Origin of the sequence: Vibrio sp. Isolate30 (genome assembly GCF_022397975.1) — a bacterium.
Lineage (GTDB): Bacteria > Pseudomonadota > Gammaproteobacteria > Enterobacterales > Vibrionaceae > Vibrio > Vibrio fortis.
In genome coordinates, this window is record NZ_JAKEUS010000001.1 from 1,210,688 (window position 1) to 1,268,358 (window position 57,671).

Annotated in this window: 54 protein-coding genes (2 of these 54 running past the window's edge); 9 read left to right on the top strand and 45 right to left on the bottom strand. The window is 44.0% G+C overall.

All coding sequences use genetic code 11. From position 1 onward, the window contains the following. The 7 genes from L1D60_RS05275 to L1D60_RS05305 form a co-directional block, all read right to left on the bottom strand. A protein-coding gene (locus L1D60_RS05275; protein WP_239840060.1) for a hypothetical protein crosses the window boundary here: on the bottom strand, positions 1-50 show its beginning. It extends 1,129 nt beyond the left edge of the window; the window shows 50 of its 1,179 coding nt (coding positions 1-50); its start codon is at positions 48-50; its stop codon lies off the left edge, out of view. Beyond that, positions 47-667, bottom strand: a complete 621-nt coding sequence (locus L1D60_RS05280) for an energy transducer TonB (protein ID WP_239840061.1) — start codon at positions 665-667, stop codon at positions 47-49. Before L1D60_RS05280 ends, L1D60_RS05275 begins: the two co-directional genes overlap by 4 nt. Before the next feature lie 17 nt (positions 668-684). Further along, positions 685-1,089 (bottom strand): biopolymer transporter ExbD, encoded by a 405-nt coding sequence (locus tag L1D60_RS05285; RefSeq protein ID WP_032552484.1) that lies wholly within the window; start codon positions 1,087-1,089, stop codon positions 685-687. Continuing rightward, on the bottom strand, positions 1,086-1,634 hold the full coding sequence (locus tag L1D60_RS05290) for a MotA/TolQ/ExbB proton channel family protein (RefSeq protein ID WP_239840062.1): 549 nt from the start codon (positions 1,632-1,634) through the stop codon (positions 1,086-1,088). The genes L1D60_RS05285 and L1D60_RS05290 overlap by 4 nt, the downstream gene beginning before the upstream one ends. Next, a complete protein-coding gene (locus L1D60_RS05295) occupies positions 1,634-3,007 on the bottom strand; it encodes a MotA/TolQ/ExbB proton channel family protein (RefSeq protein ID WP_239840063.1) in 1,374 nt (457 codons plus the stop codon). The genes L1D60_RS05290 and L1D60_RS05295 overlap by 1 nt, the downstream gene beginning before the upstream one ends. Further along, positions 3,007-3,774 (bottom strand): DUF3450 domain-containing protein, encoded by a 768-nt coding sequence (locus tag L1D60_RS05300; RefSeq protein ID WP_239840064.1) that lies wholly within the window; start codon positions 3,772-3,774, stop codon positions 3,007-3,009. The genes L1D60_RS05295 and L1D60_RS05300 overlap by 1 nt, the downstream gene beginning before the upstream one ends. A gap of 174 nt (positions 3,775-3,948) precedes the next feature. Beyond that, a complete protein-coding gene (locus L1D60_RS05305) occupies positions 3,949-6,060 on the bottom strand; it encodes a TonB-dependent siderophore receptor (protein ID WP_239840065.1) in 2,112 nt (703 codons plus the stop codon). Between the two features lie 545 nt (positions 6,061-6,605). Here L1D60_RS05305 and L1D60_RS05310 point away from each other — a divergent pair. Both L1D60_RS05310 and L1D60_RS05315 read left to right on the top strand, forming a co-directional pair. Continuing rightward, positions 6,606-7,907 (top strand): dicarboxylate/amino acid:cation symporter, encoded by a 1,302-nt coding sequence (locus L1D60_RS05310; RefSeq protein ID WP_239840066.1) that lies wholly within the window; start codon positions 6,606-6,608, stop codon positions 7,905-7,907. A 199-nt stretch (positions 7,908-8,106) separates the two neighbouring features. Continuing rightward, positions 8,107-10,164 (top strand): EAL domain-containing protein, encoded by a 2,058-nt coding sequence (locus L1D60_RS05315; RefSeq protein ID WP_239840067.1) that lies wholly within the window; start codon positions 8,107-8,109, stop codon positions 10,162-10,164. A gap of 57 nt (positions 10,165-10,221) precedes the next feature. Here L1D60_RS05315 and L1D60_RS05320 read toward each other — a convergent pair whose 3' ends face one another. The 3 genes from L1D60_RS05320 to L1D60_RS05330 all read right to left on the bottom strand — a co-directional run bounded on the left by L1D60_RS05320 (position 10,222) and on the right by L1D60_RS05330 (position 12,841). Further along, positions 10,222-11,625 carry a sensor histidine kinase gene (locus L1D60_RS05320; protein WP_239840068.1) on the bottom strand — a complete coding sequence of 468 codons (1,404 nt, stop codon included), beginning with the start codon at positions 11,623-11,625 and terminating at the stop codon, positions 10,222-10,224. Next, positions 11,622-12,287: a response regulator transcription factor gene (locus L1D60_RS05325; protein WP_239840069.1), complete on the bottom strand. Its 666-nt coding sequence runs from the start codon at positions 12,285-12,287 to the stop codon at positions 11,622-11,624. Before L1D60_RS05325 ends, L1D60_RS05320 begins: the two co-directional genes overlap by 4 nt. 80 nt (positions 12,288-12,367) lie before the next feature. Beyond that, positions 12,368-12,841, bottom strand: a complete 474-nt coding sequence (locus tag L1D60_RS05330; protein ID WP_239840070.1) for an NYN domain-containing protein — start codon at positions 12,839-12,841, stop codon at positions 12,368-12,370. A 218-nt stretch (positions 12,842-13,059) separates the two neighbouring features. Here L1D60_RS05330 and L1D60_RS05335 point away from each other — a divergent pair, with 218 nt between their 5' ends. Next, entirely contained in the window at positions 13,060-13,506 is a 447-nt protein-coding gene (locus tag L1D60_RS05335) for a DUF4174 domain-containing protein (protein ID WP_239840071.1), read from the top strand. 43 nt (positions 13,507-13,549) lie between these two features. On the opposite strand, the gene cobA is transcribed toward L1D60_RS05335, so the two are convergent. From cobA to L1D60_RS05390, 11 genes are all read right to left on the bottom strand, one after another. Continuing rightward, entirely contained in the window at positions 13,550-14,305 is a 756-nt protein-coding gene (gene cobA / locus L1D60_RS05340) for a uroporphyrinogen-III C-methyltransferase (protein WP_239840072.1), read from the bottom strand. 270 nt (positions 14,306-14,575) lie between these two features. After that, positions 14,576-15,382, bottom strand: coding sequence for a formate/nitrite transporter family protein (locus tag L1D60_RS05345; protein WP_239840073.1), 807 nt, complete (start codon positions 15,380-15,382; stop codon positions 14,576-14,578). A gap of 116 nt (positions 15,383-15,498) precedes the next feature. Next, entirely contained in the window at positions 15,499-15,822 is a 324-nt protein-coding gene (gene nirD, locus L1D60_RS05350) for a nitrite reductase small subunit NirD (RefSeq protein ID WP_239840074.1), read from the bottom strand. A gap of 15 nt (positions 15,823-15,837) precedes the next feature. After that, complete coding sequence (nirB, locus tag L1D60_RS05355; protein WP_239840075.1) at positions 15,838-18,396, bottom strand: nitrite reductase large subunit NirB; 2,559 nt, start codon at positions 18,394-18,396, stop codon at positions 15,838-15,840. Between the two features lie 398 nt (positions 18,397-18,794). Then, positions 18,795-19,142: a DUF6404 family protein gene (locus L1D60_RS05360; protein ID WP_239840076.1), complete on the bottom strand. Its 348-nt coding sequence runs from the start codon at positions 19,140-19,142 to the stop codon at positions 18,795-18,797. A 107-nt stretch (positions 19,143-19,249) separates the two neighbouring features. Further along, the gene (locus tag L1D60_RS05365; protein ID WP_239840077.1) at positions 19,250-19,615 is read right to left on the bottom strand and encodes a VOC family protein; all 366 of its coding nucleotides are present in this window, start codon (positions 19,613-19,615) and stop codon (positions 19,250-19,252) included. Positions 19,616-19,702: 87 nt separating this feature from the next. Then, on the bottom strand, positions 19,703-20,017 hold the full coding sequence (locus tag L1D60_RS05370; protein WP_239840078.1) for a heavy metal-binding domain-containing protein: 315 nt from the start codon (positions 20,015-20,017) through the stop codon (positions 19,703-19,705). 27 nt (positions 20,018-20,044) lie between these two features. Next, positions 20,045-20,518 (bottom strand): GrpB family protein, encoded by a 474-nt coding sequence (locus tag L1D60_RS05375; protein WP_239840079.1) that lies wholly within the window; start codon positions 20,516-20,518, stop codon positions 20,045-20,047. Between the two features lie 162 nt (positions 20,519-20,680). Further along, a complete protein-coding gene (locus L1D60_RS05380) occupies positions 20,681-21,898 on the bottom strand; it encodes an MFS transporter (protein WP_239840080.1) in 1,218 nt (405 codons plus the stop codon). Beyond that, positions 21,895-23,082, bottom strand: coding sequence for a D-alanyl-D-alanine carboxypeptidase family protein (locus L1D60_RS05385; RefSeq protein WP_239840081.1), 1,188 nt, complete (start codon positions 23,080-23,082; stop codon positions 21,895-21,897). The genes L1D60_RS05380 and L1D60_RS05385 overlap by 4 nt, the downstream gene beginning before the upstream one ends. Next, positions 23,079-24,515: a UDP-N-acetylmuramoyl-L-alanyl-D-glutamate--2,6-diaminopimelate ligase gene (locus tag L1D60_RS05390; RefSeq protein WP_239840082.1), complete on the bottom strand. Its 1,437-nt coding sequence runs from the start codon at positions 24,513-24,515 to the stop codon at positions 23,079-23,081. Before L1D60_RS05390 ends, L1D60_RS05385 begins: the two co-directional genes overlap by 4 nt. Before the next feature lie 150 nt (positions 24,516-24,665). On the opposite strand from L1D60_RS05390, the gene L1D60_RS05395 reads away from it, so the two are divergent. After that, complete coding sequence (locus tag L1D60_RS05395) at positions 24,666-25,601, top strand: LysR substrate-binding domain-containing protein (protein ID WP_239840083.1); 936 nt, start codon at positions 24,666-24,668, stop codon at positions 25,599-25,601. 215 nt (positions 25,602-25,816) lie between these two features. Here L1D60_RS05395 and L1D60_RS05400 read toward each other — a convergent pair whose 3' ends face one another. The 4 genes from L1D60_RS05400 to L1D60_RS05420 form a co-directional block, all read right to left on the bottom strand. Next, the gene (locus L1D60_RS05400; RefSeq protein ID WP_239840084.1) at positions 25,817-26,131 is read right to left on the bottom strand and encodes a hypothetical protein; all 315 of its coding nucleotides are present in this window, start codon (positions 26,129-26,131) and stop codon (positions 25,817-25,819) included. A gap of 23 nt (positions 26,132-26,154) precedes the next feature. Beyond that, positions 26,155-26,496, bottom strand: coding sequence for a hypothetical protein (locus L1D60_RS05405; RefSeq protein WP_239840085.1), 342 nt, complete (start codon positions 26,494-26,496; stop codon positions 26,155-26,157). Between the two features lie 145 nt (positions 26,497-26,641). After that, positions 26,642-26,995 (bottom strand): hypothetical protein, encoded by a 354-nt coding sequence (locus tag L1D60_RS05410; RefSeq protein ID WP_239840086.1) that lies wholly within the window; start codon positions 26,993-26,995, stop codon positions 26,642-26,644. A 140-nt stretch (positions 26,996-27,135) separates the two neighbouring features. Then, positions 27,136-27,948 (bottom strand): DUF2971 domain-containing protein, encoded by an 813-nt coding sequence (locus tag L1D60_RS05420; RefSeq protein ID WP_239840087.1) that lies wholly within the window; start codon positions 27,946-27,948, stop codon positions 27,136-27,138. Positions 27,949-28,348: 400 nt separating this feature from the next. Here L1D60_RS05420 and L1D60_RS05425 point away from each other — a divergent pair, with 400 nt between their 5' ends. Then, positions 28,349-29,722: an MATE family efflux transporter gene (locus L1D60_RS05425; RefSeq protein ID WP_239840088.1), complete on the top strand. Its 1,374-nt coding sequence runs from the start codon at positions 28,349-28,351 to the stop codon at positions 29,720-29,722. A gap of 110 nt (positions 29,723-29,832) precedes the next feature. Here the strand turns inward: L1D60_RS05425 and L1D60_RS05430 are convergent, their stop codons facing one another. The 9 genes from L1D60_RS05430 to L1D60_RS05470 form a co-directional block, all read right to left on the bottom strand. Further along, complete coding sequence (locus L1D60_RS05430; protein WP_239840089.1) at positions 29,833-30,459, bottom strand: LysE family translocator; 627 nt, start codon at positions 30,457-30,459, stop codon at positions 29,833-29,835. 116 nt (positions 30,460-30,575) lie between these two features. Beyond that, positions 30,576-31,337: a hypothetical protein gene (locus L1D60_RS05435; protein ID WP_239840090.1), complete on the bottom strand. Its 762-nt coding sequence runs from the start codon at positions 31,335-31,337 to the stop codon at positions 30,576-30,578. Between the two features lie 162 nt (positions 31,338-31,499). Then, positions 31,500-32,405, bottom strand: coding sequence for a helix-turn-helix domain-containing protein (locus L1D60_RS05440; protein WP_239840091.1), 906 nt, complete (start codon positions 32,403-32,405; stop codon positions 31,500-31,502). 38 nt (positions 32,406-32,443) lie between these two features. Beyond that, on the bottom strand, positions 32,444-33,604 hold the full coding sequence (locus tag L1D60_RS05445) for an alpha/beta fold hydrolase (RefSeq protein WP_239840092.1): 1,161 nt from the start codon (positions 33,602-33,604) through the stop codon (positions 32,444-32,446). Positions 33,605-33,987: 383 nt separating this feature from the next. After that, entirely contained in the window at positions 33,988-34,974 is a 987-nt protein-coding gene (locus L1D60_RS05450; RefSeq protein ID WP_239840464.1) for a succinylglutamate desuccinylase/aspartoacylase family protein, read from the bottom strand. Positions 34,975-35,096: 122 nt separating this feature from the next. Next, complete coding sequence (yfcC, locus tag L1D60_RS05455) at positions 35,097-36,626, bottom strand: putative basic amino acid antiporter YfcC (RefSeq protein ID WP_239840093.1); 1,530 nt, start codon at positions 36,624-36,626, stop codon at positions 35,097-35,099. Between the two features lie 310 nt (positions 36,627-36,936). After that, on the bottom strand, positions 36,937-37,668 hold the full coding sequence (locus L1D60_RS05460; protein ID WP_239840094.1) for an SDR family oxidoreductase: 732 nt from the start codon (positions 37,666-37,668) through the stop codon (positions 36,937-36,939). Positions 37,669-38,043: 375 nt separating this feature from the next. After that, the gene (locus L1D60_RS05465; protein WP_239840465.1) at positions 38,044-39,486 is read right to left on the bottom strand and encodes a lytic polysaccharide monooxygenase; all 1,443 of its coding nucleotides are present in this window, start codon (positions 39,484-39,486) and stop codon (positions 38,044-38,046) included. A 533-nt stretch (positions 39,487-40,019) separates the two neighbouring features. Continuing rightward, complete coding sequence (locus L1D60_RS05470) at positions 40,020-40,922, bottom strand: LysR family transcriptional regulator (protein ID WP_239840095.1); 903 nt, start codon at positions 40,920-40,922, stop codon at positions 40,020-40,022. A 121-nt stretch (positions 40,923-41,043) separates the two neighbouring features. On the opposite strand from L1D60_RS05470, the gene L1D60_RS05475 reads away from it, so the two are divergent. The 4 genes from L1D60_RS05475 to L1D60_RS05490 all read left to right on the top strand — a co-directional run bounded on the left by L1D60_RS05475 (position 41,044) and on the right by L1D60_RS05490 (position 45,757). Further along, a complete protein-coding gene (locus L1D60_RS05475; RefSeq protein ID WP_239840096.1) occupies positions 41,044-42,105 on the top strand; it encodes an HlyD family secretion protein in 1,062 nt (353 codons plus the stop codon). A 4-nt stretch (positions 42,106-42,109) separates the two neighbouring features. After that, positions 42,110-43,666, top strand: a complete 1,557-nt coding sequence (locus L1D60_RS05480) for a DHA2 family efflux MFS transporter permease subunit (protein WP_239840097.1) — start codon at positions 42,110-42,112, stop codon at positions 43,664-43,666. Positions 43,667-43,841: 175 nt separating this feature from the next. Beyond that, on the top strand, positions 43,842-45,413 hold the full coding sequence (locus L1D60_RS05485) for a response regulator (RefSeq protein ID WP_239840098.1): 1,572 nt from the start codon (positions 43,842-43,844) through the stop codon (positions 45,411-45,413). 11 nt (positions 45,414-45,424) lie between these two features. Then, positions 45,425-45,757, top strand: coding sequence for an Hpt domain-containing protein (locus L1D60_RS05490; protein WP_150869510.1), 333 nt, complete (start codon positions 45,425-45,427; stop codon positions 45,755-45,757). A 220-nt stretch (positions 45,758-45,977) separates the two neighbouring features. Here the strand turns inward: L1D60_RS05490 and L1D60_RS05495 are convergent, their stop codons facing one another. The 11 genes from L1D60_RS05495 to L1D60_RS05545 all read right to left on the bottom strand — a co-directional run. Beyond that, entirely contained in the window at positions 45,978-47,267 is a 1,290-nt protein-coding gene (locus L1D60_RS05495; RefSeq protein WP_239840099.1) for a glycosyltransferase, read from the bottom strand. Positions 47,268-47,346: 79 nt separating this feature from the next. Next, positions 47,347-48,138 carry a family 16 glycosylhydrolase gene (locus tag L1D60_RS05500; RefSeq protein ID WP_239840100.1) on the bottom strand — a complete coding sequence of 264 codons (792 nt, stop codon included), beginning with the start codon at positions 48,136-48,138 and terminating at the stop codon, positions 47,347-47,349. A gap of 68 nt (positions 48,139-48,206) precedes the next feature. Then, positions 48,207-49,394: a hypothetical protein gene (locus L1D60_RS05505; protein WP_239840101.1), complete on the bottom strand. Its 1,188-nt coding sequence runs from the start codon at positions 49,392-49,394 to the stop codon at positions 48,207-48,209. Beyond that, positions 49,391-50,773, bottom strand: coding sequence for a DUF3131 domain-containing protein (locus tag L1D60_RS05510; protein ID WP_239840102.1), 1,383 nt, complete (start codon positions 50,771-50,773; stop codon positions 49,391-49,393). Before L1D60_RS05510 ends, L1D60_RS05505 begins: the two co-directional genes overlap by 4 nt. A 9-nt stretch (positions 50,774-50,782) precedes the next feature. Then, positions 50,783-52,183 (bottom strand): DUF3131 domain-containing protein, encoded by a 1,401-nt coding sequence (locus L1D60_RS05515; RefSeq protein ID WP_239840103.1) that lies wholly within the window; start codon positions 52,181-52,183, stop codon positions 50,783-50,785. A gap of 33 nt (positions 52,184-52,216) precedes the next feature. After that, the gene (locus L1D60_RS05520) at positions 52,217-53,539 is read right to left on the bottom strand and encodes a DUF3131 domain-containing protein (protein WP_239840104.1); all 1,323 of its coding nucleotides are present in this window, start codon (positions 53,537-53,539) and stop codon (positions 52,217-52,219) included. Then, on the bottom strand, positions 53,529-55,385 hold the full coding sequence (locus L1D60_RS05525) for a cellulose synthase catalytic subunit (protein ID WP_239840105.1): 1,857 nt from the start codon (positions 55,383-55,385) through the stop codon (positions 53,529-53,531). The genes L1D60_RS05520 and L1D60_RS05525 overlap by 11 nt, the downstream gene beginning before the upstream one ends. A 53-nt stretch (positions 55,386-55,438) precedes the next feature. Next, positions 55,439-55,921: an ATP-binding protein gene (locus L1D60_RS05530; protein ID WP_239840106.1), complete on the bottom strand. Its 483-nt coding sequence runs from the start codon at positions 55,919-55,921 to the stop codon at positions 55,439-55,441. 15 nt (positions 55,922-55,936) lie between these two features. After that, positions 55,937-57,061 carry an NDP-sugar synthase gene (locus tag L1D60_RS05535; protein WP_239840107.1) on the bottom strand — a complete coding sequence of 375 codons (1,125 nt, stop codon included), beginning with the start codon at positions 57,059-57,061 and terminating at the stop codon, positions 55,937-55,939. A gap of 11 nt (positions 57,062-57,072) precedes the next feature. Beyond that, positions 57,073-57,405, bottom strand: a complete 333-nt coding sequence (locus tag L1D60_RS05540; protein WP_239840108.1) for an STAS domain-containing protein — start codon at positions 57,403-57,405, stop codon at positions 57,073-57,075. Further along, positions 57,357-57,671 carry the end of a SpoIIE family protein phosphatase gene (locus L1D60_RS05545; protein ID WP_239840109.1) on the bottom strand. 939 nt of this gene lie beyond the right edge of the window, so the window shows 315 of its 1,254 coding nt (coding positions 940-1,254); its start codon lies off the right edge, out of view; its stop codon occupies positions 57,357-57,359. The genes L1D60_RS05540 and L1D60_RS05545 overlap by 49 nt, the downstream gene beginning before the upstream one ends.

Here is a 57,671-nt window from a genome sequence, read left to right on the forward strand (position 1 = left end):
ATAAAAGGCATCAATATCAGCCCTGCTAACATCCATACTTTTTTCATCATTTATCCATTTTAAACTCAATTTTAACCGTTTGCCCGACTTGAGCCACAGCTTTACCGTTAACTATCTTCGGCTGGTACTTCCACTTTTTTAGCGCACGCATCGCTGACCGTTCAAACATCCGCCTAGGCTCAGCTCCAATCACTTGAATGTTCGTTGGTCGCCCAGTTTCATCGATAGTAAAACTCAATGAAACAAAACCTTCAGCACCACGCTTGCGTGCCTTAACTGGATATCGCGGTTCCACACGATACAAAGGCATGACTTGTTGGTTAGAAGCTATATCGGAAAACTTAGGCGCATTGATCGCGATCCCATCGATTGATGTGTTTAAGTCCAAGGCAGGTAGCGAAGACATAGTATTCAAAGGCGTTACATCAGCTTGCGATTGCGATGCTTGAGCTTCAGGTGGAGGCTCAGGCATCTCGGGCTGCTCAGGAACCGCGCGCTGTCTTCTTTGAACTTCTTGTTCCTGCTCCATCATCACCATGTTAAAGGTTAGACTTTCACTTTTATCTGGCGCACGTTGGTGGCCATTGTCCACCATCCAAGCCATAAATGAGAAAAGAGTTAGACCTAAACCACTAGCGATCGGTAGAGCGAGAAATAAGCGAATCATCGGCGAACTCTCCTACGCTATCGCTGTTCAGCGGCAAGCGCTATATTTTTAACGCCAGCACCTTTCGCTGCATCCATCACCTTAACAACAGTGCCGTTATAAGCGTGTTCATCGGCTTGGATAACAAGTGATGCTTCAGGTTGCTCAAGCAGCAGGTGTTCGAGAGTCGCTTGCACACGCTCAACATCGATCAGACGCTTATCAATGTAGATATCATTCGCTGATGTTATCGCAACAAAGATACCCGCATCTTTTTGACTAACTACGTTGGATGCTTGAGGGCGATTAACTTCTACCCCCGACTCACGTACAAATGAGCTCGTCACGATAAAGAAGATAAGCATGATAAATACAATATCAAGCATCGAAGTCAGGTCAATTTGAGCCTCTTCGTTTTTGGAATGACGTCTTCCGAGTCTCATCGTTGACTCCTTAATGATTTTTCTAATTTTATTTCTAAGCGACTGCAGACTTTTGCCAAACGCGCATGAACAAACATACCCGCCAACGCAGCAACCATGCCTGCCATTGTCGGCAGTGTGGCTAAGGAGATACCAGAAGCCATAAGCTTAGGATCGCTACTGCCTTGTGTCGCCATTACATCAAACACCGAGATCATACCCGTTACTGTGCCAAGAAGGCCTAGCATTGGGCAAATCGCAACTAAGAGTTTAATGAAGTTTAAATTCTGATTAAGTAATAGGCTTGCTTGACCCAACCAACCTTCTCGAATCGCTTTCGCGTGCCAAGAAGATTGATCATGCCGCTCATTCCATTGTTCAATCCAGGCTTTACGCTGTTTTGGAAAATAAAACGCCAAGTAAAGAACGCGCTCAACTACCAGTACCCAATAAACAAGCACTACAGCAGCCAGCCACCACAGGACGAAACCGCCCTGCTCCATGAAATCAGACAAGGATAGCAGCCAGTCACTAGAGAATAGTGAACTAGACAACAAGATATCCATTACGCCGCCGTCCCCATTGGCTTAACATCTGCCTTTGAGTGAGTCGCTTTTTCAGCTTGCTCTGCTACCAAACCAATCCCTTGTTTTTCAAGAATATTGCGGATGTTCTCTGCTTGAGTGCTCAATAAATTATGAGCCAGCAACAGCGGCATTGCAGCGACAAGGCCAAGAACGGTCGTTACCAATGCCATAGAGATACCACCAGCCATCACCTTAGGATCGCCGTTACCAAACTGAGTAATCACTTGGAAAGTCTCGATCATGCCCGTCACCGTGCCTAATAGACCAAGCATAGGGGCCAGTGCTGCAAGCAGCTTAAGCATCGATAAACCTTTTTCTAGATGCGTTTGTTCATCAACAACCGCTTCAAGCAGACGCAGCTCTAATGCTTCAACAGATTGAGCCTGCTCTTTGTTGTACACAGCGAGTACACGACCTAGAGGGTTATTACCTGGTTGTTCTGGTTTTTTAAGCTGAGAACGAATTTTTTGGCGTGCAACTGCAAGTGCAATACCACGAACAAGTGCAATAATAAGACCAATCGCGAGTAGGCCAAGAATCACTTTACCTACTACGCCACCCGCTTCTAGGCGATCTTGAAGGCTAGGTGTTAGGGCTAGTTGCTCTAACATGAAACCACGAGATGGATCGACAACAATGTTAGACGGTGTACCCGACGCTAGTGTGCTCAGTGACGAAAACGTAGGGCCATTATCCGGTTGCTTAAAGTAGGCAATGGCATCACCACGTTGTGTGTTCCAGCTAACGTACCCTTGCTCGGTTACAAGACCAAGTGAACCAATACGATAAGCGTCAACCTGATTAGTTGAACCTTCACCATCGATGAATGAGATTTTGTTCTTCGTCAGTTCGCTGCTTGCCTGAATTTGCTCAGACATGCTTAACCACAATGCAGTGAGTTGTGGCATAGAAGGAAGAGATTTCGCGTCGATGATTTCATCAACTGTTGGTGTGTATTCTGCACGATCAACACTGTTCACTGTATTGTGAAGTTCAACTTCAAGCTCTTTGGCATTTTGACGAACCACACCAAATAGTTCACCAAGACTACCTGTCTCTAGGCGCAGTTTTTCTTCTAAACGTGCTAACGTATTTTCGTTGTCGCTAAATGTCTTAGTCAAAACATCTGTCTGCGCTTGAATTTGCTTACGCTTCGCTTCAAGTTGAGCACGCAGTGCTTTTAGCTCTTTCTCAGTCTGTTTAAAACCAGATTCACGAGTAATGTTATGTGATGCCTGCGCTTTGTTTTCAGCTGCGGCTTTACCAACAAGTTCAGTAGTGTTCGCACTCACATAGCCAGAAAGTGCCAATGTAGAAATACAAAGTAAAGTTGCTAAAGGTTTGAGTTTCATTATTTAGCCTCCGCAACTGTCAGAGATACAGGAAGAGTGATTAGGCTTGGTGCCGCTTGCTGGCTTGCAATATCAAAAGCTTTATCTAGCTCAGATTTCATTGAAGCATCTTGAGTTTGCCATTTATTTGCCACTTGGTTCCAAGACCAGTACTGAGTGCCATTGAGGTTTCGCGCAACAAGAGAAGCACGCCCTAAATGAAGAACGTCTGCTTCAATCACTTTGTTGTCGCTCAACTCGATACGTCCTTGATAAACACCTAGCTTGATGCCGTAATCCATTTCAATCTGGTACGCTTCAAGAATACGGCGGTATTTTTCTGCATCACTAACATCTGCACGCGTCATCATCGCTTTCAGCTTTTCGACACGTTCAAGTCTCTGCTCTTTCTTAATCGGTACATCTTTCTCAACCAATACGTGCAGGCCATCAATCATTTGATACATCAGTGGCACCACACCCTGACGAGTGTATTTGATCTCGTCAATTTGCGCATTGATGCTCTCAGCCTCTTTATTTTGGCTTTCAACTAACGCTGCTAGGTGATCGTGATAAATTTCTAAGTTTTTCACTTCTTCCTGTAAGCGCTCAATTTCCGCTTTGAGCGCTAAACTTGTTTCAGAACTTTTATCGATAACCTTTTGGCTCGCTGCCGAAGCGTTATTGGTCTTATTTTGGATAGCTTGCGCTTGATCCAAGCTACTTGCCATTGAAGACGTTGCCATCATGCTGATTGCTAGGGCAAGACTGGTTTTTAGAAGATTCATAGTTGTAGTCAATTACTTTAGAAGAAGTTCAAATGAGTTTTATTGATAAACACTCTCATTATCATTAAAACTCACTCGCTTGGCTAGGGATATTTTGCAAAAAAAGAACGAACGAAGGGGAAAGCCAAAACTTCCCCCTATTCATTAACTTAACGTCTATTGTTTGCTAACAAATTAGTACTTAACTTGTAGCGTCGCCATGTAGTTACGGCCTTCGCCAACCACTACACCGCTTGTGCTACCACCCTCTAGGTAGTCAGTATCAAATAGATTTTCTACATTGAAACGTGCAACGAAGTCTAGGTTTTCATCATACTTAAACGTATGTGCTACACCCATATCTACACGAGTATACGCATCTTTCTTAAACGTGTTCGCGCTTTCAGTGTAACGCTCACCTACGTGGTAAACACCTAGATTTACGTCTGTACCGTTGTTAAATGCATATGTAGACCAGATGCTTGCCGTAAACTCAGGCACGTCAGCTGGCGTTTTACCTTCTAGTGCTGGATCATTTTTGTACTCAGCATCTAGGAACATTGTCGAAGCACTTAGAGAGAATGCTTCTGTTAGGTAACCCGTCGCTGCAAGCTCAGCACCAGTATGAACTTGTTCACCCACTTGAGTCGTGATTTGATCTGCGCCATTTACTGGCGTTGCTAGATCTTCTGTCACTTGCATATTTGACTGAGTGATCTGGAATAACGCACCAGAAACAAACAGGCGCTCATCGAACAATTCCCACTTAGTACCTACTTCGTAAAGTGTACCCTTCTTAGCGTCTTGTTCTTTACCAAAGTTAACATCACTTGAATCTGAAATCTCACTTACTGGTTCAAAGCTCTCAGAGTACACAGCGTAAATTGAACCGTTCTCTACAGGAGAGTAGATAAGACCCGCTTTAGGCAGAATGTTGTTGTAGCTCTCTTCTTTATCTGAGCTGCTGATGGTCTTATCGTAAGCGAAACGAACACCCGCAAGAACCTGCCACTGTTCATTTAGAGTCACTAAGTCTTGAACATAAAGACCGTAGTGTTGACTTTCAGAATGTGACACTGAAGTGTCGTTCTTGTAGCTGATGTCTGATGGCATGTCGAAGCCATTACCACACTCTTTGATCGCTTCAGCTTCTGTTGCATTTTTACATGCGTAGCCAGATGCGTACAAACGCTTGTAGTCGTAGTGCAGGCCGTTAGCACCGACTAATAGACGGTGGTTCACACCAAATGCGTCAAAATCACCCGTGAAATCAACGTACGCCGTGTCAAACGTCCACTCATCGTGACGATCTGAAACTTTATAGCCGTACTCAGTGCCGGTTTGGTAAACAGTATTGTTAGATTCTGTACGTTGACGTTCATAGAACTGACGAGAGATACCCGTCTTAACTGACCAAGTATCGTTAAGGTTCGCGGTGATTGCTGCACCGTAGTTCGCTACATCGTTATCAGTTTGCGCAAAGCGCTGATCGTTCACAATATCAGGGTTAATTACTTTGCCCGTAGTTGTATCGATCTTTGAACCATTGTCTAGATCACCTAGCTCTTGAGTACGGTCGTAGTGTAGAGATAGCATTACATCTTCGTTAATGTCGTAATCAACGAATAGGCCACCAACGAAACGTTCTGTTTCTACATCAGTACCATCAAAGCGGGTGCGGTATGAATCTTGGTTTTCTTGCGAAACGATAACGCGAGCACGAAGTGTTTGGTCATCGTTTAGAGAACCACTTACGTCAGCAACCGTACGAGTATAGTTGTCAGAGCCGATATCTTGGCTCACATTTACTTGTGTCTCGTACGTAGGCTTCTTAGAAACCATGTTTACCAGACCACCTGGTGCTGATTTACCGTAAAGAAGACCTGCTGGTCCTTTCAGTACTTCTACGCGCTCTAATAGTTCTACCGGTTGACGGTAGTGAGACCAGTGCTGTACACCGTCACGTAGGTAGCCAGAGCTACTTTCAAGAGAGAAACCACGTAAGCTAAAACGTTCGCGGTTTGTTGACTTAGAACCCGCAGAAATAGACGCATCGTTCTTAAGCACTTCACCTAGTGTGCTTGCACGCTGTTCATCGATGATCTGCTCATCAATGATGGAAACTTGTCCCGGAGTCTCTAGCTGTGTGGCCTCCATGCGCATAGCTGTAGTGTTAGTGTCAGCCTTGTAACCGTAGTCACGACCCTCTACAACCATATGCTCGTCTGTTTTTGCTGTGTCTGCTAATACAGCTGGTGACGCCAATACCGCGCCAATTACCAAAGCCAATGGGCTTTTTGAAAACATGTCCTTTTCTCCGACTCTTTTTTATTATTCAAGCAGCTACCCTTTCGGTGCATTGCTTGATCTACCGTTTCCGGTACCACTGAATATTTCGGAGAGGAATATAAGTGATAACCATTACCATTTGCATTAAATTTACATTCTTTGCATTTGTAAAGTTATGTAAAGAGCCGCACGTATATCAATAGTTAAACAGGAAAGCTCACCGGAAATGGTGAACCATCGATGATAAACCATTAAATTTCCGATATTGAACGTTCACGTCGCAATCATCGGTAAAATAGCAACAAATCGCGTATGTTTCGCCCTTACATATGTAACTCGATCCAGTTCACTGAACAGATGGAAACGCATTAAAAATCAGTAACAAATGTTAATTTTAATGATCTAAGTTTGTTTTTATTTTGTTTTTGTCGATAAAAATCAGGTGACTTTGATCACATCTATAATTCCATCCAACAATTTTGTTTTTTTATTTATTCTTTCGACTGCTAATCTGCCGCTCACTTTGAAAGGTCTCAAAGTTATAATTAAAAGGAGTGTTCTAAATGAATACCAAGAAACCTATGTCTCTGACTGGCCGTGTTATTCTCGGTATGGTCGCAGGTATCTTAGTGGGATTTGCCATTCAATCCCTATTTGCAGAAAGTGGCTTTGTTAATACATACATTGTTAACGGACTATTTGAAGTCGGCGGTAAGATTTTTGTTGCCAGCTTAAAAATGCTTGTTGTGCCTTTGGTTTTTGTCTCGCTTGTTTGCGGTACAAGTTCACTAAAGGATCTCTCTACTCTGGGTCGTATGGGCGGTAAAACACTGGCTCTATACATCGGTACTACAGCGGTTGCTATTACCCTTGCTCTAACAATTGGTAATTTCTTCCAACCAGGCGCTGGTGCTGATCTAACAGCGGCTAGCTCATTCAAGTCTGCTGATGCGCCTTCGTTAGGCCAAGTTATCATCGACATGTTCCCAACCAACCCTATCCAAGCGATGGCTGAAGGTAAAACACTTCAAGTAATCGTATTTGCGGTATTGTTTGGTATTGCAATCAGTGCTGCGGGTAAGCCGGGCGAGCGTATTGCTGCTGTCTTCCAAGATCTGAACGAAGTGATCATGAAGCTTGTTGCGCTACTGATGAACCTAGCGCCTTACGGTGTGTTCTTCTTGATGGCGAAGCTATTCTCAGGTTTAGGACTTGGTGCCATTTGGAACCTAGCTGAATACTTCCTTGTATTAGTAGGTACTCTAGTGCTTCACGGCCTAGTGACATACAGCTTGATGCTAAAAGGCTTTACGGGCCTGAACCCAATTACGTTCCTACGTAAAATGGAAGACGCAATCATGTTTGCATTCTCTACAGCTTCTTCAAACGCGACAATTCCTGTAACAATGGAAACAGCGAAGAACCGCATGGGTGTAGATAACAAGGTTGCTTCATTTACTGTTCCACTAGGTGCGACAGTAAACATGGACGGCACAGCTATCATGCAGGGTGTTGCCACAGCGTTCATCGCTCAAGCATACAACATCGACCTATCGATGACTGATTACCTAATGGTGATCATGACTGCGACACTAGCTTCTGTAGGCACAGCCGGTGTTCCTGGTGTGGGTCTAGTTATGCTAGCTATGGTTCTTAACCAAGTGGGTCTACCTCTAGAAGGTATTGCTCTTATCATGGGTGTTGACCGTCTACTTGATATGATCCGTACAGCGGTGAACATTACTGGTGATAGCGCTGTTTCTATCATCGTTGCTAAGTCAGAAGGCGCGTTCGATGAATCACGCTTCAACGACCCAGCAGCAGGTGAAAAAGAAGAGCAAGTTAACCTAGCTCGTCAAGCGTAGGCTACTTTGTTAAAAAGCTATCGACGCCGCTTCTATTGAAGCGGCGTTTTTTTATCCATTTATAAACTCCTATTTACCGTTAATGGTAAATATTTGTCTCAAATATGAAATCCCTTGCTTTATATGTGCATTAGATCCTAGATACCACTCGAGTTATTGGTACAATATCCCTTAAATTATCTTTCCAAAAAGCGTTCATATGAATCAAGAGCTTGTGAACAAAAGACAACGATTCTCACAAACCGTAAAAATGGTGATAGCGAACCAAATGCTAGCCATACGCGAAGGGTTGCTCTGGATCCTTCCTTGTTTGATGATCTCTTCTATCATATTGTTTTGCGCCTCAATTGGTGAGTTTACTGTCGGAAAAGATAGATATTGGGTTGAAACGCTCTATAACGCTTCTCATCAACTGAATAGCATCTTCCCTATCCTATTAACGGCAGCGCTCTCTTACATCTTAGCGATGCAGTGGCGTCTTCCTAGGCCCCCTATCGCACTTATCTCTATCGTCTATCTTGCACTCTTTCATCAATCGTTTTCAGAAGTTAAAGTTACGTTTGAGCTGATCATCTCTGTTGTGACACCACTGTATAGCATCCCGTTGATTGCTTTCTTCTATCGAAAAAAATGGCTGAAAATTGTCAGAAGCGAGCAAGTTGGTAAAACGGTAAAGGATTCTCTCAACCTTATTGTTCCATCCATTCTTACCGCTCTATTAATGCTGTGTGTCAGTTGGCTGCTCGTGTCAGTAATGAGCTACTTCTTGGATTTTGGCGGCCTAGATCATCTGTTCGAATACTCTTCACTCACCTTTGGTGTTTTGTACTCGCTCTTTAACTCTTTTTTATGGTTCATAGGCATTCATGGTTATTACGCATTAATGCCTTGGATAGACGTGTTGATGGCGGCAGTGCCAGAGCAAGCCTCACTGACTCAAAATTCCCCAGTAGTTAATCACTCGATGATGGCAATCTTCGTGTTTATTGGCGGTTGTGGTGGCACATTGGGGTTAGTGATCTCACTGCTCTTTTTTGCTAAAGATAGAGCCTCTAAACTGATCGCGATAGCCGCATTTCCTCTGGTACTTCTCAACATCAATGAAGTCTTACTCTTCGGTCTCCCTATCATCTTCAATCCGAGATTGTTGTGGCCTTTTCTTATTGTGCCTGTTGTTAACTTATTGATATCTCATTCTGTTCTCACAGCAGGTCTAGTAGCCATACCCTCCGTCGTGGTGCCATTCAGTAGCCCTGTGTTCTTTAACGGATGGTTGGCGACACAAGGTGATGTGAATGCGGTATTACTGCAATGTTTATTGATCTTGGTTGATCTTGCTATCTACACACCGTTCGTCATTCGAATGAACAAGCTCAACATGGCTGACCGCATTGCTTTTCCGTTTTTCGATTCGAGTTATTCTCGACGTCGCGAAGAAGCCGATGTGTTAAGTGCGGATAAGGTCTCTGAAAAGGTAAACAATCAAAAGGCAACGGCAGAGTTAGAACAAGGCTTACGCCGCTACGCTCAAATTGATTTCTGTATGGAGTATCAGCCGCAGGTTCAAGCTTCATCAGGCAAGGTAGTGTCGTGTGAGGCGTTGATTCGCGCTAAAGACCCGATATCCGGTGAGATACTCTATCCAGGAGCATTCCTTCCCTATTTTGAGCAAGCGAACATGATGCCTGACATTGATTTATGGACGGTGAAAAAAGTTGTCTCAGACCTCAAGGTTGCCCAAGTCAATCAGTCTACAGTGCCCACCAGCATCAACATTACTCCCGAGACTCTGCTCAACAAAGAGGTCATGAACCGCATCTGCCGTACCATTGAGCCCGTAGCCAAATCGGTCAGTATCGAGATCACGGAAGAGAGTTTAGTCACCGACACCGCTCGGGTATTAGAATCACTCCAACGCCTTAAGAAACTTGGATGTAAGATTTCTTTAGACGATTTTGGTGTTGGGTATTCATCTTTAAGTTATCTGAATCAATTTGATGTGGACTGCATTAAAATCGACCGCAGTTTTGTTCTATCGCTTGATAACGAGAAAGGGAGACGCGTCTTCTATGCGATGTTAAAAGTCGCTCAGGAATTGGATTTAAGCTGTGTGGTTGAAGGTGTTGAAACTCAGCAGCAACTCGATTTAATTCCTAATCACCACTCTATTTCAATACAGGGTTGGTATTACTCGAAATCATTGTCGCTCACTGCGCTGCAACATTACGTCAAACAAGCCAACGCGACAGCCGCATAATGTATCATCAAAAACGGCTCCACAATGCAGGAGCCGTTTTTGTCTTGTCTATCCGATTTACGATTTGTTATCAGGTTGAATTGGGAACATTAGATTAATCCTCAACCCACCCTCTGACTTGTTTTCTGCCGTGACAATGCCATTCATCACTGCCATCGACTCTTTAACGATCGCTAACCCCAAACCGTAGCCGCCCGACTTCTTATCACGTGCCGATTCAAGACGCGTAAACGGGCTAAACACACTCGATATTTGCTCATCTGGGATACCCGGACCGTCATCTTCTATAGAAATGACAGTGTAACGCTCGGCTGACGTTTTTTCGTAAAAATAAGTGCTCAATACAATATTTGCTTTTGGTCCCGCATATTTAATCGCGTTACCTATGATGTTTCGCATGACACGAAGGACAAGCCTTTCATCAAGATTGACACTTGGAGTTTGATTTGAAAGATGAGCTTCTAGTGCTTGATCGCCGTTAAGATCGTGCTGCATCTCAGACACCAATAAAGAGCAATAATGCTCAACGTTCATTGACGTAACATCCGCGTCATAACGAGCGTTCTCTAAGCGACTGTATTCAAGAATTTCGCCCACAAGATCATTCATCTCTTTGGTTTCATTCTCTAGTCTATCAATCAATCGCACTGATTTTTCTTCAACGCTATTACGCAATAAATGAAGGACCAAGTTTTGCCTTGCTAATGGCGTTCTAAGCTCATGGGACACATCACGGATAAGACGACGTTGCTTCTCACCTAATGACTTTATCTCTTGCGTCATATGATCAAAATCGTTCGCTAGTTCATTAAACTCGCGCGTATTCGACTTCAGTTCAGAGACAACATCAACGGAGAAATCCCCCTGTGCTAGACGATGGCTTGCCTCTCGTAAACGGTCTAACGGTTGTTGTAAACGTCGCGACATGATTAGCGAGAACAACAACAGAATGACGAAAGCGATCACCACTTTCATCAACGACGAATAGTACGAAAACGAGTTTGCCGGATGAACGTAGTGAGGAAGCTGAACAACCATTGTGTTGCCGCTTTCGAGTGGAATACCAAAGATCGGTTGATTAACGCGAGCATCAAGCTGGTGATCCAATGTTCTTAAGAACTTCAGTTTGAATTCAAAGTGAGGGTGCATATGACGATGAGTGATAGGGTGATTATCGCCATCAAGAATAAACAGATAGTATTCTTGAGCGTTCCCCCAATCAGCAAGCTCGTCCATATCCCCTTCTCCGATCAATACATTCGCTTGATAGGCGAGATCCAACATCTCTGCTTTCACTGATTCAGGAACTTTCAATAGAGCTCGCATCAAAGCTTTTTCAGCAATCCCCTGAAAGATAAAGATACTAACAATAATGATCGTTAAGTAAGTAAATAGCTGAAACGTCAGGCCGTCCTTACGCTTTTCAATAAACGAAGGACAGCGAAAATATCCTGAACTCATGCAGTTACAGACTCTAAATAGCTGTAGCCTTTACCTCGCACGGTCTTGATATGCTGCTTTGAGATACCAGCTTGGACTAACTTGCGACGAATATTGCTGATATGCATGTCTAAGTTTCGATCGAATGGGCACAATTCACGCTTAAGAACGTGAACTTGAAGATCAGATTTGGAGACAACAATGCCGTTATGCTTAATCAGGTAATCAAGCAGGTCTTTTTCTGTCCCGGTCAGAGGAATACGAGCTAACTGCTCACACAAGCCCTCATTCGTGCTCGCCACAGACTGACGCTGACGCTCAAAGCCCACACGACGAAGAATCACTTTAATACGCGTTAGAAGCTCTGGCACGTTAAAAGGCTTAGCGATGTATTGATCTGCGCCAGCTTGATAACCATCCAACATGGACGCGTCATCATTGAGAGCCGTTAGCATTAGAATCGGAGTTGCAAAACGCTGACAGATGCGTCTCGCGACCTGCAATCCATTGAGATTAGGCAGCATAACGTCTAACAAAACTAAATCGACCGGATTTTGTTGAATAAACTCCAACGCACTCTCGCCACAATGAACTTTATCAACGTGATAACCCTCTGCTTCTAACACTTCAGAGAGCAATTCGCACAACTGAATATCATCATCGACAACTAAAATACGAGACATCACTACCACCAATTAAATAATAATGGTTTGCATTTTAATTATCATAAAATTGATTTCAATTATAAAATCACACTAATTGACTACATTAGGAGATCTTTCTCGATTGGAACAAATTTTGTCGCCGAATCGATGAGGTTTTGAGCGGTAAGCCCCGGAACGCCGTACACCTCAACCTTTGTGTTAAATCGGTCTTTCATACGCTCAACTAAGATTTCGAAGTCCCCATCACCCGATACTAAGATGATCGTATCGACCGACTCCGCCAATTCGATCGCATCTAGAGCAATGCCTACATCCCAATCGCCTTTTGCGCTGCCATCGCGTCTTTGAATAAAAGGTTTCAGCTTTACATCAAAACCGACACCGCGAAGAATGTGATGAAATTGACGTTGCTTTGGATCTTGGCTTGAAATTGCGTAAGCGTTAGCAGATACAACGTTTCGTCCTGTGGTTGCCAAATACCAAAATTGGTTGTAATCGAAATTGCTCCGATACTTATCTCTTGTTGTGTAATACACGTTTTGAACATCAACCAGAATTGCAATATTTTCCATGTTTGGTGCCTGTGGCGCTGTGCCTTGATTTGTACCCTAAAAATGACCCTTTACCCTATTCGATCTGCTTAATAAATGCGAGTCGCTTATCGTTGATTTTGAACCTATCAACTATGCTTTACGTATCGAACTTTAATCTTTGTTTGATTATTGCACAGAGTTTGCTGCGATAACTGCCATAGGTAACGCAGTACGCATTGTTTGAAAGGAGTCATAGGATGTTCGGAAGATTACTCGCCCTTGCAGGTATTGTGGCCTGCTCTCACACTGCTCTCGCCTACCCGGCCTATGAACACTCCCACAGTTTGCCACACCGCAGTGTTATCTTATTTGCGCCAGACCAAGACACCAAGGTGAAAGAATTCATGAACAGTGTGTTGATCAACAACTGCCAAATTGACGAACGAGACATTGTCGTCATGGTTATCGCGGAAAACGGCTATACCATGCCCAGTTGGTTGAAAGAGGAGTTCAACTTAGAAGCGGTTAAAAAGATCTATGAAATCCCCCAAGGCGAACACACCGGGATTTTGATTGGCAAAGACGGTAAAGAGAAACACAGATGGAGCGGGACCACGGATTGGGCATTCTTGGCCAACTTCATCGATCAAATGCCAATGCGTCAACAAGAAATGCAGCGACAGTCGAGCCGCTGCAGTATTTAGGCAAGCAAAATAGGCGCTTTATTATTTATTGAAACCAGCGAGATTACTTATTGAACCAAGCAAGTTTTTCATGAAGCTGGGCAACGCTACCCACAACAATCAGTGCTGGGCTTTTCGCTTGTGAAGCGAGCTCAGCCAGATCGCTCAAACCACCTCGAAATACTTTTTGTTCCTGACGTGTACCATTCTCGATGATAGCAACCGGCATATCTTGACGCATACCATTGTCAGTCAGGTTTTTCTGAATATTCGGGCTCTCTTTAAGGCCCATGTAGAAAACAATCGTGTGGTTGTGTTGTGCTAACGATTTCCAGTCGATGTCTTCACCATCTTTCTTGAGATGGCCTGTAATAAACTGGACACTCTGTGCATGGTCACGGTGCGTCAATGGAATACCTGCGTATGCAGTCGCACCCGCAGCAGCGGTAATCCCAGGAACAACCTCAAAAGACACATTATTTTCAGCAAGGGTTTCACACTCTTCACCACCACGACCGAAAATAAACGAATCACCACCTTTTAAACGGACAACACGCTTGTTTTCTTGAGCTTTTGTCACAAGCAACTGGTTGATTTGATCTTGTGGTACACAGTGATGATCCAGTTTTTTACCCACATAAAGCATCTCAGCTTCTGGGTTTGCCATTGCAAGAATTGCTTTCGATACAAGACGGTCATAAACCACTACGTCTGCTTGCTCAATGACTCGTGCGGCTTTAACGGTTAATAAATCAGGGTCACCCGGACCGGCACCCACTAAAGAAACGAAACCTTGTTCTACTGCTTGCTGCTCACTCATTGCTTATGCCTATTTTTAATTATTTTGCTGTAATTCACTGTATCAACAAGAAAACATCTAGTCGATCACAGATTTTGCATATTTCATAACTAATTGAATTAACGTTTTTGGTTATTCTCGTTGCAATTCTTTATTACTGTTCATCAATCTAATAAAAGCATAGCGAATACTGACGATCGAAGACAAAGACGACAAAGAAGATAAAAAGGCCCCACAGTACACTGCAGGGCCTTGATGTTAATTCATTACGCTTGATTGCTCAGTTCAGGATTATTTAATCGCTGGTGCTGTTTTAGCGTGAGTTAGGTAAAGTGGGATACAAGTCATTACTAGACCACCAACGATGTTACCTAGGATTGTTGGGATAAGGTTGAAGTTCAACCAAGTCGCGATACCGAAGTCAGCACCAAGAATCATACCTAGTGGGAATAGGAACATGTTTACCACTGTGTGCTCGAATACTAGCGCGAAGAAGATGAAGATTGGGAACCACATCATCGCTACCTTACCAGGCATAGAACGAGCAGTCATGTTACCAATTACACCTAGACATACCATTAGGTTACAGAAAATACCGCGTACGAAACATGTGATCCAACCGTCCATACCCATGTTTTCGAAACCTAGGCTACGAGCTGTAGAAACTGCAATGAACTTTTGAGCTACTGCGTTTGGATCTAGAGAGAAGTTACCTGTTAGAGAAACAGCAACTAAGAATGCTACCAGTAGAGAACCAAGCAGGTTACCTAGACCAACCAGACCCCAACAGCGGAAAATCTTACCCCAAGTGATACCTGGGCGGTTATCAAACTTAGCCAATGGCGCTAAACCGAATACACCCGTTACTAGGTCGTAACCCATAATACTTAGAATCACAAAGCCCACTGGGAATACAAGTGCACCAACAATACCGATACCTGTCTGTACGATAGTGGTAATCGCAACAACAACAGCAAGTGAAAGAATCACACCAGCCATAGTGCCTCGTAAAATAAGATCACGAGTACTTGTTTTTGTTTTCGCTTCACCAACATCGATCATGGTTTGTACGAATTCTACAGGTTTGAAAGCAGACATAAATTGCCCTTAATAAAAGTTAAAAATAAAAAGTTAAAATTGGATAGGAAAAGGCTCTAGTTGTCGTTATGACAATCATCACTCACTAGAGCCCTTGAACTATCAAATCTTGGCGATTAAGCCGCGACTTCTACCGCACCTTTCACAACTCGCGCTTTGTAAGATTTCACGCTCATGCGCTCGTCTTCCATGCAAAGGCCAGTCGCTAGGTTAAAGCGTTGCTTCTTAAGCGGGCTTGCAACCCATAGCTCGTCTTGATGCTCACAGATAAGACCGCGAGACAGAACGTTAGCTTGGAAGAATGGGTCCATGTTGTTAATTGCGAACACTTCTTCTGTTGCACGTGGGCGGAAGATAGCAACCTGCTCGCCGTTTAGTAGTGCAACAACACCAGTACCTGGGATGATGTCTTCGATTTTACAAACTTTTGTAAATGCCATGATGTCGTTCCCCTATTACTCTGCCGCTACGTGAAGGATGTCGCCCTTCACTTCTGGGTGTTTTTCAGTAAATGTCGCTGGACGGTGTTGCTCACGACCATCAGTAACGAACATTACGTTGTCATCACGCTCATCTGAGTTGATGAAGTGAGAGAAACGCTTAAGTTGTGTTTCGTCGTTGATAGTGTCAGTCCACTCACAGCTGAATTCTTCAATCAGCTTCGCTACGTCAGCTTCAAGTTGGTCGTTGATGCCAAGCTTATCTTCGATGATAACTTCACGTAGGTAATCAATACCGCCTTCTAAGTTGTCGAACCATACAGAAGTACGTTGTAGCGGAGCTGCAGTACGTACGTAGAACATCATGTAACGGTCGATGTACTTGATTAGCGTTTCTTGGTCTAAGTCACTAGCAAGTAGCGTTGCGTGACGTGGTTTCATACCACCGTTACCCGCTACGTACATGTTCCAACCTGCGTCAGTCGCGATAATACCAAGGTCTTTACCTTGTGCTTCCGCACACTCACGAGTACAGCCAGACACACCGAACTTCATCTTATGAGGAGCACGGATACCTTTGTAGCGGTTCTCTAGCATTACACCAAGACCTACAGAGTCTTGTACGCCGTAACGACACCAAGTTGAACCCACACAAGTCTTAACCATACGTAGAGACTTACCGTAAGCTTGACCCGTTTCGTAACCCGCAGCGATTAGCTTCTTCCAGATTGCAGGAAGGTCGTCTTTCTGCGCGCCGAATAGACCGATACGTTGTGCACCCGTGATCTTGGTGTACAGGTTGTACTCTGCTGCAACGTTTGCAAGAACAGACAGTGCTTGAGGTGTTACTTCACCACCAGCCATACGAGGAATAACAGAGTAAGTACCATCTTTTTGCATGTTACCTAGGAAGTTATCGTTGGTATCGTGCAGTTTAACGAGAGACGGCTTAAGGATGTGGTCACCCCAGTTTGAAGCAAGGATAGAACCAGCAAGTGGCTTACATACTTCACAACCGTAACCTGTACCGTGCTTCTCAAGTAGCTCTTCGAACGACTTGATTTCACCGATGCGTACTAGGTGGAACAGCTCTTGACGAGAGTAAGCAAAGTGCTCACATACGTCGTTCTTCACTTCAACACCTGCTTTTTCAAGCTCAGCGTTAAGAACTGAAGTCACTAGAGGGATACAACCACCACAACCCGTACCTGCGCCAGTTACTGCTTTGATATCACCGATAGTGTGGTGACCTTCAGCAACTGCTGCCGCGATCTTGCCTTTTGTTACGTCAAAACAAGAACAGATAACCGCTGATTCAGGCAGTGCATCTGCGCCTAGTGTTGGCTTCTCTGCACCAGCGTGAGCAGGTAGGATAAGCGCATCTGGGTGCTCTGGTAGGTCGATTTCGTTCAGCATAAGCTGTAGAAGATCACCGTAATCAGATGTATCACCAACCATTACTGCACCTAGAAGTTTCTTGTTGTCTTCAGAAACGATTAGGCGTTTGTAAACTTCTTGCTCTTCGTTTTGGTAAACGTAGCTCTTACAACCCGGTGTACGACCGTTTGCATCACCGATTGAACCTACTTTCACACCTAGAAGCTTCAGCTTCGCAGACATGTCTGCACCTTCAAACTTGCTGTCGGTACCCACTATGTGGTCAACAGCAACGGTTGCCATCTTGTAACCTGGAGCGACTAGACCGTAGAAGGTTTCGTTCCAAGATGCACACTCACCGATAGCGTAGATGCTGTCATCAGAAGTCTGACAGAAATCATTGATAGCAATACCGCCGCGTGGAGCAACGTCTAGCTTCATGTCACGAGCAAGTTTATCTTGAGGGCGAATACCCGCAGAGAATACAATGAAGTCAGTTTCTAATTCAGTACCGTCTGCAAAACGCATAACGTTACGTGCTTCTTTACCTTCAGGAGCGATTTCAAGCGTGTTTTTGCTGGTGTGAACTTGTACACCCATGCTTTCGATCTTTTGACGAAGTTGGTTACCACCCGCTTGGTCAAGCTGTTCAGCCATTAGCTTAGGCGCAAACTCAACCACATGAGTTTCTACACCCAGAGCTTTCAGTGCACCAGCTGCTTCAAGACCAAGTAGACCACCACCGATTACAACACCGACTTTGCTCTTCTTCGCACACGCTTCGATCGCTTTTAGATCTTCGATAGTACGGTACACAAAGCAGTCTTTGCTTTCACGGCCTTTGATAGGCGGAACGAATGGGAAAGAACCCGTCGCCATGACTAGCTTGTCGTATTGAATTTCACGACCAGAGCTTGAGTAAACGATCTTTTTCTCACGGTTTACTGTGATAGCGCGCTCGCCGATTAACATGTTGATGCCATGTTTCTCGTAGAAGCCCTCTTTTACTAAAGAAAGTTCATCTGCTGTGTGGTGTGAAAAGTAAGAAGAAAGGTGTACACGGTCATACGCTACACGTGGCTCTTCACAGAACACCGTAATGTCCATGTTGGCTACGTCTGTCTTCTCGACTAAATCTTCGATATAGCGATGGCCTACCATCCCGTTACCGATTACGACTAGCTTCATCTTGCTCATAAGAATTCCTGAAAGGTTATAATTTTCTTAACTGAGCGAATAATGAATTATGAAAGAAAATGAAAATATGATGTAAATCAATTACGAAAATGAACTACCCGAAAGGGGTAGGACAAAAGAGGTATAACCGATTAAAAATAGACCAGAGCAAACGTATAACCTGACTTTATCTATGGTTAAACGCAAGACAAATGCTCAACTTTAGGCATATCATGCTGTAGTAAAATTTCACACAGGGTAACTTAAAAAGAAGTTAAATAACAATCATTTTCATTTGAATGATAAATGATGACATATTGTTTTAAAATTTACCGGCTTACATGACAAAGTGTTTGCCAATATGAAAGGTTCTGCTAAAACATCCGTAGCTCTATCACTATCAAGCCCTTCTCTACTGACTAAATCTTTTCCCAATCAATAAGCTTGTGTTTCTTAACTAGGTAGCGGTGATGAGCACTGATCATAATGGCAAAAATCGAGCTGGTCAGCAGCGCGTTAACTAAAGTAGCGGCAAGTGTTAAACCCACACCAACGAGGCTAAACAGATAAATAAACGAGAAATAGAACAGAAAGAACTCGACAAACTTTAGGGTGACATTTTTATAAAAAGACTCCCAATACATCGGCTTCAACTCAAAACCACGGCGTCTAAGAAAACGATAAAGATATGTTTTGTCTGTCTTACATGGCAATCCAACCGTTTGTAGATACTCGTCAGCTCTTGCTAACTTTTCCTGATGACTCATAAACCTATTCGACACTCCCTGAATTACAAACATCTTCAAACTTGAACAACCTAACCGCTAAGCCACTGCAAGCTGTTGTCATGAGCTCAGACGTTAAGTTTGTGAGACTACTTATTTTGTCCAATGCGCCACAGCACGCCACTTGGATCCGTCATACAAAATTCAAGCATTCCCCAAGGTTGCTCAATAAGCTCAGTCACTTTGACACCAAACTTCTCAACCACATCCAGTTTTTCGATGTGGTCAAACCAACTTTGTGCATCTTCTACCAAAAGGTGCATCATAAAATTATTGCTATGAGCAGGTTCATAGAATTCTTGAAGTAAAAAAGCACATGAGCCCGATTTGAAATACGCGATGCCTTCAAATTCAGAAGCCATTTCAAAGCCTATTGACTGATAGAAGCGTTTAGAAAATTCAAAGTCTTTGGCAGGTACGAACGACTTTATCTCTACGGTATTTAGGTTTCCCATTTCCAACTCCGATTTTAAATGTGTCTAGGTAATTCTCGCACTTTATCAAGGTAGCCTTACGTCGTGAGCTTTCTTGAAATAGCTTTATCAAGACAGCTTAACGGCGGTACCGAATACCAATATTTCGGACGCACCATCTGTTACGGAGCTGGTGGTAAATCGGATGCCAACAACGGCGTCAGCGCCTAGCCCTTGAGCTTCTTCCACCAAGCGCTCAATGGCGATGTTTCGAGCCTCAGTTAGCATCTCGGTGTACCCTTTTAACTCACCACCAACGATACCTTTCAATCCCGCCATGATATCCCTGCCAACGTGTTTCGATTGAACAACGTTACCATTTACGACACCAAGTACCGCTTCAATTTCCCTACCAGGAACCGTTTCTGTTGTTGTATAAATCATAACTTACCTATTCATCCTGCTTGGGTTTTAATCTAGTGATAAGACACGCTCAATAAAAGCAGACTTCTTAAGACGATAAGCGTCTTGAGGCCAGCCCGAACATGACACTTTAAGATCATTGTATTCATAAACTAACAAAGGGTTGTTTCGAAGTTTGTCTCGAAACGTTACAAACATATCAAACTCCGAGCCAAACGCGACTACTTGGAAAGCGACATCCTCTTCCGATTCACTTTCCAACATGCATAACTCGGGCGTTCGTAACGTATCCAATTTTTCATTGAATCCCAAAGTCTTCAACGACGTTACGGCACCCTCTAACTCCGCACTGTTGACGCCAACAAGTATATCTAAGTCACCCTTAGACACGGCTTTATCAATCGCTGATGCACCAATGTGCTCAATCACCGCACTGGGTAATAACGCCTGTATTTTAGCTTGATAACGTCGATATAAATCGTCGCAAACTGGCTGATACTCTTCAGCGCTATAAAATTTCATCCCTGTTCTCCAAAGCTTCAGTTCCTTTAAGCTCCATATCGCATTAAGGCTTCATTCTCGAATGCCTTAATGTAACTCTCTGACCACAATAACAAATTTATTAAATATATACATAGTTGCGTAAGAATTAATAAAACCATGAATAGGAATAAGGCTAACGGTCTACGCGATTGCTCGACTTCGAACGACTTGAACCAGATAAATACCACCACTTAACGTAGCAAGGGTAAACATCACCCAATAAGCACCAGACATACCTAGATAAGTGGCCGACAGCCCGGCAGCCAGATAGGTTAATAACCACCAAAAATGCGTTAACGAAAAGTGCGCAGCGAAATACTGCCCAGCATCTTCACTGCCAGCCGCATCGTTAATCACGATACCAGAAGTGGTCTGGATACAAGACATACCTATACCCAAAGAGAAACAAAGAACGATAAAGCCAAACCAATCTGGGAGCCATGTTCCGGCATAGAACGCCAACCATATTAGGAGCAATCCTCTGATGTGATAACGCTGCGGACTATAACGATTAACAAGCTTTGATAAGAAAATCGCCGCCAACATCGAGCCTACTCCAACAGCCAGCATAGCTAGTGCCGTTTCACTGTCGCCACCATGCAGAATGTCATGGACGTAGACAACCGTATTCACTATCACCATGGCACTTGCGGCCGCGGCGCCTAAATACGCGTACCACAGTGAGCGCAGAGAAGAGTGAGCCAGATAGGTGGTGATGCCACTAAAAATGGTTTTCCAACACAGCTTACTAGTCTGTTCATGTTGCCCCTTATCTGAAGGAATGAAGCACAATAAAACCAACACTGCTGAGATAATAAATGTCGCAGCATCAGCCCAGAACAGATGACGAAAGCTCACAACGGTCAAAAGCACCGCGCTTAATACTGGACTAAGCACTTGCTCCAAATCGTAGGCAATTCGACTATATGAGAGTGCTTTAGTGTAGTGCTCTCGAATCGGGACGATTTGCGGCAGCGTTGCCTGAAACAATGGTGTGAAAGCAGCCGAGCAAGCATTGATCGCAAACATCAGTACATAAACTTGCCATACCTGATCCACGAACGGTAACGCCATGAAAAGCACAGCTCTGAGCAAATCTAAGATGATCAAGGTTCGCTTTTTAGGCCACCTTCTGCTCAACACAGCAAATATTGGCGCGAGGCCGATATACGCGAGCATCTTAAGCGCAAAAGCAGTGCTTAATACCGTACTCGCCTCACTCTCTGCGAGTTCATAGGCCAACAAAGCTAAGCAAACTGAACTTACTCCTGTCCCAATGAGCGACACTACCTGAGCGAGCAACAGCCTCACATAATCCCGATTACTCCACAAAGAAGCGTTGACGACAGGCAGATTCATAGCGCGTCTCCAAACAGGCTTTTCACATCATCAATCAAAGAGCTAAACCAGAGCAGAAAGGTATCCTTGAGACGTTTCAACATCGAACCTTGCTTCACCTCTTGTGCACTCACCACTGAAGCGATTTTCACCGTTTTGCCATCCAGACTCCAAACGAGCTGACCCAGTACCTCACCTTTGGTAATCGGCGCTGTTAGCCTCTCATTTAATTCTAGATTTTTCTGGAGTTTGTCGGTTCGATTGCTCGGCAATGTGAGGAAAATATCGTCTTCAACAACCACATCGACCTGCTCACTTTCTCCCTGCCAAATTCTGGCTTCATAAATCACCTCACCACTTTTTGCTGTTTGTAAGGTATCGAAAAAACGGAATCCATAGTTCAACAACTGACGCGATTCATTAACTCGTGCTTGAGGGCTCGCTGTGCCCATCACCACTGCGATCAAACGCATCCTCCCCTGCACTGCTGAAGAGACCAAGCTGTAACCAGCGCTCTCTGTGAATCCTGTTTTACCGCCATCAACCTCTATAGTTCTATCCCATAACAGCTTATTACGGTTGTATTGCTCGATGCCTGCCCATGTGAATCGACGCTCTTTGTACAGGACATAGACTTCAGGCACTTGTTGAATGATAGCGCGCAATAAGATCCCCATATCTTTCGGCGTGGTCGCAATACCTTCTCCATCTAGCCCGTGAGCATTAACAAAATTGGTGTTCGACATTCCTAAAGACTGCGCCCAACCATTCATCAGGCTGACAAAGGCACCTTCACTCCCCGCTACGTGCTCAGCCAAAGCAACCGCGGCATCATTCCCTGATTGGATGATCAACCCACGCATAAGATCTTTAATGGTGACGCTGTCGCCCGGTTTGATAAACATTTTGGAAGAATCAGGAAACTTCACCGACCAAGCGTTTGGGCTTACCTCGACTTGAGTCTCCCAAGTTAATCTGTCATTTACGATCTCCTGCCCCACCACATAAGCCGTCATCAACTTGGTCAAGCTGGCGGGTGCGAGTAGCGCTTGCGAATTGCTCTCTGCCAACACTTCACCAGAATTGAAATCCATTAGCAGATACCCTTTAGCACCGAGCGATGGTGGGTCAGGCACAACAACGGCCAATGTATTCGCGCTATACAATAAAATTAAGGAAAAAAAGCTCGTTAGTTTCATCTTCATAACGCCTCCGCTATCCGGAGCGCAGCCAGATCACCGATGTAACTCTGTTTTTGATCTTTGCCATCCGACAAATATTGAAAGGTCTCACTTCCTTTCCCGCACACTACAACAAGATCACCACCCTCACTCATCTTCTTAGCCAGCTTAATCGCTTCTCTGCGATCGCTGATTTCAAAATGGGGCGTACTGCCTACCTGCGAGCGCAGCGCTTGGAAAATCTCCCCTTGAATCACCCCCATCGGGTTGTCTGATGTGAAGACTATTAAATCAACATACTTGGCACAAATCGCCCCTATTTCACTCGCCTGCTGTAAGCGGTCTCCCGTTACTCCAACCACTACAATTAAACGCCGTTCCACATAGTCTTGAACCGCCTCAAGCAAAGCCCTGAGCCCATCACTGTTGTGGGCGTAATCGACTAACCCCTTACAATCATTCGGTAACTCTACAAATTGAGCACGCCCTTCAGGCATTTCAATGCGTTCTATTCCTTGTGCGATCTTCTCTAGAGACCAACCCAACGCATAAAGCGTACTTGCAATCGCTAACGCATTTTCAACGTTATACAGAAACGGCATTGGCGAGCGCACATCAACACTTTCTCCCGCCGCTGTTAACGTGAATCGCATCCCACGCTCGAACGACGTTATGTTTGAAGCGACAACATCGGCCTTCTGCCCTGCCTTTGAAAAGGTCACGACCTCGATTCCTTCAGATACCCTTTCAATCGCAGCCAAAGCATGTGGGTCATCTAAATTAACCACTAAGGTTCCTTTTGACTGGATGCGGTCGACCAACTGTAATTTAGCGTGGATATAGCTGTCTTTCGTGCGGTGAAAATCGAGGTGGTCTTCACCGATATTAGTGATCACCCCGACCTGAAGTGAGACAAAACCGGCGCGATCTTGTGCAAGCGCATGGCTGCTCAACTCCATCACGTTGAACTCGGTGTCTTGCATTCGCATCTGTTGGAAGATATTGAGCAAGGTGACGCCATCTGGAGTGGTGTTGGTCAGCGGTACTTGCTCCTCAACCAACTGTGCCCCTAGCGTCCCGATATAAGCACTTCTGCTTTCCAAGTTAAGGATCTGATTCAAGCAGTGAGAAACCGTCGTCTTACCGTTGGTTCCCGTCACACCGATATGGCTTACCGCCTTATGTGGGTGTTCATAGTAGGCTTTAAGAAGCGCCAAGCTTTGATAATAGCTATCGGTCACAATCACGGGCACGCTAGCTTGTAGTGGTCTATTGGCGATGATGGCACAAGCACCTTGATTTACAGCTCGCACTACAAAGTCATGCCCATCTAATGAAATGCCTTGGCGACAGACAAATACATCGCCTGATTCTACCTCTGCGCTATTGGTCTTAAATTGCCTCACAGGCAAGGATTGTAAGACCGCTCTCTGTTGTGAAATCGCACTGCTTTGCATTTACGCGCTCCTTAATTCGTTAATGAGTGGAGTATAAGAAACACAATTAAATTAATGAAATCGAATGATTCTATTATCTGTATCGATTAGACTAATAACCTTACCTCATCAGAAACAGACACACCCAAATAGGCAAGCAAAGAGGTCACTGTGAGTGAAATAAATTGGCAACGTGTAGATATGAACTTGCTGCTGACTTTTGATGCGCTTTTTCGCCACAGAAGCGTATCGAAAGCCGCTGAGTCACTGCATCTCGGGCAACCTGCCACCAGCTATAACCTCAAAAGACTGCGTGAATTGTTAGGCGACCCGCTATTTGAAAGGGATGGCAATAGCATGCGCCCTACCGTTCGAGCACACGAGATTGAACCCAAGGTACGTCAGATCATGACCATATTCAGTCAAGAGATCATGCAAGCTAACCAATTTGATCCGCTAGGGTTTGACGGTGTATTCGCAGTGGGATTGAGTGACTATGCGGAGCAGATTTTTGCACCAAAGCTATTCGACCAACTGCAAACCTTAGCGCCGAAAGCCAAGGTATTGTTTAAGCCTGTTGATGGCAACAACTGTGTTGATGCGCTTGAATCACGTGAGGTTGACTTGTGCATTGGTGTCTTTTCGGACTTACCCAATAAAGTCGCGACGACCTTTCTCTATCGAGAGCGCCACCTCTGCACCTTTGATAACCAAGTGCTGCAAAGTGAATTACCTATCTCGTTAGATACCTATCTCAATACGCCGCAGATGATCGTCACAGCCAACCAAACTTTGGCGACACGAGTCGATAAAACCCTCGCTCAAATGAATATCCAGCGTAATGTTGTAATGGGCACAACGCGATTCTTAACGATTCGAAGAATGCTCACGGGAAGAAATGTACTAGCCGTGATGGCTGAAATGGTCGGAAAATCTGATCTAATTGAAGATTCATTGACGCTATGCGAGCCCCCTATCGACATCCCTGATTTTGATATTGAAATGGTGACACTACGCGGCGACAGCCATCACCCAAGAATCGTATGGCTAACAGAATTGGTCAAACAAGTAGTCACCTATAAAGTGAACTACCTGCGTTCTAACTAATTGCGTTATTGAGATTGTTTGAGTGGATGTGCTTCGGAGTTGAATAGGCGCGGTAAGATGGTCCGCGCCTTTTGCTTTCTAATCAGGTTATTGAGTCTGTTAAGCACTTCTCGGCGAAAGCATGATGATTGCCATCCCCAGAATGGCAACAGATGCCCCAACCATATCCCACATGCTCGGGCGGATTGGATCTTGAACGTTTGTTATACAAATGGCTAATGGGGTTTAGGAACCTCTTTAAAGACTATGTTCAATGGTTTAACTAAAGAGTAAATCCAAAGACCAAATGCTACAAAACACCACATGAACAATGTGAAGCACAAACTAAACACTGGCCATATTGCCAAAGCTAGAAGAAGCCCTGATGTTCCTGTTACTGGTGTTTCATTCCAATTTACAGTCTCAGCACCAAATAAAGACGCAACACCACAAACTAAAAAGAAGGTAAAGAAGCCTAGGCTCAAACCAATAAAGAGTATTTTGAATAGAGACCTTTTCGAGATTTTCTTAGCTGTAATTTCCATTTTCATCCTTGTATTTGTATAACACCTTGTTATGCCTGTACTTCACCATTAAGTGATTCAAGATACTCTTCTAGTTCTTTGGATCTAGATTTTGATATAAACAACCCTACTGGCTGCAACAATACAATAGCCAATATGATAGAACTTAGAATGACATTGCCGTAAACGAAACCGACTATTGCATTAATCGACAACCCTATCATTACGACAATATAGCGCCAATATTCAATGTTTAACTCGTAGGTGTTTCGTGCAATGTTGTGAGATATTACTACTGGGTATGACAACAGCGAAAGATTAACAAAAATGCTCTTATTCCGCATTTTTGCTTTAAACCCACGTTTTAGTAACTCTTCTAACAACTTATTCATTCGATAGCCTTTTTAAACGATATAGTGCATAACACCCTGTTAAGTAACTGACAAAATTACACAAAACTCAAAAAAGCCAACTAAAACACAGACGAAACTTTGAAGTAAATTCGCCGAGCGTTGGCAATCCGCCTTAAGCAGCGCGTCAGTTTTCCGGTTCAGCAAACTTCAAGATATCCTTGTAATTATTTACAACAATATCGATGAAATTATCGTCGTGATAAACTCGATAAAGCTTCCCATTTTCACCATCATTCACATTGATAAAGTATGGATCACCAGAGCCACACAAACAGCAAGCGACAGCTATATACCCAGACTTAACGACGTTAATGCCCGGATAATAATTGCTAGTTTCATCGTCAATTTCCGAGCGAGCAAAGACCTTAAAATCAGCACCTAACCCAGACAAATCAAAATCATCTGGGAGCTCAAATGACTTATTGCTCAAATTGTTATTGGATATAAAATCTAACCAATAATCAGGAATATTTATCACTGTAAACTCCAAAAGAAGCGACCAATTAAGGTGAAGCACGCGACCACGACACTCAATTGCCCCCCGTAAACACTGAACTCAACCCAAACCAAAAATGCCAAGCATGCTGAATCACTCTTAATTTGTTTGTTAGTTGCGTTCTAAATTTTGTAGTCAGAAACTTCTAAGTTCCAAGTCCCTTCCTTGCGGCGTACTAATTGAACATTTACGCCACTTGATTGCCAAGCTTTGCGGATATTAAGGTAATCATCTTCGTTCATACCCAAACGGGTAACATTGCTGTAGGTAGAGCAACCTAAATATGCTTCAACTATTGATTCTTTGGGAATTGATAAACAATACAGTGGACGCCCTAGTATTGTTACTTGATTCCATGTTCCTGCTTCATTCTCAAACTCACATGCTGAGTAACGAGATTTCTGAGAGCCATTAATATTTTTTACAACTCTAACCTCCTCTTCGTACCCCCATGTTAGATCTTTCATGAGAAATGCGTTTTTAAACAGATCGTAATTATGATGTCTGAAACATTTATATTCTGTTCCTATAGACATTAGTGACTCAGAGCTTGATGTCGGGAGCATATTCTGTGGCATGGTTGATGTGTAAATTATCTCACCATATTGGGCAGGAATTACACATGAATTTTCATCCAGCAAGTTAGCCTTTTTCATATCAATGCCAATAACAACACCTCTGTGGTCATCACCATAATGTGACCACATTAGAGGGTTTAGCGGATTGCGCGTAAGGGACAATACCCCATAATTTTTACTTAGGCGATTATGATGCGGATTTTTCTGTAGCTTACTACTCAATGTATCTGATTCTTCAAAACAGATAGCTTTACCTTCAAATGGATCATTAAGGTCTTCCAAACAAGAAAAGCCTATTGAGCTATTCTTCATTACCTTCGAAGCAGACTGAAATGACATATATTTATAAAGAATCATGCTTAACCTATTTCCTCGAAGCAACTAACAGTTCTTAGACAGGAAAATTCTGTACTTAAATACTGAATATTTCTGTCTAGTTGACTATGCCATTAATTGTACAAGCATTAGTTAATTGATAACAATGACTTATGTGGGGTTGTGAGTGATTTAGGTAACAAATATAGAAGTTGTCACTTTATCTTCACGCTAATAAAATCAATAACTTAAACCATGCTTATGAGAAAAAAAATGCGCACTATTTAGGATTAACAGGAGTATAAATAAGCGCCTATAGAACCAATGCTTGACCGTGTACGGTAAGGTGTTTATATTGTCGCCGCCCAACGGGCACACCCTAAAATGCACACCCGCCATCCTGCCATCATTGGTGCATTTATATTGGTGTTTCTTAAACTCCATGCTGAATAAACTTCGTCCTTTTACTCGTGAATCGGGTGCATTAATGCAACTCTCGGTTCCTATCATTTTGACCCAAATCGCAACCCAAGCTATGGGCTTTGTCGATACAACAATGGCTGGCCAAGTGAGCCCTGCCGATCTAGCAGCTATCGCCCTTGGTACTAGCTTGTGGATCCCGGTACTACTTTTGTTACGTGGCATCATTATGGCGCTTACGCCTGTGGTGGCTTTCCATCGCGGTGCAAGAGACTTCAAAAGCGTTTCTGTTGAGTTCTTCCAAATGGTGTGGCTCGCACTTATTGCCAGTGTGTTGCTTATTGCCTACCTCGTCAGTGCACAGCCGATATTGGAGTGGATTGGTGTGGCATCAGAGATCATCCCAATTGGCAGTGACTATGCGTTTGCACTGGCTTTCGGTGTACCGGGTATCGCGCTTTTCTATACCTTGAACGGCTTCTGTGAAGGTATGAACAATACTAAGGTGCCAATGATCATCTCTGTAATCGGTCTTCTGGTGAATATTCCCATTAACTACGTACTGATTTACGGTAAGTTCGGCTTCCCTGAAATGGGCGCGGTGGGCTGTGGTTGGGCTACTAGCTTAGTCTACTGGATGATGTCGGGCATGCTGTATTCGTACATTAAAGGCCATCATCATTACAAAACCATTATTAACTTTGCTGACGCCGCACCAAAAGCTAAAGAGATGTTTCACCTACTCAAGCTTGGTTTGCCTATCGGAATGAACATTGCGGTGTGTGGCAGTATCTTTGCTGTGATCGCATTGATGATTGGACGTATCGGTGCCGAGAACGTGGCTGCGGCACAAATCGCGCTTAATATCTCAAGCCTCACTTACGTGATCCCGATGAGTATTTCATTTGGCATTACTATTCGTGTTGGGCACGCACTTGGCGAGAAAGATGAACTTGGTGCGATTGAGCGCAGTAAAGTCGGTATCTTAGTTGCAGCGTTGATTTCACTGCTTTCTGTGGCGATGTTCTTGCTATTCCCTGAGTGGATCATTCGCCTATACACCACTGACCCAGCAATTAGCGCGACGGCTGCAACTCTGCTTGTGTTTACCGCAATGTACCAGTTCAGTGACGCACTACAAACATCAGCGAATGGAGCTTTGCGTGGTTACAAAGACACCAAGATCCCGATGTTCTTGGCGATTGCCTCATATTGGGGTTTAGCTCTGCCTATGGGTATGGTTTTAGGCTTGACCGACTATGTTGTACCCGCTATGGGTGAAACGGGCTTCTGGGTAGGAATCTTAACCGGTTTAACCGTTGCCGCGGCATTGATGTTGTTTAGACTGCGCTACGTAATTAAGAGCCGAGATATCCAACCAGTCAGCGCTGTCTAGTTTCCAAGTCATTTGCTATCAGGCTATCCAATAGCAATAGACATCATTAGCTAAACAAAAAGGCGAACCCAATTGAATGAGTTCGCCTTTTTTGATCCAAAGATTTATCGCTAGCGATTGATTGCGAGATATGATCCCGCTGCGATCATAATCCCACCTGCGCTTTGGTTTAACCTTTTGTGTGCACGAGGCGTTTTCAGTAACGTCACCATACGGCCAGCCCCCATCGCGATTAACATCAAGCCCGCCATCAAAGCCACTGCGGCTAACACGGATACTAAAACGATATCTTGTGAACGCAGAACCGTAAGATCGATGAAAGTCGGCAAAAATGAAATATAAAACAGAATGACTTTCGGATTCGATGCTGAGATCAGGAAACCTTGAGCGAAACTCGCCAACTCAGATTTTTGACTCTGCTTGGCCACTTGCTCTGCTGAACCTTGCATTTCAGGTAGGCTTTTAAACATTTTGTAGCCAAGGTATATCAAATAAGCCGCGCCGACATAGCGAATAACTTCAAACGCAAACGACCAATTTTCTGCCACCGTTGCAAGGCCAAAACAGGCCAGAGACAGATAGATGAGGTCACTACATGTCATCCCCAACGAGAGTGTGATGCACTGTTTCCACCCATGAACCATGCCACGAGCCAAGATAGCAAATACACCCGGCCCAGGCGTGATTCCGAATATAAACATAGCAATGAAAAATGTGACTGCGCCTTCGAATGACATTACTTTTCCTCCCTCACTCATTCGCACCAAGAGTTCGAACCTAACACGGAGTTTGTTACCGAGTAAAGATGACAGTTGATGCGAATGCTTGATCCTTCAAGCAAGCCTTATATTGCTTACTTCTCACACAAGTCTAAGATTCTGGCTCGCATAGCTTGATTGATACTGAAATGCGTATTCAAAAACGACAACTGTGCCAAGGTCGATTCTGGAGTTCGCTCATATCCTTGAGTGAATGATGGCAGTAAGCGAGCAAATTCAGGGAAGCGCACCTCTAATCTTCGATCCGACATGAACTGATCAGCCAACTCAGGTGTCGGTGTTTCGATTCGTTCAGCCAATTCAATTAAACGATCAAGCGCGAATGATTGTACAAATCGCATACCCGATAGCTTTTCTCCTCGCTGATAGCGGCACATTCCAACATATAGATTGGTCAGAGCTTCACCAATGATCCATTCCAAATCATTGTTTTGGTTAGCGCGCTGCGGTTTAGGAATACAGCATTGACAATCGAAGTCAGGTTGTTGCCAAACAATCCGCCCTTCAGAAAAAGGGATTCCGGTGAGTTCTTGCGGCTCAAAGACAGCAAACTCACAAAACACACCATCTTGGTACAACACTTTGTATCCATCGACAGTGTTTCTAACCGCATAATCAATCGGGTTGATGTTTGATAACCAGTTTAGGTTTTCTAAAAATTCCTGCTTATGCCCTTCCTGTACTATGGCAAAGAAATCAAGGTCAGAATATTCATCCAACCTTTCTAATTCTATCCCCACAGAACCAAGCCCTAGCAGCGCATGAGCCTTGCCCGTTCTATCCAATGACGCCCCTATCTCATTTAGGCGCTCTAGTAATAAAGCTGGTCTATCCATAATTCGTCTCTCGCTTGTTGAGTCACATCAACCTAACGAAAATCCAGTTATGGAATAAGCCAATTTTATAAATTCTGTGTATAAGGTAACCGTTTGTATGGGAAAACTTGACCAGTCTATTGTACGGATAGACCATTCAAGACACGCAAAGGTAACGTCACACTAACCAGTATTACGAAATTCTCTTGGACTGATACCGGTTTTGGCTTTGAAGAGTTTAGAGAAGTGTTGAGGGTATTCGAATCCAAGCTCATAGCCGATTTGAGTAATACTGTGTTCCGTCTCTGCCATAAGAACTTTTGCCCGCTCAATTACGAATAGATGAATGTGCTCTAGGGTATTTTTGCCGGTCTCTTTCTTGAGTAAGTCACTGAGGTAGTATGGTGACAATCCGAGCTCTTTGCCACAGTATTGAACCGTGGGAATACCGAGTTCAAATGGTTTATCGCCTTGATAATAATCCACCAGCAGTTTGCTCAAACGATGGATATAATCGTGGTTGAGGTCGGCTCGTACGATGAATTGGCGATCGTAGAAACGGTTGCAGTATTTAAGTAGCAATTCGATGTTGGAACAGATCAGTGATTGAGTATGCTTATCGATATTAGCCACGGTTTCGTTGCCAATATTGTGGGCGATATCTGTCACCATCACGCGCTCTCGCTCGGACACATGCAAAGCTTCGTTACTTTCATATTCAAAGAAAGTGTAATCCAGCATTTTTCCGTAGAGATCCGATTTGGCAATTAGCTGCGGATGAAATGCCAAAGTCCAACCAATTGCATCTTCATTGTGCTCATTCGGAGTGATACTGACTTCTTGCCCTGGACCAAAAAATGTCATGGTTCCGATATTAAAGTCATAGGTTGTTTGACCGTACCCGATACTACAATGCGAACCGTCTTTAAGTGAGATAAAGTACAAATCGAATCCGAGAGTAAGATGCTCGTTAAATTCTTGCTTAATCTTACTCTGATCAATCAGTGTTACTAGAGGATGAGTAGGTTTCTCTAGCCCTAAAAACTCATGCAATTCAGAGATGGTATTTATCTGCACTTTCTTAGTCATAATTACTCTCCAGCCGCTCTACCTATTCATAGTAAGCGTTACTGTACAACTGCTCTCATTGTGGACTCTAACTCTGCGTAATATGGATTCCATGTTAAACGAGCATGGATACGTCCTTTTTCAGTATAACCCCATGCAGAGAACCATGTTGACTCTCCGTTTTTGCATGCTTCAGTATTAGCACTTCGTAGGCTGTTCTCGCAGATAATTTTCTCTCCGTGCTGACCATAGTAGCTATTCTCTGGTGCGAAGAGTGGGCTCATATGCGAAGCTGTACTGATTTTGAGATCATCACGATGCATTGAGTAAACCTGTGTTTTGCTTGTCTCATCAAATTGACGATTTTCGCCATACCAAACTAGCTGACTGTTTGGGTGGGTAAAGTGGTTCTCAAAATAGTCTTGCAGAGCATCGGCATCAATGACACTGTCAGCCTCTGCCGCAACTAACAAGGTTGGAATATCCAATTCTCTATCTTCAATTTTATCACGCAACACCTTGGCACTCTCTGAATAGGCCAACGCACTGTTAATCGGCGCTGAACTGTATTTGGCGAAATTGGTCTCTTCAGCTGTCCAGCCATCAGTGAACATTGCCACCAAGGGAGTGAGTCGCTCTAAAAATGGCGTTACGGTTTGAAACCCTGGCGAAAACAGCATTAGCCCATCGATTCCGTCGTTATCTAACGCATGAATAGACACCAGATTTCCTCCTGTAGAAAAACCACCCAGCCATACTTGGTCATGTTCCTGCTTGAGTAGGTTGGCATAGTGATCCACAAGTGTTTGCCAGTCTTGGTAATTGACTTGGCTCATGTGTTGCGGGTCGCTTCCGTGACCGGGTAACAATACCACCTGCACGTAAAAGCCTTGCTGCGCTAACGAGCTTGAGATATCGCTAAAACTGAATGGTGAGTCCCCTAGCCCGTGCGCCAACAAGATAGCTTTATCGGAATTCGGATCGCCTTTGCTGTAAGGCGCATTCATTGCTAACTCTTTTTGGTGATCGTCAGTGATAAAGGCACGATTTTCTTCTAACCATTCTGTTGTTGTCTCAACATACTCATCAAACGAAGGTTGGATATAATTGTAGTACTGGGCAGAGGTATGAAGAGGCTCTGGCTGCTCTGCGACACTCGAGCACCCCATCAGCGCCAGTGCAGATAAAAAAATAACAAGTAACGACGTAACGATCTTCATAGGGCCTCAACATCTTTCATTTTTAGTCAGCTATTACCAACTGCGGTTTAACTAGGTAGATGTCTATTTTAAAGAATTGCTCACTTTGTGACTTATACAATTCTCAAAAGTTAGTGGTTTTTTAGAATCTAAACCATTGGATGAAAATTACATAAGCCATTGATATACTGTAACTTTACGTATTTACTCGGATATCCTGAAAATGTATAAGTTCAGATGTCGGTACGTTCGAATGATTAAGTCTTTTTACCAGAAACCGTGAACAGCAGACGTCAAAAGAAAGATTGGGATCGATGGGGATTGAGATTAAAAAGCTCACGCTCTAAACAAAAGCGTGAGCCGATCTAGGGCAAACTAAAGTTCCCCTATAATTAAACGCGTGATTACTTAATCAGACGCACGACCAATGAGCCAGACGCGCGCAACGTTTCTAGGTTGTGGCTTAGAACTGTGCCAGATTCCGGTGAAGTATAACGGAGTAGCTCGTTACCTAACGCGTCATATTGAATCGCCAACAGATCGCCCTGCTCGACCTTCTGCATCAATGACACCTGTGGCTCAACAAAACCGCCTTGTTGCGCTTTTACGCTGATAATTTTGCTGCCTTCCAAAGGTGTATTTAAAGAGTCAACTTCGCCTTGGATCACGCCTTCAGTGACTAAGATATTCATTACACCTTGAGCGGCACGTTCAACGAGTTCACGTTCAAAGTAGCGACCTGAGCCCACTTCCACTGTAATACTTGGTACGCCATGTGTGTTCCACGCTGTCTCTAAAACCCCTTTCTCGCCCGGATCGTTTAAGATCACGTCAGGATTCATTAAGGTTGCCATCTTCTTCGCTTTTTCAATTCGATAGTCAGCAAAGATATAGAGTGGATAACACGTACCTGTCGTTTGCGTGTGAAGATCAATCGCGATGTCTGCGTTTGGTCGAAGCAGCTTGTTCCATAAGGTACCCAAGTAACGCTCAACTTCATTTCCTTCTACATTCCCTGGAAAGAAACGATTGAGGTTTGATGGCGATGTATCTGGATCGACAGGAAAAAAGTTGCGGCTATGATTCAAGATACCACTCATGTTGATTGTCGGTACAATGGTCACGCAACCTGCCATATCTTGTTCAACAAGACGTTGAGCCACTTTCATCGCTGTCATGATGCCGTTTTGCTCGTCACCATGAACACCCGCGGTGATTACTACCTTTTTGCCTGTGCTCTTTCCTTTAAATACGCGGACAGGTAAGTACTGCCACTGACCCATAGCGTTGGTCGCCACGGCAAAGTTCAAGCTATGATCGCCAGCGGGCAATTCATCGACATTAAGTGAGTGAAGATATTCCAAAGTCTGCGCTTGATTATGTGTCGTCATTTCTGACATATCGAATTCCAATAATAGTGATAAAACAACAAAGGCGAGTCTCAGCTCGCCTTTGGTCGTAGTGTAATATAAGTCGTTTAGCGAATTCGGGATCGCGAATTACTTTTCAATGATTAAGCAAAACCCATTAGGTGCGCGGCAATAACCACCACACTTGCTAACACAAACAGCAGACCAATAAAGCGGCCACAGAACTTAACCCATACGCCCCAATCAATGCGACATACACCTAGCGTTGCCATTAGTGAAGCCGACGTCGGAACAATGATGTTTGTGAAGCCATCACCCAACTGGAATGCCAGTACCGCAACTTGACGTGTTACACCCGCAATATCAGCCAATGGTGATAGCAGAGGCATAGTGAGAGCTGCTTGGCCCGAACCGGACGTTACAAAGAAGTTGAATACCGATTGGAATACAAACATTAACCACGCTGCCATTACGTCTGGTAAGCCGCTAATGAATGAACCTGCGCTGTTTAGAATTGAGTTTAGCACGCTCGCTTCGCTGCCAGAGCCACCACCAAGGATCAGCAGTACACCTTTCGCACAGCCAACTAGCAGCGCTGGTGCAAGCATCATTCCTGCGCCCTCTTTAAACGCGTCAGCGGCATCATTAAGCGTCATACCGTTAAGGCGGAAAATTGCGCCAATGATTGCAACGATAAAGCCCATGGTGAAGAACTGAGAAGCGATCTCTGGAATGTACCATGCGTGAGCAACAACACCGTAGATAACCCAAGCCGTTGTACCAATCACCGTCAGCATGACCAATGAGTCTGCAAATGACCATTTTGCTACGACTTGATCGTCTGCTTCTTGTTTACGGAAATGCTTGTCTGTCGCGAACGTAAACGACGATTCAGGGTTTGCCTTAATACGAGCCGCGTAAAGCATCGTGAAGCCGATACCAATTACCGTGAAACATGCCCACATCACCATACGGAAAGTCATACCAGAAAGAACTGGGATGCCCGCGATACCTTGCGCGATAGCAACGGAGAAAGGGTTCATCCAAGACGTTGCAAAACCAATCTGTGTCGCAACATACGTCACCATTACGGTAGTAATACTGTCGTAGCCAAGGCGAACCATCAGCGGTGCAATGATAATGGCGAAGGCCACAGCCTCTTCACCCATACCAAATACCGCTCCACCCAACGAGAACAGTAGGAACAACACTGGGATAAACAGTGCTTCACTGCCTTTGGTTTTATTGATCAGATGAAGAATACCGTTATCGATAGTACCCGTACGAATCACGACGCCAAATGAGCCGCCAATGATCAGCATGAACATGATAACGCCAATCGCACTGCCCCATTTCGAGCCTGACACTAAGCCCTCAAATGGGAAGTTCATCAGGCCGATGCCACCACCAGATGCGAAGAACCCTACGGTGTTGTAGACCAACTCGCCGTTCTCGTCAGTTGCGTAGCTAAAAGATGCAGGATCAATAACGCTGCGTGTCTTTTCTGCGCCATCGACCATGAATGTAACGTCTTGGCTTTCAAAGGTACCCGCAGGGATGAAGTACGTTGCTGCAGCTGCGAAGATACCGATAACGAAGATAAGAATGAGGGTATCAGGCAATTGCCATGATTTGGATTTCTCCAAAGAAGAAATAGAAGATGCTTGAGACATGATATAATTTTTATTCACAAAAGATGCATTAATTATCAATAAAAACAAAAGTTACTTCAACTAACTTTTTACTCCATATCGATTTTATCTACGTAAACTTGATCCAAACACAAATAAATCATCTACCAATGCACAATAAATAAGCATTTACATCCACAACACAAATCAATTACCAGCTCGCAACACGCAGCCAAATGCATCTGTAATAAATTGAGCAGTGATATACATATGCGCGCCTAGTTCCGTTAATAAGGGCTACGGATGAATAAGCACGCATAATTTAACCGAGTGGATTACTGCTTATCCATGACTAACGACCACCTGCAATATCAATAAAGGTTCCCGTTACGTAAGATGCTTCATCGGACAGTAACCAAGCAATTGACTCAGCTACTTCTAAAGGTGTGCCCCCTCTTTTTAAAGGAAGGTTTGGTGCCAAGCGGTCAACACGATCAGGCTCTCCGCCATCAGCATGCATATCCGTATAAATACATCCAGGCCGAACACCGTTTACTCGAATGCCTTGCTCCGCCATTTCTAGCGAAAGACCTTTTGTTAAAGAGTCCATTGCGCCTTTAGAAGCGGCATAATCAATGTATTCAAACGGAGCACCAATACGAGAGGCAGCAGAAGAGACATTAACAATTGCTCCAGGTCCATCAAGTTGGTTAATAAACGCCTTACAACACAGAAAGCAACTGCCTACGTTCGTTGTCATCACCTTATTAAAACGAGCATAGTCAATGTCGACTAAACGAGACTGCGTGAATAGTATCCCGGCATTATTGACTAAGTGAGTAACTTGTCCGAATTGCTGTCGCACCGATTCAAACATCGAAATCACTTCATCTTCGACGGAAACATCAGCCTGATATGCGATAGCCGTGCCGCCATTAGCGTTGATCTCAGCGACAATGGCATTTGCCGCCGCATGATCTTTTCGATAGTTAACACAAACGCGATAACCTTTAGTCGCGAGTAAACTGGCTGTTGCTGCGCCAATGCCGCGCCCACCACCTGTAACTATAACTACTTTGTGCATTGTTTATCCTTATGCTGTTTTTATAGAGTCGAGACAGATCCACATCTTCGACTGATTAAATTCTACGAAATCCCACTCATCACCTTGTAATACACCAAGCCAAATAAGCCAGCGAACACTAAGACCGTAACCAAAATTTTTAACCACAGAAACTTCATAACCGCACCTAATCATGCATTAACTTTATTCGGAAGTTGATGATAAGAAAAAGAAATGTTGGGAACAAGGCGTGCTACACAAAGCTACTGGTTAGATCAAATTAAACACCTTCGACGCGCAAGAGTTACAGTATCCGAAATCAACGGCACCATGATCAAAAAAGCAGAGTTGCAATGACACAACTCTGCTTTTTACACTTTTCGTCAATCAACCAGATTAGTTAGCCGGACGCCAAACACCCCATTGGTCTTTTTCGTAGGTAGCTTGTGGATTGTCACCACCTTGAACCCACCATTGAGCTTTCCAGTTTTGGTCTGCGTAAGTTACGATCTCGCCACCAAGGTAAGTCTTCGTCGCACTCCAAGCATCACCTTCGTCTGGATCTGGAGTCGGTGTAGGTGGAGGCGTTACCTCGTCATCTGCAATTACTTCAAAACTGAAGGTCTCTACGCGCTCACTGTTAATCGCACTTGCCGTGAAGGTTAACGTTTCGTTTTGAGTAACAGGCGCAGTATCAATTAGCACTGAAGCTGTACCGTTATTCTCAATCGTTACCGATGTACCAGATGTCTGGACAAAAGTTGCAGGCTCTTCAGTCGCAATGACAACCTTATCACCCGCATCGACGACTTTATCGCTCTTAACGAGTTCGTAGATATCGCCAGCTAGTGGCTCGACGTTGCCATCACCGTCTTTAATCAGCGTCAGCTTACCTGAGGCACGGCTATCTTTAGAGTTAAAGAAATTGCGTGATGGATCATTTTGGAAGTACATGTAATGTTCCATCTCAGCATGCCAGTCACCGATGAAGACAGCGCCATCTTTGAACTCTTCGTGCCAGCCATTGATTTCAGAGGCGAGCAGACGTTCCCAGTCATTGAGGTTTGAAGCATCAATCTTAATATCAAAGCTTCGAGCTACGTCACCATACTTATTGATGATGTCGTATTGCACGGTATCGCCAACGACTGGAGTCGCGAAATCTGCTGGAATGTAGAGATCGCCGCGAACAAGATCAGGTTGTGGGCCTGGTTCTGGTGGCGGTGTTTCTCCATTTACAATGGTGATATCAGAACAGTTGTAGAAGCCTTCACCAGCCGCATCATCACGCTGCCAACGAACAAATAAGATTGCATCACCAGAACGGTCAGAAGGGATCGTGACATCCATTCGATACTTGCCGCCATTTACTGGCACATTGCCTTCCGTTTGAATCAGGTCTAGATCGCTCCAAGCCAGAGCTTTACTTAAATCAGCGTTCGGCTTAGTTAGGTAAAACTCCCAAAATGATGGGTTGTGAGGTGCCGTTGCGTTAAACACAAACTCAAATGTCCCTGCATTTAACTCCGTACGAGTCCAACCAGTATGAGGTGCCCCCATACCTTGCTTTTGAGGGTCATTTGCGTAACAAAGTGTGCCATCAGGAATGGCAGCGCGAACCGCGTTCATATTGTTGAAATCAGTGATATTTTTTGCGTACTCATTGCGTTGAACAAAAGGGTAAGTACCTGAAATATCTTTTGCGTTGGCACAGGCTGCGTTTGGCGGATTACCAGACCAAATACCACCCTGTTCATAACAGATGTTCTGACGTGCGCTTGGAAACTCTGACCAACCGTGAGCGTGTGCTGTGGTAGACATGCCTGAGAACAGGGCCATGCTTACTGCTAGCTTTAGTATATTTTTATTTGCAGTCACTTTTAACTCTCTACATTTATTATTTTACGTTTTACTTACGTGATAATTCAAAGCACCACTGCTTCAATCACGTTGCACTATTTTCGTTACGAAAACTAAGAAAATAATAGTTATTCAAGAGATCAATTAAAGACAAAGTTTTTTTGAAAGGAATTAAAGTCACAATTTTACATATTAAACACATTTCAATTGGACTTTATAAAAACAGCAAAAACAAAATAAAAACAACCACTTACACCAAAACAATCGTTACCAAAATTTGTTTTAACAAGTAACAAAAGTTATAAAAATCAACTGTATACATTTAACTCAACAATAAAATCAATGTGATATTCTCCGCATTTATTATTTGGTTGAAATTACATCAACAAATAAACCATAATAAGAACAAATAGAACTCACACCAAATATAACCATTAAGAATTCTTTTAAGTTTGTATTAATTATTGATATGGGAATATTTCATTGAAGAAATATAGCAATTGAACGCAATCTTAACGCCTCTTTCCATTATTAGACGCATTCAGGATATAGTCGATAAACACTTTCTTGCGCTTTGGCATGAGTTGCCTTTCTGCATAAACCAAACTCAGTGTTACTCCCGGCATCGTGTAATCGGGCAATAGCTGAACCAACTTATTAGATTCAAAATGCTCGCGACAAATGAACTCCGGTAAGACTGCGATCCCTAATCCATCAAGACAAGCGCTCAAACATGCCGTTACTGTGTTTACTCTAAGTTGATATGGCAACTCGATTGGAACCGGCTCTCCGCTTGGTGGTGTAACGGTAAGCTTAGGAACTCGGGCTGCTTTGTTAGATACATGAACCATCTTATGTGGTGGAACTAGATCCAAATGTGAATCGATGCCTCCAAATTTATCCAAATACTTAGGGCTAGCAACGATGACCCGATTTGATGTAGCCAAGTATCGCGAGACTAAGCTTGAATCCACAAGTTCTCCAATCTGCGCGTACACATCGATCCCCTCCCCGACAATATCGACTTCACGGTTAGTTAGCTCCAAATTCATCGTGACGTTTGGGTGCTCAAGGAGAAATTGATGTATGTATGGAGCCAAAACTTGCTGACCGAGCTCAACAGGAAACACAACACGTAACGGCCCTCGTATTAAATCTTGATTCGCTGTCACTTCTAGCTCTGCTTGGCTCATGATTTCTAGCATTTGCTGACTCGATGTATAGAAGTGTTCACCCTCAGGGGTTAAAACTAAACTGCGTGTCGAACGCGTGATCAACCTCACACCTAGATGCTGTTCTAACTCAGCCAACTTACGACTTACTGTCGATTTTGTCATGTTCAACGCTTCAGCCGCGTGAGTGAAGCTACCACATTCAACGACTTGTACGAAAACGGTCACCGCATTGAGATCCATCGCTACCCTCGACATTTAATTAGTAAGATTTTTGCAACAGTGATTCTTATTTTTCCTATCTTATCAACCAATCGATTTCATTTACAATTCGTTACATCTATAAAAACGAGATCGAAAAGAAATGACTGATTCAGCGCCAATAGCTCAAACAACAAAAAAGAAACGAAACAAAGCACCATTGATCGCAACTGCAATCATGCTAACGCTTGGTCTTGGTGGCGGTGGTTACTGGTATGGCTATGGACAGTATTTTGAATCAACTGACAACGCATACCTACAGGGCGACATCACTAACATCAGCCCAAAAGTATCCGGCTATATCATCACTTCCCATGTTCATGACAACCAGGTTGTTAATAAAGGGGATCTACTCGTCGAAATCGATGATCGCGACTATCAAATAGCACTCAGCCAAGCCAATGCTCATCTAAACGTCGTTAAAACGGACGTGACTAACCTTTTGGCTCAAAGAACTCTGCAGAATAGTCAGATTCTTCAAGCTGAGAGTCGTGTTGATTCGGCAACGGCTGAATACGAACGAGCTCTCCAACAAACACAGCGCTCACGCAGTTTATTGACCCGTAACTACGCTTCTCAAGATGAAGTCGACAGCATGTTAGCCCAACAAAAGGTCGCACTGGCTGCGCTTGAAGAAGCCAAAGCAAACCTTGTTGCCACCAATGACCAGCTCACAGTCATTGATAGTGAAATTGAACAGGCCAAAGCGTCTGTAACAGAAGCCATCGCTCAACGCGACCAAGCTCAAGTTAATCTCGACTACACCAAGGTATATGCGCCAGCATCTGGTGTCATTGGCAAAAGAAGTGTACGCGAAGGGCTATTGGTTCAGGCGGGCACACCACTGATGAGTTTGGTGCCGAACGGTGATATTTGGATTGAAGCCAATTTCAAAGAGACGCAACTGAGTGGTATTCACCAAGGTCAAAGCGTAGAGATTGAACTGGATGCTTTTCCTGGTCACCCACTTAAAGGCAAAGTTGACAGTTTCTCGCCTGCAACTGGCGCTAAGTTCGCGTTATTGCCGCCAGAAAACGCTACCGGTAACTTCACCAAAATCGTCCAACGTGTTCCTGTCAAAATCACGATACCGGATCAAGAAGAGCTTAGCGGTCGCCTGTTACCCGGTTTATCTGTAGTAGCAACAATCGATACTCGAGGGTAATTCGATGAGTGACGTTGCCACCTCTTCCTCTCTAAATGAGTCTGAAAACTCTGAGGTTCCAACACGCCACTGGATCGCTTTATTTGGCGGCCTGATTGGTGCTTTTATGGCGATCTTAGACATTCAGATCACCAATTCATCACTTAAAGACATACAAGGCGCGCTTTCTGCAACCCTAGATGAGAGTTCTTGGATCTCTACGTCATACTTAGTCGCAGAAATGATAGCGATTCCACTCAGTGGCTGGCTATCCAAAGCACTAGGCAAACGCCGTTATCTCACTTGGACAACGGCGATATTCACGCTGTCGTCACTGCTCTGTTCATTCTCGTGGAACATGACATCGATGATCGTGTTTCGCGCCATGCAAGGGTTCAGTGGCGGTGCGTTAATTCCGCTTGCGTTCTCACTAGTCATCCAACTTCTACCTCTAAATAAACGTGCAGTCGGAATGGCGCTGTTTGGCGTGACAGCAACGTTTGCTCCTTCTATTGGACCAACGTTTGGCGGTTGGCTTACTGAGAACCTATCTTGGCACTACATTTTTTACATCAACATTCCACCAGCACTCTTGGTGATCACCATGATTCGCTGTGGACTTGATGACGAAAAGCTAGATTTAGGGTCGTTAAAAAAGGCCGATTGGTTTGGTATTGCTACTATGGCACTTGGACTCGGCTGCTTAGAGGTGGTGTTAGAGGAAGGCAATCGTGAAGAGTGGTTTAGCTCAAGTTTCATTGTTACGCTTGCGATCATATCAGCAGTGAGTTTAGTTTATTTCATCATAAATGAACTACAACATAAGAAACCTTTGGTTAATTTGCGTTTACTCAAAGATCCACAGTTCGCGATGTCTTGCATTGCCTATCTGATTTTAGGTATGGCTCTTCTTGGTTCCATTTATGTACTGCCGATGTATCTCACTCAGATACAACAATACAACGCGATGGAAATTGGTGAAGTATTGATGTGGATGGGCTTTCCACAGTTGTTGATATTTCCACTGGTGCCAAAGCTTACGCAAATAATAAAACCCAAATACCTAGTCACATTTGGTTTTGCTATGTTTGGTTTGAGTTGTTACGTAAACACCCACATGACGGTTGATTTTGGTGGGCAACAGTTGATTCTATCTATGATTCTACGCGCGATAGGCAGCCCATTTATTATGGTTCCACTGTCACTCGTAGCGATGAAGAATATTAGCAAAATGGACACACCAGACGCATCAACGCTCACTAACGTTATGCGTAACTTAGGTGGCGCGTTTAGTATCGCCATAATAGCAACGTTATTGGACAACAAAACGCGCGAGCACTTAGCGCACATCAAAGAGTCGCTACCTTCAGTGAGTCAACTTGGTTGGCAAACTTTGCAGCAGCAACAAGCATTCTTTATGCAATCAGGAAGCGATACAGCTACAGCAATGCAGCAAGCTCAAGCCAGTCTACTCGGTACCATGCAGCGAGATGCAGCAATCATGGCATACAATGATGTGTTTTTAATGATGACCGCGTTTCTCGCATTCGCTTCCTTTCTGATATTGAATATGAAGGATTAATAGTCTGAATACGTTCATGGACGAACGAGTCCCAACAAAATACGAATAACTTTACATAATCTTGAATATTACCAATGTCTTAAAACCATAACACTGTCATTTTCACTCGCTTGACATTATGCATCTAGACACCTAAATTCTATATAAGGACAGTAGAGCTAGGATAGCGAGAACAATGACAATGAAGTTGCCGCCAGAACTCAGCATTTTGATTGTCGATGATTCAAAAAGTGCCACCATACTTATTAAGCAGCAATTAGTTAGCCTTGGAATCTCGCACGACAAAATCTATATCGCCACGGACTATCGCCAAGCCATAAGAACCGTGGAGAGACATACCTTAGATGTACTTTTGATTGATTATCATCTTGAGCAGACATTTACCGGGTTTGAGTTACTTGGCATCCTTTATCGCAAAAGATTGATCGATCATACCGTCGCTACGATTCTATTATCGGGTGATATGCGTCAAGAAACGGTATTAACCGCCTTATCTGGCGAAGCACACCACTTTATATCTAAGCCGATTAAAACACCGATGCTTGGACAAAAGATCAGTCTTGCGGTTGAAGAGTCCCGCCAAATATCCCAACAGAAACAGTATTATCCGATAGACTCCTCTTCGGCATTACAACAAGCGTTATCTGTTCCCAATACTCAGAAAAGTGTTCAATACGAAGCTAGTTTGATCGAACACCTAATAGGAACCGAGCAATGGGAGCTATTGGCTTATGTACTCCGTGAATCAGTGACAAACATGCACCCAACAAAACTGGTCGCTGAAGCACTCGTTCTCGATAGCCTCGGAAAAGCTCAACAAGCAATAGACAAACTTCATAACTACCTGATCGCGCGTCCACTGTCTCTCAATGTGATTGACTGTTTGAGCTGCATCTACGAGAAGCACAACATGTTGCTCCCGGCATTAAAACTCGCGATCCGCGCATTTGAACTGACGCCAAGTATTAGCCATCGTGCGATAAGAGCTATCGATCTTGCCGAAAATGCAGACAACGCTCAAATCTTGATTAAGATGGGCCATATGTATGCAACCAACATTTCGCCGGCAGATATCGACGTTATCAACTCCATTTCGAACTACTTTCATTCGCTCCAAGTGGCTTATGAGAAAGAAGATAGCATCGCTAATAAACGCACATTATTAGAACAAGCGAATCAGTTTACCAACCAAGTAAATCTAAAGTTAACGCAGCATCAACAGCAACAGGTTTTAGCCGCTCTCGCTGTTTTTCAGTGCCAAGTACTGCACCTTGAAGGTAATCACCAACTGGCTCATCAAAAACTAATCCGAGCTGCAGCATTGCTCTGCCCTGTACTAAACGAAACGCCTACCGTTTTGTTGAGTCAGCTACTTCCACTGCTCAATATTTACGGTGAGTATTCGCTATATCAAGGCTTAGGTGACTTCCTTAAAGCCCGCGGTGAAATCAATGACCAAACCTGTCTTGGTAGTGATACCAATCCTATCAACTGTGTCAACATAGACAGCTTGGGTTCAGTACAACAACTTAAAGACTATATTCACACTTATCCTTATTCAGTTGCCGCGAAACTTGACTATCTATTTGCCGTCAACAAAACTCAAACAGAAGAACAACTTACTAACGAATTCATGGCGCAACTACAAAAGTTAGAATTGCCACATAAATGGAATCAATGGATTAGTGAATCTGCTAGAACTGGGTTTTCTACCAAGCCGCCCAGCCCACTTTCACTATGTAACTGACAGGAGTCTCTATGCTAGATTTTGATGCGTTAAATGCCTATTTAGATAATGACAAAGATGTGATTTTCGCGGTTTTATCCACCTACCAAGAAGACCATGCTAATTCATTAGAAGAGATTCAAGAGCTTGTTGCACAGCAAGACTGGGGAAAGCTGCACTTTACTGTTCACACGCTCAAAGGAATATTAGTAAGTTTCGGTGAAGAGACTGCAACTTCGGCATTAGAGAACGTAGAACAAAACGCCCTCAAAGATCTTGCACCTTCGGATGATGATTTGGCTGTCATTTATAGTGAAGTGAAAGTCATCAATCAGCAGATCGAAGAAGTGCTCGCGGCCTACTGATCAGCAGCTATCTTGATAGCCTAATCGCTAATGAGCGTTACTAATGAATATTTTATCGCGGCTCTCGTTCATATCGAGAGCCGTGTTGTTTTCTAGTACTCTAAGAACTAGACCGTGCTTTCAAACTTGTTCCAAACAACACTTTGCGCCATGAGATAAAAAAGGAGCAAGCACACGCTCACTCCTCTACAAATAAATTTAAGCTGTATTTGAGTTGTATTTAAGCAGGCGCACTGACCCTTGCATTCAGCGACTTGGCACTGCTAATCCAATGTTTTACCGATTGCGGTGACATCACTTTTGGATTACCTAAATCACTGTCTCCAGCGGCGGCTAATTCCGGCGGTAATACATCGATGATCAACTCAAGATCTTCATGCGAGGTAATCTCACGTGTAAACACATCCGCCATTTCTTCACTGTAAGAGCTACCGCGAGCTTTCGCTGCTTTCACCAATCCATCAAGCAATACATACCAGGTTGTCATCGGTCCTTGAGCAACAGAAGCCGATTCTGCAGCCGAGTCGATAAACGCAAATGGAACAGTAATAATTGGCTGGTTAAACTCCATCGCAGCGAAAATCCAATCGGTATCAAACGAAAAATCAAATACCGTCGGGTTTTCGAGGATTTTTTCTAGAATGCCTCGGCCATATAATTTAAACGCCGCTTGTGTATCTTTGATACCACTGTCAAAGATCTGCGCGCCAATCATTCGCTGCATATGGCGTAACGTTTTAATGCCTACACCCCAGCGCTCTTCTTGCTTAACCAAAATTGAATCAGCATGTTTTCGGTTGCCTAACACCACTTGCTTACCATCTCGGCTGTATGGCGCCAATGCTAGACCTAGCTGCCCTAGGTGAACCGAATTGTCCGCATCGGTATAAAGAACGGCATCAACGCCATCTTCTAAAGACTGCTCACAACCTAGAATAATCGCGCCCCCTTTTCTAGAGTCATCGGCACTTTTCAGATTGCGTAATGCGCCCTCAGATACAGGTAGTGCTTCTGCAAGCCTCAGCACTTTTACTTTGGCATTTGTGCCTGCATCGTAGGTTTCTTTTATCGATTGAGCGATATCAGCGCTACCGTGTGGACAACCGTCATCTACCGCGTAAAGTGTCCAGTCAACGTTGGTTCCTTCCGTCACCCACTTAAGCTGTTCGACCTTAGTTCTTAATGAGTCTTCCCCATTAGGGTTGCTAGCCGATTTCGGATTGAGACGATTGTGTTCACCCCACATAGCGAATACCACACCGATCTTCAGTGGCTGACAGATAGATTGTGTCTCTTTACGCGACTCGACAAGTTTAACTGCGAGCTGGAACTCAAGTGGCGCGTTGAATTGAGTTGATAGATCTTTAAGATCTTGAGTGGAAAGCTTATCAAGTTGCAGTAAACGCTCTGCTAGCCTAAGTAAACTTTTTTGATGTTGCGGTTCAGTCAAATCAAACTGCTCGTTTGACTTATTGAGTAGCTCAATAGCGGTAGACAAAGAAGTATCCATACATATTCCCTAGCGTGACGTTATTATGTTCACCTAAAGCTTAGTATGCATATCTTTTCATATCAAAGTGCTAGCGAGTTTATTTTGTTGCGCACCTCTCATTTTCTTTGAAGCTAAAGTTTCGATACTTGGCACGATATTCTCGAATTTTGTCCTCTCGGAACTTACCTGCCCAGTTGCTAACCTCTGGATCAGTCGCCCAGATGTTCGCCATAACTCTAAGGTAAGAACTATCGATGCTTGGTGTTGGGTCATACGGGTTGTTGTTAACACGAAGAACCAACTGACCATCAATAAACCATTCTATACGGTCTTCGCCCCAATATATTCCATAACGATGGAACGCCTTCGAAGCATCAAAACCGAGAAAGATCAGTGTCTCGTGTGAGTTTGTATAACTATCATCATCGGTCCAAAAGTTAAGCTGAACCATATTAGTGTTAGACCCTAGAAACTCTATATCGATCTCATTGTGCTTACCACTCCCACCTTCAGGCTTATCGTAGGGCCCGGAGAATAAGAAAAATGAACTTACAACACCCGGAGCTCGCGCGGGCTTCATATCGATCTCATAACACCCATATGGGAAAAATTCATGGCTTCGTAGCTCGCCCCCATAGAATGTCAGATTTCCGTCTGCATCACGCTCTTCATCTGGTGCTAGCGTTAACGTCAAACCCTTTTTATTGAAGGTGGCAGATTTTGCGTCCCAACGACTCAGAAAAGGAAAGCCATTTTCCCATCCGTCTGACAACCACCAGCGACTTTCGTCAAAAGTGCGCAGAGGATCCTCAAAACTCTCTGCGTTTACAAACGAGCTCGTCAACGCTAAAGACACCGCTATCGCACAATATGTTTTGGTTAGTAGCATGACGTACTCGCTTATTCATTCAGACACATAAATAAGCCTAATACATACGATGAATTTTTCACCACTAATTACTGATTATCTTCTGTAGGAGCAAAACTACGTCGTTGAATGGCTTGTACTGCAGGGGTTGGCGCAAGCCCAATATTTCCCTTGGGTATAGCACTCGCAGGTTGAACTTCAGATGAAGTCGATTCTTCTCCTAACTTGCCCTTGCTGCTCTCTCCACCGTCTTGCGTAACGGGTTTTACTTCTTCGCTAATTGAAATGTTTGTTTCGACAATTGGTTCCGGTGTACCAAGAGGTGTCATTACTGTTACTTCTTTTTTGGTTTCAGTTGAGACATCGCTACTCTCAACTGGATCCACCGAAGCTTCGCCAAGCTTTGACGATGCCTTAGTTGGTCCTTGTTGCGCTTGTTGCTGCGCTTTTGCTTGCGACACGACTGGAGTAATTGGCGAATGGAAACTTCCTTTTGTCGAATTCACCTCGCCACCACTGAATTGCTGTTGCGTGGTACTTTCAATTCCTTGGATTGACCCTTTAGGTGTAACGATTTGCCCTGTTAGGTCTTGCTCTGGCTGAGTTGTTTTCTGCTGAGGAACAGGCTCAACAGTAGGCTCGACAACAAATGTCTGTTTGTTAGAAAAGTCCTTATTGAGTATTAATTTACTATTGGGCGTGTACTGTTTTAGTTGCTCACCAGAGGGTTTCGCTGATCTTGGCGTGGGAAGTGTATTAGTTGGTTGCTTTTGAATTAGCCCTGCTGACGGAGATTCATATCTAAAAAAGTCCAACTTTTGCTCCCAAATATCAATCAAAGAAGCAAATTGGATCCATGCATCATCCACAAACGCGGTTGGTCCACCAGAATTGGTTGCGATGGAGAACCGAGCGTCAAACGCTTTATAGTCGATCAGCAGTTGCTGGCTGTACTGATTCCAATTACTGCCTCCCATCAAAAAGTATCGAACGCTGTTTGACCAGTATTCATAGGCAGCGGGATCTTTTGCTTTCTCGGCCGCCATTGCCGCTAATGCATCAGCTAACCCAGCTGTCTGCCACATTTCTTGAGTGCCAATCTTATGCTCTAAGCTCAACGCTCGATTGGCTTGTTGATGCATTAAGGTTGCTGCTTGTGCGTAACGCCCCTGAGAAAGAAGAAGCGTTGGTGTGCTAAGTAAGTCTATCGACGTTTGATTTATAGCCCAAACAGGAAAGGAGGCAACAAAAAAGATAAGTACAATTAGCTTTCTCATCGGAATGTCTCCACCATACATTTGCCAGGGTGATCAAAACGAGAGTTAAACTTCACATCACGATACTCTTTAGACTTATTTGCTTTGTAAAGCTTACCGCTCTGCTTATACAACAAAGCTTCAAGTACACCTGCATTAGTTTTCAAGCTGATGCTTTTTTCGTAGGCGCTGGTGAGTTCATATCGCCCTTCATACCACCCACGTTGAGGGTCATAGAGCTCTTTCACCAATGTCATCAATCGATCGGTGTAGTCCGTTTTCCAAAGAGCCCACATTTGGAATGCGACACGCGTTGACACCAATGCCTTGTCATCATGGGAAGAGCCATCTTCCGCGAGTGTTATCCAAGGAGTACCTAATCCATAGATAGCGTCGTAGACAAAATATGGTTCACCGGTAACAACATGTTCACCCCGCGCCGTATAGATTCGCTCATTGTCCCAACGCGCCTCTTGTACTTGATAAATTGCGTCGGCCATCGCTGCGAGTGTGTTGTTAGTATGCTTAGAATCGCTTGAAGTGGTATCCCCGACTTTGTCCCAGTTGAATTCAAGCCCCATCCACAAATAAGGTGTTGAGTAAATTGGACGCAAGACGTTAAACACACGAGGGTCACGGCCATCAAAAATCAAATCGATATCGTATATGGTTGCTACATCGTAGGGATCAATGTTCATCGCCTTTTCGGGTACGATTTGCCAGTCTAGATAGCCATAAGAGGTGTACTCTTCTAACCCCAATCGACCTTCTTTATATCGGATTAATTGACCATCTTGAATCATGCTTCCATAGAGCTCACCATCAAGGCTGATTAACTCACAAAAGTTCCAGCGCAATACTGCTTTATCAACGTATTCAGAGAATTCAGGAGAGTGTCTTTTAACTATGGCAAGGGCGATTAAGAGGCGACCAACATCCAGTGATGACCACCCTATATCTTGAGGTTGATTGCTATAATTAACCATTCCCCCACTTTGAGTGCTGTAAACTTTATTGGGGGCATGCCCATAACTGAGATCCATCTTATTGAGGAAACTCAGTACCAAGGTCAGGCGCTCGTCGTACTCTTTATTAGAGATAAACTCAAACGCTCTCGCCGCAATTAAAGAGATCAAGTAATCAGCTAAACCCGCCATGTTGGTAGTTGGAAAATTATCAATACTATTGACCAAGCCTGTAGTGACTTGCGTGTTGTTATCAATGTACTTCCACGCCGTCTGTGCCCACATCAGCTCTTCTTCAGTCAACTGTGCATGACGACCTTGTCGAAATACTTGTGACTGACTGATCGAATCAACACCGTTGGTCACTCCTTGGTAAACCACACCACAGCCGGATATAGATACCGATAATAGAAGTAAACTCCACTTCTTCAGCATTCAATAACCTTATTCTACGGGTTTGATCTTTTTACGAGGCAAACACTGGCCCTCATAACCGAATGGCGACTCTAGTGCTTTCTCCCATAAACTTGGGGCTAACTGATCTTTGTACTGAAGTAGCTTGCCCTGCTTTTTATACAGTAAAATCTCTAACGTGATGCCGTTATTGTTGGAAGTAAAGGTGTTGATAAGACCGGTACCATTCTCAAAGATACCCTCATAGAAGCCTTTTTCTCGGTCGTAAGCAGTAGAGACGTGATCAAACAACAGGTCGGTATACTCTGTATCCCACAGTACCCACATCCCCATTGCACCTTTGATAGCTACCGCTGAGAACTGTGGCAGATAGTCACCAACCTCAGAAATCGTATTCCAAGCAAAACCATCGGTATAAATGGTGTCATAAACAAAGTAAGGGGCACCCGCTAACTGGTGTTCGGTACGGGCAGTAATAATACCGGTTTGTTTGTAACGCTCTTCTTGAACACGATAGATTTGCAGTGCGAACTCAGCGATCCATTCATGGGAATAACTCGAATCGTGAGGGCTTCGGTCTTCGACTAAGTCCCACCCCATCTCGATACCATCCAAAACATAACTTTCAGTTACAACGTAACTATGCGCCTTGAGCTTACGCGGATCACGGGTATCGTACGGGACATCATAGCCAAACAGATTAATGGTAGCGTAAGGTTCTGCCATCGCAGCTTGTGTCGTATCAAAGCCCCAAAGCTCAAAGCCCTTTGCTGCATATTCTTCGTAACCAAGACGCCCTTCTTGAAGGTATTGCACCTCTTTGCCCGGTTCAAGCAGTGCGCCAAACATGGTGCCGTTTTCATCCACCACATTACAGTAATTCCACCTTAACATGACTGAATCAATACTGGTCGCGAACTCAGGGTAACGGTTCTTAAGGATATAAAGCCATATCATCAAGCGACCCAGGTCGAGCGCTGAGTACCCGATTTCACCTGGTTGGTTACCATAATCCACCTTAGCCGCTGTCTGGGTGTTATAGGCCTTGTTGGGTAACTCTCCCATAAACAGGTCAAGGGTATTCAAAGTGGTTAGGAAGCGAACGAGTCGTCTATCAAACTCTTCTTTTTCAATAATCCCTAATTCATACGCACTGGTCATGCCTGCAAGATAGGATGCCGCATCCCACCACGTCACCGATGGATAGTTATTTACCGCATTAACCAAACCTGTTGATTCTTGGTAGTTGTTTTCAAAATACTTCCAAGCGATACGCGCCATATCCATCTCTTTCTCGGTCAACTCACCATGACGAGGTTGAGGGACAGTCCAGTGTGTATTTCGGTCAATAATGTCATCAGAGAATTGATTGTATTTACTACCGCAACCAACGATTGCTAGAGTGATCAAGCCAAGACTAATCGTTCGCATATAAATTCCTTCTTATTATTTTAATTCGCTGATTTACTTCAACTCACCAATCGTCAATAGCGGTCCATTCTCAATATAAGCCAATGATTCTAGTACGATTCCGTTGGTGTTTGCTGTCACTGCTTTGTTAGTACGGCCATCAATTTCATAACGACCTGAGTACCAACCTTTCTCATCCGAGTACAAAGCAGAAGCCTCATTGATCAGAACATCGGTGTAATCTGAATCATAAAGGGCGTACCAACCAAATGCGGCCTTAGTTGATAGAGTTTTCAAATGCGATTGGTCTTTACCATCATCAGAGATGGCATTCCATTTTTCACCATCCGAGAATACGGTGTTGTAGACGAAGTATGGTGCCTCATCGACGTTGTCTTCACTCACCGCGGTGACAATACCTGTGTCTTCATAACGACGCTCTTGTGCTTGGAAAATACGATGTGCAAATACCTTAGACACACTATCTGCACCAAATTCGATACCATCAAGAATGTAAGACTCACTCACGACATAGTTATGAGCGTGGAATTTTGAAGGGTCACGTTTATCTGTTGGAATTTCAATACCGTAAATATCAACCATGTCTAGGTAATCGATATATTTCATAGAGTTAAATACATCACGTCCCATCAAGGCTAATGATTTAGAAGCGTACTCTTCGTATCCGATACGACCTTCTTGTACAAGCTCCATCACGCTAGAATCGGAGGTAGGACGCGCACCATACATATAGCCGTCAACCAACATCGCGCTCACTTTCCAGTGGTTCAATACGTCGTTAACCTGCTTGTTAAACTGAGGATATTGCCAAATCATAATGTTCATAGGGACAAGGATTCGACCAATATCGATCGCAGACCAACCAATACCATTTTCAATCGGATTGTTAGCGTAATCCACCATCTCTAAGGTTTGAGTGTTGTACGCTTTGTTTGGTAATAGGCCATCAACGAGAGGTAAACGTGCCAAGGTGGTGAGTGCCTTTTCCATACGCAACTCAAACTCTTCAGTTGAGATGATATTGATCTTCTCAGCAGAGATAAGCCCCATAAGATAAGAGGCCGTATCCCACATCGTGGTTGAAGGATAGCCATCTACTGAGTTCACCAAACCGGTATTTTCTTGGTAGTTGTTCTCGAAATACTGCCAAGCCACATTGGCCCACTCGAACTCTTGTTCTGACAAAACTCGTGAAGACTTGAATGGGATGTCCTCTGGAATTTCAAAGGTAATATTTCCAAGTACCCTTCCCGACTCTCGAGTCTCGATACTGAAAGCGATAATAAGTGCTGTGGCCAACCCCAAGATGAACACAATGTGGTGACGAGCATTTACCAGTGATTTCTTAAACTCCATACTTCAACTCCTCTGAATTGGTCGCTTCTTCACCTTCGCTTTCTGCGGGTGGTGTCCAGAATGCTGCAGCGATCATTCCCCACATCGCTAACATGTTGTTGAGAATCCAAAATGTATTTAGAACAAGGCCGCCCACAGAGTAATCTCCCCATGAGCCGGTTGAATGGCCAAACCATGCAAACAACAAACTAAATAGACTTAATCCAAATACCATTGCTTGAGGTATAACTAACTTAAAGAAATTACCGGTTTGACGCTCTTTCGGCGTAGTTGGGAAGCTGATTTTCCGACCGCGTAACACCGTCCATAACGCCCGTAAGTTGACTGGGAAGAATGAAAGGAAGTTCGTCTTGCCTTTATATCCCGCCACACCCCATGTTCCTGTCATCATCGCTAGCTCTGCCGTGATCACATAAGGCAAGAAGTGGAGGTAGAACGTTACGTCATAAGCACTAACTGGCGCTATGGATGTCAAAAAGTAGATGATTGGGCATGCTAAGAACACGATGTTCCAGATCGCCGATAAATTGGACCAAAAACTTGCGCCATACATCAGCTTTTGTTTTAAGTGCAGACCTTTACGGAAGATAGGATTGTCATTCATGAAAATGTCAATCGAGCCACCAGAATATTTAAATCGTTGCACTGTCCACGTTTGTAAATCTTGTGGCGAGAGCATTTTACTCTCGACATTCGGATGCATCACCGATCGCCAATTACGCTCGCGGTCAGAGTGTAGGACGATCGACGTATAAAGGTCTTCAGACACATGGAACTTATAGGGGGTAAATTCCGTATCAAACAAGATCTCATCACGCAGATTATCCGATACCGACTGCTCAACCTTCTTCTCTTTGGTTAGACGGCGGATCTGCGCTTCGATCTCATCTTGTTCTTTGGTGATTTGTTCTGCATAAGCTCTTAGCGCCGCTTCCATTACTGCTTCACGGCGGTGAATTGAGCCGGCACCACAACAGAAAGACGAGTTCACCCAGTTGCGTCGACGTTGAATAACGTCGTAGAACATTTGCGGATCGTTTACAAACGGGTCTTCACCTAGCGTTACAGGGCCATAGAATCTCTCTATACCTGAGCCAATAGATTTCGCCCATGTACCCACTTTTCTTTCAAGAAACTCAGGTAAACGCTCGCCTTCTGGCAAATCGAAGAACCATTGCGGTGTTTGAACCCAAGCCACTGTAGGGTCTCTAAAGTAACCAAGCGTGTTTTCAAGAATGGTTGAGAAAGGACGGGTATCCGCATCACAAATAACAACAAAGTCGCCACTGGTACGTTCCATCGCATTACGTAGATTACCCGCCTTGAAACCGACATTACCATCACGAGTAATGTAACCAACGCCCATCTCTTTAGCCATCGCTTCCATTTCTGGGCGCTTACCATCATCAAGAATGAAGATTTTGATCGTAATATCGTGCGGATAAGTGATCTTCTGTGCATCTAAGATACTCAATTTAACCAGCTCTGGCTCTTCATCGTAGCTAGGAAAGAACACATCGACGCTGATGGGTCTATCTTCTTGAGTATCTAAGCTACATTCAGATATTTTGTATGGTGGTGCTTTCTTTGGTTCATCTTCGACTTTCCACAAGTTATAAGTGAACAGCATTGAACCGATAAATGCACAAGACTCTGCAAATGCCAAAGGTAACGAGAACCATAAAGCATCGTAGTTAAGCGCATACATCCAACGCCAACCCAGATACCAAATGCCGAGTGTTAAGTTACATGTTGCTAAATACTGATACAGAAGCTCTCTGGGAATACTATGAGGTACAGGTTCTGGTGGCACCCTGTGTTCAAACTTCTCAAAATAATTATCCATTTGTTCCTTTCCCTATTTTATTGACCTAGCCATCTCTTATTAGAATGTTCTAATCAGGGGGGACACACGTTTTCTATAAGGTCGCTTTCTTCAAGTTCCTTAGTCATCATGAAACAGTTTTCTCCATCCTCTACACGTAGCTTGACGTCATCCATCAATGCAGAAACAATCATGAATCCTCTTCCAGATGTCGCCCAAGTGGTGTCGTCATCAGGGTCCATATCCACAAATTCGTTGGACAAAGCCTTTTCCAACTGAGTTTGTGTCATGGGTTCGCCTCTATCGATAATATCGATACAAATCGTCTTGGTTTTTGAATCTTCGTTTAGGTTGCACTTAACTTTGACTGGTTTGCCTTCTTGTTCGCTGTACGCGTGTATATAAGTGTTGTTCACCATCTCGACGACACACAGTTCTAACTGAGTGGCTAATACTGGAGAAATGCCTATACCAGACCAATAATCGTTGAGTTCTACGGCGACTTGTCGCGAGGTCTCTAAGGAGCTTTTATAAGCTTGTTCGAATACGTCTAACATCGGCACACTCCTCTGCTACATACCATTCAACATGTCAGATACACGATTGTGCGCAGCGTATGTACGCAGATTGCGCCAGTTCAAATCATGATTCTGCTCACCATCATGTCCAATGCAGTACTGACCAAAGATGGTTTGATGTTTAATATGACAACCTTCTTTGACATGAATGTTGTCAAAGATAAGCGACTCTTCCACCACTGCTTTTTCATCTAACTGGCAGTTTGCGCCAATCAACGCCGGGCCGATCACTTTGGCATTAGGATCAACTTTGCACCCGCTTCCGATAACAACAGGCGGCTGAAGGTTACAGTTGTTAACATCAACCACGGTGTTGATCCCAACCCATACGCCAGCTTTTACTTGAGTGCCCGGGATACGATAACCTGGTACTTTGCCCTGTAAGATATCTTTGGTCACACTCCAGATATCCGTGATATTACCCACATCGAGCCATTGGAAGTTCATCTCAACGGCGTAAAACGGGACGTGCTTCTCCACCAGCATTGGGAACAACTCACTACCGATATCGTATTCCCCCTCTTTCGGTATGTAATCAAATATGGCTGGTTCAAAGATATAAATACCCGTGTTTATTTGAGTGGAGAGCGCTTCTTCTTTGGATGGCTTCTCTTGGAAGCTGGTAACAAGCCCTTTTTCGTCAGCGACGACAACACCGTATTTTTCAACTTCATCTAAAATGACGCTTTTGGTAATGATGGTTGCGATACCGCCATTTTTTTTGTGCTTGCGAACGGCTTCAGTCAGATCTAAGTCGATCCAAGCATCGCCACAAACAACCACGAAGGTCTCATCAAAAAAGCCTGAAAACTGCTGAATTTTCTGCATACCGCCAGCCGAGCCCAGCGCTTTACTTTGATATTGTCCATCAACACATTCGCCCTCATAGGAGTATGAAAGCTGAACATCGAAGTGATGCCCATCGCCGAAGTACCCTTCAATAACTTCCGCTAAATGGCTAGTGTTAATCACAATCTTATTGATATTGTGTTGTGAAAAGAGCTCAATCATCGATTCCATTACCGGCTTACCCAGGATTGGAATCATTGGCTTAGGCAGCGACTGAGTAATTGGCTTAACTCGTGTACCTTTCCCTGCTGCTAAGATCATCCCTTTCATATCAGCCCCCTTTACACAGCAGTCGCGAGTGCTTCATCAACGCTGGTATAAGTCTTGATCAGCCTATCCATGCGCGTGAGTTTAAACAGGTCTTGAACGGGTTTTTGAGCGTTTGCAACGGCTATTTTCTTGTCGCGAAGCATCTTATACACACCCATAACTGCACCTAGACCACTGCTATCCATGAACTTAACGTTACTGATATCAAGCACAACATTTGGCAATAGATCCGGCGTTAGTGTCTCCAAAACTTCTCTAAACTGTGGTGCCAGTTTGGCGTCAAATCGCTCTTCGTTTACTTGAAGAACTGTGCTGTTGCCTTGTTGACTAATTTCATATCGCATTGAGCTTCTCCTTCTTGAGGGCCTTTCCATTCTGCAACTAAGACGCTGACGTCATCATCGAAACAGTCTGACTTGGTCCAGTCTCTAACGTTATTTACTAATAATTCGGTTTGTCGTTGAATCGGATATTGACTCAGTTGTTCGATAGCTTCTCGCAAGCCTTCTTCGGAATACTGTTCGTCTCCGTTATCGGCTTCTGTGATGCCATCAGAGTAGAACCAGATTTTGTCACCTGGTTGAAGTTGAATTTGTGCAGCTTGATATTC

Coding starts and splice junctions, on each gene's coding strand:
- L1D60_RS05285 (WP_032552484.1), bottom strand. CDS start 1,089: ATGAGACTCGGAAGACGTCATTCCAAAAACGAAGAGGCTCAAATTGAC.
- L1D60_RS05370 (WP_239840078.1), bottom strand. CDS start 20,017: ATGATTTATACAACAACAGAAACGGTTCCTGGTAGGGAAATTGAAGCG.
- L1D60_RS05385 (WP_239840081.1), bottom strand. CDS start 23,082: ATGAAGATGAAACTAACGAGCTTTTTTTCCTTAATTTTATTGTATAGC.
- L1D60_RS05525 (WP_239840105.1), bottom strand. CDS start 55,385: ATGGATAATTATTTTGAGAAGTTTGAACACAGGGTGCCACCAGAACCT.
- L1D60_RS05425 (WP_239840088.1), top strand. CDS start 28,349: ATGCTGAATAAACTTCGTCCTTTTACTCGTGAATCGGGTGCATTAATG.
- nirB (WP_239840075.1), bottom strand. CDS start 18,396: ATGAGCAAGATGAAGCTAGTCGTAATCGGTAACGGGATGGTAGGCCAT.
- L1D60_RS05420 (WP_239840087.1), bottom strand. CDS start 27,948: ATGATTCTTTATAAATATATGTCATTTCAGTCTGCTTCGAAGGTAATG.
- L1D60_RS05280 (WP_239840061.1), bottom strand. CDS start 667: ATGATTCGCTTATTTCTCGCTCTACCGATCGCTAGTGGTTTAGGTCTA.
- L1D60_RS05290 (WP_239840062.1), bottom strand. CDS start 1,634: ATGGATATCTTGTTGTCTAGTTCACTATTCTCTAGTGACTGGCTGCTA.
- yfcC (WP_239840093.1), bottom strand. CDS start 36,626: ATGTCTCAAGCATCTTCTATTTCTTCTTTGGAGAAATCCAAATCATGG.
- L1D60_RS05530 (WP_239840106.1), bottom strand. CDS start 55,921: ATGTTAGACGTATTCGAACAAGCTTATAAAAGCTCCTTAGAGACCTCG.
- L1D60_RS05460 (WP_239840094.1), bottom strand. CDS start 37,668: ATGCACAAAGTAGTTATAGTTACAGGTGGTGGGCGCGGCATTGGCGCA.
- L1D60_RS05315 (WP_239840067.1), top strand. CDS start 8,107: ATGAATCAAGAGCTTGTGAACAAAAGACAACGATTCTCACAAACCGTA.
- L1D60_RS05510 (WP_239840102.1), bottom strand. CDS start 50,773: ATGCTGAAGAAGTGGAGTTTACTTCTATTATCGGTATCTATATCCGGC.
- L1D60_RS05400 (WP_239840084.1), bottom strand. CDS start 26,131: ATGAAAATGGAAATTACAGCTAAGAAAATCTCGAAAAGGTCTCTATTC.
- L1D60_RS05470 (WP_239840095.1), bottom strand. CDS start 40,922: ATGGATCTCAATGCGGTGACCGTTTTCGTACAAGTCGTTGAATGTGGT.
- L1D60_RS05515 (WP_239840103.1), bottom strand. CDS start 52,183: ATGCGAACGATTAGTCTTGGCTTGATCACTCTAGCAATCGTTGGTTGC.
- L1D60_RS05360 (WP_239840076.1), bottom strand. CDS start 19,142: ATGAGTCATCAGGAAAAGTTAGCAAGAGCTGACGAGTATCTACAAACG.
- L1D60_RS05490 (WP_150869510.1), top strand. CDS start 45,425: ATGCTAGATTTTGATGCGTTAAATGCCTATTTAGATAATGACAAAGAT.
- L1D60_RS05505 (WP_239840101.1), bottom strand. CDS start 49,394: ATGAGAAAGCTAATTGTACTTATCTTTTTTGTTGCCTCCTTTCCTGTT.
- L1D60_RS05435 (WP_239840090.1), bottom strand. CDS start 31,337: ATGGATAGACCAGCTTTATTACTAGAGCGCCTAAATGAGATAGGGGCG.
- L1D60_RS05495 (WP_239840099.1), bottom strand. CDS start 47,267: ATGGATACTTCTTTGTCTACCGCTATTGAGCTACTCAATAAGTCAAAC.
- L1D60_RS05325 (WP_239840069.1), bottom strand. CDS start 12,287: ATGTCTCGTATTTTAGTTGTCGATGATGATATTCAGTTGTGCGAATTG.
- L1D60_RS05480 (WP_239840097.1), top strand. CDS start 42,110: ATGAGTGACGTTGCCACCTCTTCCTCTCTAAATGAGTCTGAAAACTCT.
- L1D60_RS05300 (WP_239840064.1), bottom strand. CDS start 3,774: ATGAATCTTCTAAAAACCAGTCTTGCCCTAGCAATCAGCATGATGGCA.
- L1D60_RS05445 (WP_239840092.1), bottom strand. CDS start 33,604: ATGAAGATCGTTACGTCGTTACTTGTTATTTTTTTATCTGCACTGGCG.
- L1D60_RS05305 (WP_239840065.1), bottom strand. CDS start 6,060: ATGTTTTCAAAAAGCCCATTGGCTTTGGTAATTGGCGCGGTATTGGCG.
- L1D60_RS05440 (WP_239840091.1), bottom strand. CDS start 32,405: ATGACTAAGAAAGTGCAGATAAATACCATCTCTGAATTGCATGAGTTT.
- L1D60_RS05375 (WP_239840079.1), bottom strand. CDS start 20,518: ATGAAATTTTATAGCGCTGAAGAGTATCAGCCAGTTTGCGACGATTTA.
- cobA (WP_239840072.1), bottom strand. CDS start 14,305: ATGAGTGAGCAGCAAGCAGTAGAACAAGGTTTCGTTTCTTTAGTGGGT.
- nirD (WP_239840074.1), bottom strand. CDS start 15,822: ATGGCATTTACAAAAGTTTGTAAAATCGAAGACATCATCCCAGGTACT.
- L1D60_RS05475 (WP_239840096.1), top strand. CDS start 41,044: ATGACTGATTCAGCGCCAATAGCTCAAACAACAAAAAAGAAACGAAAC.
- L1D60_RS05485 (WP_239840098.1), top strand. CDS start 43,842: ATGACAATGAAGTTGCCGCCAGAACTCAGCATTTTGATTGTCGATGAT.
- L1D60_RS05540 (WP_239840108.1), bottom strand. CDS start 57,405: ATGCGATATGAAATTAGTCAACAAGGCAACAGCACAGTTCTTCAAGTA.
- L1D60_RS05380 (WP_239840080.1), bottom strand. CDS start 21,898: ATGAATCTGCCTGTCGTCAACGCTTCTTTGTGGAGTAATCGGGATTAT.
- L1D60_RS05430 (WP_239840089.1), bottom strand. CDS start 30,459: ATGTCATTCGAAGGCGCAGTCACATTTTTCATTGCTATGTTTATATTC.
- L1D60_RS05310 (WP_239840066.1), top strand. CDS start 6,606: ATGAATACCAAGAAACCTATGTCTCTGACTGGCCGTGTTATTCTCGGT.
- L1D60_RS05345 (WP_239840073.1), bottom strand. CDS start 15,382: ATGTCTGCTTTCAAACCTGTAGAATTCGTACAAACCATGATCGATGTT.
- L1D60_RS05295 (WP_239840063.1), bottom strand. CDS start 3,007: ATGAAACTCAAACCTTTAGCAACTTTACTTTGTATTTCTACATTGGCA.
- L1D60_RS05520 (WP_239840104.1), bottom strand. CDS start 53,539: ATGGAGTTTAAGAAATCACTGGTAAATGCTCGTCACCACATTGTGTTC.
- L1D60_RS05320 (WP_239840068.1), bottom strand. CDS start 11,625: ATGAGTTCAGGATATTTTCGCTGTCCTTCGTTTATTGAAAAGCGTAAG.
- L1D60_RS05465 (WP_239840465.1), bottom strand. CDS start 39,486: ATGGCCCTGTTCTCAGGCATGTCTACCACAGCACACGCTCACGGTTGG.
- L1D60_RS05390 (WP_239840082.1), bottom strand. CDS start 24,515: ATGCAAAGCAGTGCGATTTCACAACAGAGAGCGGTCTTACAATCCTTG.
- L1D60_RS05500 (WP_239840100.1), bottom strand. CDS start 48,138: ATGCTACTAACCAAAACATATTGTGCGATAGCGGTGTCTTTAGCGTTG.
- L1D60_RS05335 (WP_239840071.1), top strand. CDS start 13,060: ATGTTCGGAAGATTACTCGCCCTTGCAGGTATTGTGGCCTGCTCTCAC.
- L1D60_RS05535 (WP_239840107.1), bottom strand. CDS start 57,061: ATGAAAGGGATGATCTTAGCAGCAGGGAAAGGTACACGAGTTAAGCCA.
- L1D60_RS05330 (WP_239840070.1), bottom strand. CDS start 12,841: ATGGAAAATATTGCAATTCTGGTTGATGTTCAAAACGTGTATTACACA.
- L1D60_RS05365 (WP_239840077.1), bottom strand. CDS start 19,615: ATGGGAAACCTAAATACCGTAGAGATAAAGTCGTTCGTACCTGCCAAA.
- L1D60_RS05405 (WP_239840085.1), bottom strand. CDS start 26,496: ATGAATAAGTTGTTAGAAGAGTTACTAAAACGTGGGTTTAAAGCAAAA.
- L1D60_RS05450 (WP_239840464.1), bottom strand. CDS start 34,974: ATGACGACACATAATCAAGCGCAGACTTTGGAATATCTTCACTCACTT.